Genomic DNA, 57671 nt, shown 5'->3' with positions numbered 1-57671 from the left:
CACCAACACGCCCATTACAAGAGCAGCGACCACCGACCAAGTCCACAATTCACGCATCATCTCGGCCTGCGGGGTTACCCCGGATGGCCAGCCGAATCGCAGAACAGCATTGTCAATGGAGCAGCCCGAAAGGAGCACGGCAGCGAAACCGAGAGTCGCCGCTAGCCCAGTCCGCCGCGCAATCCGACGCTGACTACCGTGTGCCACGTTCACGCCTTCCTGGTTGCCACACCTACTGCGGACCCGTCCACATTCTGAGTCCGAATACTACGCAGCGTAAACCACGCCGTTGGCGGCGGCGCGCTCGGGTCGCCCCATCTGTGACCAACGTTTGCGGCATACTCCCTTTCGGAAGTGTTGCCCCGCTACAGGAGGCCGACTGGTCCCTGGATCCGCGAATTGAGGTGCTGAGCGCTGTGTGTGGCCTGCTTGGAATTCTGACTGCCGACCGAAACGCGGCAGCGATCGCACCTGAACTGGGCGAAGCGGTGCATTGCATGCGTCACCGCGGGCCTGATGAATCGGGAACGTGGCACGACGACGATGTCGCTTACGGCTTCAACCGCCTCGCGATCATCGATATCGCGCACTCACATCAGCCGCTCCGCTGGGGCCCGGCCGGTAACCCCGAGCGGTACGCACTTACCTTCAATGGTGAGATCTACAACTACCTCGAGCTTCGCGAGGAACTGCGCCGTGATCACGACGCGGTCTTCCAGACCGAGGGTGACAGTGAGACCATTGTTGCCGCGTTCCACTACTGGGGTGCCCACGCTGTGCGCCGGTTGCGCGGAATGTTCGCATTCGCGGTGTGGGATACCGAGAAGCGTGAACTCTTCATCGCGCGCGACCCGTTCGGAATCAAACCCCTCTTCATCGCCCATGGCGCGGGTGGTTTCGGATTCGCAAGCGAAAAGAAGAGTCTCCTCGAGGCTGCTGACCTGCTCGGTATCGACTTGAGCATCGATCCCCGCGCAACTGAGCACTACTTGGTGCTGCAATACGTCCCGGAGCCGGAGACGCTGCACACGGGCATCAGACGGCTCGAATCCGGCTCGTACGCCTGGATCCGGCCCGGCGGTGAACCCGAGATCACCCGGTACTTCACGCCGCGGTTCCCAGTGGTTCCGTTCGTGCGCGGCAAAAGCGAGGCACAGAAACGGTACAACGAGATCGCGCGCGTTCTCGAGGACTCTGTCGCGAAGCACATGCGCGCCGATGTCACCGTCGGATCGTTTCTGTCCGGTGGGATCGACTCGACGGCGATCGCCGCACTCGCGATTCGCCACAATCCGGACCTGATCACGTTCACCACCGGTTTCCAGCGCGAAGGTTATTCCGAAGTGGATGTCGCGGCCGAATCGGCGGAAGCGATCGGCGCGCGCCACGTGGTGAAGATCGTGGGGCCCGAAGAGTTCGCCCAAGCAATCCCAGAGATTGTTTGGTACCTCGACGACCCAGTCGCTGACCCGGCCCTCGTTCCGCTCTACTTCGTCGCCAGAGAAGCCCGCAAGCACGTCAAGGTCGTTCTCTCGGGCGAAGGCGCGGACGAACTCTTTGGCGGCTACACCATCTACCGAGAACCGCTATCGTTGCGCCCATTCAGCGCACTCACCCCGGGGATGCGCCGAGCAGCGTCGCGGATGTCAGACCGACTTCCCGAGGGCCGGCGCGGGAAAAGCTTGCTTCAGCGGGGTTCTCAGACCCTCGAAGAGCGCTATTACGGGAATGCTCGCAGCTTCCAGGACGCGCACTTGCGTTCTGTGCTTCGCGACTTCCATCCGGAGTGGACGCATATGGACGTCACGGCACCAATCTACGCACAGTCAGAGGGCTGGGACCCTGTCGCACGGATGCAGCATGTGGATCTCTTCACCTGGCTGCGCGGAGACATTCTCGTCAAGGCCGACAAGATGACGATGGCCAATTCCCTCGAGTTGCGCGTGCCATTCCTTGATCCCGAAGTCTTCAAGGTTGCTGAACGAATCCCATATAAGCAGAAGATCACGCGCGACACGACCAAATACGCGTTGCGTCAGGCTCTCGAGGGAATCGTTCCTCCACACGTGCTTCATCGCGACAAACTCGGTTTCCCAGTTCCGATCCGTCACTGGCTGCGCGGCCCCGAACTGTATGAGTGGGCGCGTAGCCAGATCGCGGAGTCAGGTGCTGACCACATTCTCAACCTGCAAGCTGTTGGCCAGATGCTGGAAGAACACCGTTCAGGGATTGCTGACCACAGTCGACGGTTGTGGACCCTTATTACGTTCATGGTGTGGCACGGGATCTTCGTCGAGAAGCGGATCAAGCCGCAGATCCAGGACCACCAGTACCCGGTGACGCTCTAAGCGTGTCCGCCCCTACGCGCTGGCACCGATGGGCAGGACTTCGCCGATCTCTGCGGCGGCGTCCTGCCCGTACGCGCCAGCGAGCCGGGCGAGAGCTTCGTCACGGTTCCAGCTCCACTCCTGGGTTCCGACGGTTTCCAGGACGAGGACAGCCACGAGACAGCCAAGCTGAGCGGACCGTTCAAACCCGAGGCCGGCTACTCGTCCGGTCAGGAATCCCGCACGGAAAGCATCACCGACACCGGTCGGATCAACCCGCTTGAGTTCGGGCACGACATCGACGTGGATCCGCTCGCCGCCCGAAGGCATGATCTCGACACCTCCGGCGCCCAGCGTTGTCACCCGAACGTCGACCTGGGAGGAGACGTCTTCTGCGGTCAGTCCAGTCTTCTGGAGAAGCAAACCCCACTCGTACTCGTTCGTGAAGAGATATGCGGCGCCTTTGATGAGGTGCCGAGCCGCGGCTCCGTCAATTCGCGCGAGCTGCTGCGACGGATCCGCGGCGAAGGGAAGACCCAGCTTGCGGCACTCGTCGGTGTGCACTCCCATAGCTTCGGGGTCATTTGCACCGATTAGCACCATATCGATTGACGGGTTCTGGCGAACGACGTCAGCGATCGACGTGTCTTTCGCCTCGGACATCGCACCCGGATAGAAAGACGCGATCTGGGCCATATCGAGGTCTGTAGTGCACACGAATCGCGCGGTATGCGCGGTCTTCGAGAGCGAGACACCGGCGCAATCGACACCATGGGATTCCAGCCACTCGCGGTACTCAGCGAAGTCACCGCCTGCCGCGCCTACTAGCACCGGTGATCCGCCCAGCATTCCGATCGCGTACGCGATATTCCCGCCAACACCTCCCCGTCGCACGACGAGATCGTCAACCAGGAAACTGAGCGAAATCTGGTTCAGCTTGTCCGCGACCAGCTGCTCAGAAAACCTCCCCGGAAACGTCATGAGGTGGTCTGTTGCAATCGATCCGCTCACAGCGATCGCCACTGATGATCCCTTTCCATGCCCACGGGTAGATACACGCGAGGTCCTCGCGACGCCTTACGGTACCGCGATGGGCTGATCCGAAGAGAGCACGAATTGCCGGAAAAGCACTCCGGGGCGGTCCGGTTTATTCACCAGACCACCCCGGGTGCGACTTTAGGGGATGCAACTTCGGCGCTGCCTACTGCCGTGGCTCCCCAGCTTGGATCCGACTCAGTTGAATGAGTCCCCGCAGGCGCACGAACCCGTTGCGTTGGGGTTATCGATCGTGAAGCCCTGCTTTTCGATCGAATCCACGAAGTCGATGACCGCGCCGTGAAGGTACGGCTCGCTCATCCGGTCAACGGCGAGTGTGACGCCCTCGAAGTCCAGCGTGTGATCGCCGTCCAGGGTCCTGTCGTCGAAGAACAACTGGTAGCGCAAGCCTGCGCACCCACCTGGCTGCACAGCAATTCGCAGCGAGAGATCCTCGCGCCCCTCCTGCTCGAGCAGCGCCTTTGCCTTCGCAGCTGCAGCCGGAGTCAGCGTCACACCCTGCGTGGCGGTCTCGTTCTGCACAGTCATGCGTTCTCCCTCAGCTTCTACATCATTGCCGTGCCGTGCACATATACCCGTGCTTCCTTAAACGGTACATCCTTCAGGAACATTCCCACAGCTGTGAGCGGCCGTGAAGTCCCTCCTTCTAGTGTGGAAGGCGCCTCAGCGTGCGTAGCGTGACAGAAGCCACGCTACGGCCAAGCCAGTCGTGGTGCGGCCGGCGTGGCACTTGTCGCATCGGGTTTGTCCGGCCCCTTTCATCCAATACCCTGTAGCGCGTGAAGTTCCCCCGACGTGGCAACGAGCAGAATTCCCCGAGCGAGAGCGAGGGCGATGCACAGCACAGTCCCGACGCGAGTGGTGAAAGCTCCGGCCAGACGCGCGGCAACGCGGCTGAGCAGACTGAACGACGCGGATACACACCCGGCAAAGGCCGCCCAACGCCGAAGCGGAATGAGGCCACGCGAGGGAGTCGCGGACCCATCACGCCAGCGCCCATGACGCGTGCCGAGGCACGCGCACGCAAGAAGGCGCTCAAAGCAGCCAAAAAAAATCAGCCGAAGATGAGCAAAGCCGAGAAGAAGCGCGCTGCTGCCGAAACTCGTGCACGGGCGTCAGAGCGACGCGCGCGGATGATGTCCGGCGAAGAGGATTACCTGCTCCCGCGTGACCGCGGTCCAGTTCGGCGGCTGGCACGCAATTTTGTTGACGCCCGACGCAACCTCGCCGGGTTGTTCATGCCACTAGCACTGCTCGTCCTGCTGACGCTCTTCATGCCTCCCGAGCTTCAGGGCGTTATCACACTCGGCATGCTCGTCTTTCTTATCTTCATGATCATCGAAGGCATCATGCTCGGCCGGATGATCAGCAACCGGATCCGGGAACGCTACCCGGACAGCGACGACACCGGCTTCAGCATCGGCTGGTACGCGTTCGTCCGAGCGACACAGGTCCGCAAACTCCGTGTCCCACGCCCGCAGGTCCGGCCAGGGGACGCGGTCTGACCGCCACACGAACGATGGGCCGTGTACTCGTACTAGGTGGCGCGCGTTCCGGCAAGTCCGGCCACAGCGAAGAACTGATCGCGGTGATGGCAAACTCACCAAGCGAGGTGCGATACATCGCTACTTCCCCGCCACGGGTGAACGACCCTGAATGGGAAGAGCGCATCGCGGTGCATCGAGCACGACGAGCGCCGCAGTGGCACACCGTGGAGACTGCCGACGTTGCTATGGAACTGCGCCGCGAACGCGCTGTTCCAACGCTGGTGGATGACCTCGGCACCTGGCTGACAGCGCAGATCGATGCGCGGCAAGCCTGGGACGGTGGCCCCGCGGCGCTCGATGATGTGCTGGACGATCTTGTGTCAGCCGTCTGCGCATACGAAGGGCCACTTGTGATCGTCACGCCGGAGGTCGGGATGGGGATCGTTCCCCCTACGCGCTCTGGTCGGATGTTTCGTGACCTCATCGGGGTGTTGAACAGCCGACTCGCGGAAAAGTGCGAGAAAGTAGTTGTGGTCATAGCGGGAATCCCCTTGCCGCTGAAATGAAGTCAGCGCGAAGTTCAGGAGGAGGACAACGACCGGTGTCAGCCCCAGATGAGCCGGATCCCCGCGTCGTGTTCGATTCGGTCCCCCAGCCTGACCGACCGTCGCGCCGGGCAGCCCAGGACCGCCAGCGCTCGCTGACTAAACCACCTGGTTCTCTCGGGCGGCTCGAAGAGATCGGCGAGTGGGTTGCCGCGTGCCAGGGGCAATGTCCGCCACGCGTGTTCGAGCGCCCGCGAATCGTTGTCTTCGCCGGAGATCACGGCGTCGCCCAAACTGGAGTGTCGGCTTACCCGCCAGAAGTGACCCAGCAGATGGTCCTGAACTTTCTGGCTGGCGGAGCAGCGATCAATGTTCTCGCCAGGGCAGCTGGAGCATCCGTGCGAGTGGAAGACCTGAGCGTTTCCGGTGACACACCTCCTGCGGTCTCCCGGTATAAGGTGCGGCGGTCCTCTGGCCGTATCGACCGTGAGGACGCGCTCACGGAAGAGGAAACGCTAACCGCGATCGCCGCTGGGCGCGTGATCGCCGATAGCGAAATCGATAGCGGCGCGGACCTGCTCATCGCTGGAGACATGGGAATTGGGAACACCACGCCCGCCACCGTCCTCATCGCTTCGCTCACCCGGACTGAGCCAGTGGCGGCTGTGGGGCGCGGCACCGGTATCGACGACGTCACCTGGATGCGGAAAACAGAAGTGATTCGTGATGCGATGCGACGCGCGCGCCCTTCCGTTCGCAACCCCGTCAAACTCCTGCAAACGGCAGCCGGAGCGGACATCGCTGCGATGGCCGGGTTCCTGGCGCAGAGCGCAGTGCGCCGTACGCCCGCGATCCTCGACGGAGTTGTTGTATCAGCGGCAGCAATGGTCGCCGAGGATATGGCTGCTGGAGCACGTGACTGGTGGATTGCCGGGCATCGCTCAACCGAACCGGCGCATACGCTTGCCTTGCGGCAGTTGCAGCTCGAACCGGTAGTGGATTTCCAGATGCGGCTTGGTGAGGGCTCGGGTGCAGCCGTTGCGCTGCCAATTGTCCGGGCAGCCGTCGCGACGCTTGCAGAGATGGCGACTTTCGACGAGGCAGGGGTGAGTGACCGGTGACAGATCGGCGTTCGCGACGTTCGGTGCATGCACCCGAAAGCGCCGCCATCGACGGGATCCGCGCCGCTTTTTCATGGCTGACGGTTCTGCCCGTTCGGGGCCCACGCATCGCGGATCGCCAGGCAGGGAGCTGGGCGATCGCCGCGTCCCCTTTCATCGGCCTAGGGCTCGGCGTCCTGTCGGCTCTCGCGTTGTGGGGTTTGGTTGCCCTTGAAGTTCCCGCGCCACTCGCAGGTATAGCGACCGTCGCACTCCTCGCCCTCCTGACCCGTGGAATGCACCTCGACGGCCTCGCCGACACCGCAGACGGACTTGGAACCTATGGGCCTCCGGAGAAGGCTCAGGCGGTGATGCACAGCGGCAGCTCAGGCCCGTTCGGCGTCGCGACGCTGGTGCTTTGCCTCGGCGCACAAGCATTCGCGCTGGGGACTCTAGCGGAACAAGGGAAGCTCGTAGCAGTCGTCGTAGCGATCGCGACAGCGCGCGTCGCCGTCGTCCTCGCGTGCCGGCCCGGTATCCGTTCCGCGCGCCCGGAAGGTTTCGGCGCTCTGGTCGCGGGAACCCAGTCGTGGGCGATAATCGGAACCTGGCTGATCGCAGCGGTGTTTGTGTCGATCGTCGCCGTGCCTGACCGCCCTTACCAGGGCACGATCGTCATAGCTGTCGCGCTGGTACTGACCTTCTTGTTCACTAATCACTGCGTGCGCCGATTCGGCGGCCTGAACGGCGATGTGCTCGGCGCGGTCCTTGAGTTGACGGTCGTGCTGATCGCGGTGGGGATGCTCGTCGGCGGGTAGCAGGCCTACCCCACCGACTGGCCCACGCGCTATCCCAGCTTCTGCATCCAGCCGCGGGTGTCCGCGAATGTCCCTCTCTGAATGCCCGTCAGGGTGTCGCGAAGCGCAACCGTTACTTCACCGGGGTTGCCATCCGCGATTGCGTACTCCCCACCGGGGTACTTCACGCTGCCGACGGGCGTGATCACCGCCGCAGTGCCACACGCGAAGACCTCGGTGATCTCCCCGCTCTTGGACTTCGTTTCGAGTTCGTCCACAGAAATTTTGCGTTCTTCCACAGGAATCCCGGCATCCGAGGCGAGGTGGATGAGTGAGTCACGTGTGATGCCCGGCAGGAGCGAACCCGACAACTCTGGAGTGATGAGTCGAGCGTCCGCGCCCGACCCGAACACGAAGAACAGGTTCATGCCGCCCATCTCTTCGATATAGCGCCGCTCGATCGCGTCGAGCCAGACCACCTGATCACACCCGTGATCAATCGACTCGGCCTGAGCAAGAAGTGACGCCGCGTAGTTGCCAGCGAACTTCGCTGCACCCGTACCGCCGCGCACCGCACGAACATATTCCGTCGACAGCCAGACGCTCACGGGCCTGATCCCGCCCTTGAAGTAGGCGCCTGCAGGCGAAGCGATCAGCAGATACTTGTATTCCTTCGCAGGCCTTACGCCCAGCCCAGACTCGGTGGCGAACATGTAGGGACGCAGATACAGCGATTCTTCACCGCCCGCCGCAGGGACCCAGGCCCTGTCGACGCCGATCAGTTCCCGCAGCGATTGGAGGAAAAGCTCGTCAGGCAGTTCAGCCATGGCGATGCGCCGCGCCGACGTTCTGAAGCGAGCAGCGTTGGCATCGGGGCGGAAGGATGCAATCGAGCCATCTGGCTGGCGGTATGCTTTCAAACCTTCGAAGATGGCTTGTCCATAGTGCAGCACCATCGCGGCAGGGTCCAGCGTGACCGGACCGTAGGGCAAGATCTGCGGGTCATGCCAGCCTTTTCCCTCGGTGTAATCGATACTGACCATGTGATCGGTGAAGTGCTGACCGAACCCCGGCGATTCGAGCATGTTGTTGCGCTCCTCGTCCGGCAGGGCGGAAGGGTGCGGAACGCGACTGAACTCGGGCAGTGCTGTCATGGGCGAAAATCCTATCGCGAAATCTATTGAGTCTTAGGAACGACAAACGGTGGTCGCACGACAGCGCAGGGCATGTGCCGCCCGCGGACCTCCACCATCACTTCAGCACCTGCATCAACTTCTGCTGTTGCGTCGAGGAGAGCAAGCGCGATTCCGGCTTTCAGGGTAGGGGAAAACGTACCTGAAGTGCAGGTACCAATCACCTGATTTTCGCGAGTGACGGTGAGTCCGGGACGGAGGACACCACGGCCAAGCGCACGCAGTCCCCACATTTGCCGCGGCACGCCTGCGCTCTTTAGTCGCAGTAGCTCGTCACGACCCCAGAACTGAGGCTTCTTCCATCCGACCGCCCAGCCGCAACGCGCTTCCAGCGGATTGATCTCCAGCGAAAGTTCGTGTCCATGAAGCGGGTAACCCATTTCAGTTCGGAGAGTGTCCCGAGCCCCGAGGCCAGCTGCTTGGCCGCCTCGCTGTGCGATGCAATCGACCAGGCGAGTAAGCGCATCCGCCGCGCTTTCCCAGGGAACAAGCAGTTCATATCCGAGCTCACCTGTGTACCCAGTGCGGCAAACACGGACCACGGTCCCCGCCAAGGCCGACCATCTGGCGTCCTCAAACGCCATGTATGCCATGTCTGTCGGCAGGCCCTCAGCAAGTAACACTTCACGCGACTGCGGTCCCTGCACGGCGAAAATCGCGAAAGCTCGATGCTGATCGTCAACGGTGACTCCGGCAGGCGCCTTCGCGGCGAGACGCCGCGCAACCTCCGCGGAGTTCGCGGCATTGGGAATAAGAAAGACCTCGCTCTCACTGACGAGATAGGCGATCAGGTCATCTACAACCCCGCCTTCCTCGGTGAGACACAACGTGTATTGCGCTTTGCCTGGACTAGCGCGGCGCAGATCATTCGACAGGCTGTTGTTCACGAATTCTGCCGCCCCCTCCCCGGACACCAGAACTTTCCCGAGGTGACTGACATCGAAGATGCCCACATGCTCGCGTACGGCCGTGTGCTCCCCGACCACGCCTTGATAAGAGACAGGCATCTCCCAGCCTGCAAATGGCGCGAATGTCGCACCGAGGCTCGCATGTACTGCGTGGGCTGGGCTGCGCATAGGGGCTGTGTCACTCGGGGCAAGTGAAGCAGGGGGAACGGATTCCGATGTCACCGGACTAACGCTAGCCGGCGCGCGTAGCGGTAGCCTCGAACCGCAAGAGTGTGTGAGGCATCAAAACATCCCCATGTGGTCGCAGAAAGCGGAAGTGAGGAGTCCCTTGAGCGCGGATCGTAAGTCACGCCAGCTCGGACCGGAGATCAAGCTCGCAGGCAAGATCGGCAAACGCCATGAAGTGGTCATAATCGGCGTCTGGAAAGGCGAAGACGGCCCCGTCGTGGATGACGCCGCTGGAGCTTTTGACGAGTCGACACGTGAACTGCTGTCTGGACAGCTACTCACCGCCGGTGCCACCGGCAAGGCAGACGAGCTGACTCGAATCCCGGCTCCCACACCCATTCGGGCATCAAGCGTTCTGTCTGTCGGCCTGGGGGCAGCGCCGGATGACGGTGCCGTCGACGCGGAACGGCTGCGCCGCGCAGCTGGCGTCGCCGCGCGCTCGCTCGCGGGAGTGCAGAGCTCGGCGTGCACCCTAGGCAGCCTCAACCTGGGCGCCGCAGTGGAGGGCCTCTTCCTTGGCGGCTACGCATTCACTGAGTTCAAATCACCCAAGTCGCGACCGGGGCCGGAGTCCGCGCCCCTGGCAAGCGCGGACATGATCGTTCCGAATCCGAAATCGAAAACCTCGCAACGCACCCTTGAACGCTCCGTCGCGATTGCCGAAGCTGTCGCGACGGCGCGCGATTTCGTCAACACTCCCCCAAGCCACCTTTTTCCTGGCGAGTTCGCCGACCGCGCACGGATACTCGGTGAAGCCGCTGGACTCGCAGTCGAGGTGCTTGACGAGACTGAACTCGCGGACGGCGGTTACGGAGGGATTGTCGGCGTTGGGCAAGGGTCCTCACGGCCGCCCCGGCTGGTCCGCCTAACACACCATGGTGCAGCCAAGAAGGGCACGAAAACTGTTGCGCTCGTTGGGAAGGGCATCACGTTCGATACCGGTGGCATCTCCATTAAGCCGGCGGCGAACATGGAGAACATGACGTCCGATATGGCCGGGGCGGCGGCCGTCATCGCCACGGTTGTTCTTGCCTCAAGGCTCGAACTTCCGTTGACGGTCATCGCCACGGTCCCCATGGCAGAGAACATGCCTTCGGGCACAGCCCAACGGCCCGGTGACGTGATCACACACTACGGAGGCACCACCGTCGAAGTTCTGAACACCGATGCCGAAGGCCGACTTGTCCTTGCGGACGCACTGGTTCGCGCCGGCGAGGACAACCCCGATTACGTCATCGATACCGCCACGCTCACAGGTGCGCAGATGGTGGCGCTCGGGAATCGCACGCCCGGCGTCATGGGAACCGACGAGTTCCGAGACCGCGTCGCGGGGCTTTCTCAGCAAGTGGGAGAAAACGGGTGGGCGATGCCCCTTCCGCCGGAGCTTCGCCGAGACCTTGATTCGAAGGTCGCCGATCTCGCCAACGTCACAAACCACCGCTGGGGCGGCATGCTCTCAGCAGGCCTATTCCTCAAGGAATTCGTTCCGGAAGGCGCCGAATGGGCGCACATCGACATCGCAGGGCCCGCCTACAACACAAGCGGACCATGGGGCTATACAAGTAAGGGCGGTACCGGCGTTCCCGTTCGCACACTCCTTGCAGTTCTCGAGGATATCGCCGCCAACGGGTAGCTGTAGAACCAACTGGCGATGCGTCAGTAGGGCTGCTGATCCCGCTTGATCTGTTCCCTGCGCTGCAGAATCCGCTGACGCTCGTCGTACTCCCTCATGCGCTGGGGGTAGCCGGTCTTTTGCACGTCGTAGATCGGCACGCTCAAGCGTTCACCCAGCTTGCGCGCGGTTTTCGCGTCACCAACGCGACGCCGGGTCCATTCCCCATCTTTTGCGATAAGTACGACTGACAGCTGGTTGACGAACGTCTCAGGTTCAACGAATGCTTCCACGCCTTTGCGCTCAGCAACCCAAGCTTCAAGGTGCGCTACGTCGGTGTCAGACATTCCGCGCAGCCGGGCCCCAGTTCCCACGCCGCCGCTGCCACCGAAGGATCGGCGCATCCGTTCGAAGATTCCCATAACTCGATGCTGCCAGGAATCCGACGGAAGTCCCACTTGGGACATTTGACTGCGACCGTTTTCTGCGGAAACCGGACATCTCAGCCTCACCGATCGGTGCGAGCACTCGAATTAACTTTGGTGAAATGGCCCCTGCGCGCGCGGTGACCGTTCAGTGATGCAAGGATGGCATACAGCAGCGAAAACATTCGCGTCACCCGTAGAAGGTTTCGCTGCTAAAGCAGTATCTCGTGCAACTGGCCCCACAAGGTCAGCGCCACAAGCACAATAGAACCGACTAGAACCGAATACGTCGTCTCGCTACACCACGGCGGGCCGACGCGCCAACAACCCAACGAGCGCCGAGGAGTCGAAGGATAATGGCCTTCTCCGTTCAAATGCCCGCCCTAGGTGAAAGCGTGAGTGAGGGAACCGTCACGCGATGGCTCAAGCAAGAAGGCGATACCGTCGAGGTCGACGAGCCCTTACTTGAGGTCTCCACCGATAAAGTTGACACCGAAATTCCTTCGCCTGCGGCTGGCGTTCTGAGCAAGATCATCGCAAACGAGGACGACGTCGTAGAGATCGGCGGTGAACTCGCCGTCATCAGTGAAGATGGCGAAACCGACGAGAGCGACTCCGGTGGTGACGACGAGTCCAGCGCCGATGAGTCCAGCACCGACGAAGCCGACACCGACGAAGCCAGCTCCGAGGAGTCCGATTCCGAGCCTGCCGACGCAGATGAACTCGCCGAGAAGTCGGAAGAAACCGAAGACTCCCCTGCCCAGGAGGAAGAATCAACCGGGGATTCCTCGGGAACTCAGGTCACTATGCCCGCTCTCGGTGAGTCAGTCACCGAGGGGACAGTCACTCGATGGCTGAAAGCTGTCGGGGACGAAGTCGAGATGGACGAGCCGCTTCTCGAGGTTTCGACAGACAAGGTCGACACCGAGATTCCCTCGCCAGTTGCTGGCACGCTACTCGAGATCACAGCCGAGGAAGACGAGGTTGTCGAGGTCGGTGGCCAGCTCGCGGTGATCGGCAGTGGCAAGCCTGAGCCGAGCGAGAAGAAATCAGAAAAGAAGGCCGAACCCGAGCCGGAGCCCGAGCCCGAGCCCGAGCCCGAGCCCGAGCCGGAGCCGAAGGCAGAATCAAAGTCCAAGCCGGAGAAGAAGCCGGAGCCGAAGGCAGAATCAAAGTCCAAGCCGGAAAAGAAGCCCGAGCCGAAGGCAGAGTCAAAGCCCGCTTCCGGGGCAACGCCGTACGTCACGCCACTCGTGCGAAAGCTCGCTTCGGAACACAAGATTGACCTTTCGACTATCGAGGGCTCCGGGGTAGGCGGCCGTATCCGCAAGGAAGACGTACTTGCCGCGGCGGAATCTGCTAAGTCAACGAAAGACAAGGCGCCTGCTACTTCCGGAGAGAAGAAAGATCGCACCCCGGCAGGGGTCCGCCCTGAACTCGCAGAACTGCGTGGCACGGTACAGAAGGCCAACCGAATCCGTCAGATCACTGCGGTAAAGACCCGTGAGTCGCTCCAGACAACAGCTCAGCTGACGCAGACCCACGAAGTCGATCTGACCCGCGTCGCAGCGCTGCGCGCAGCGAATAAGTCAGCGTTCAAGGATCGCCACGGAGTCAACCTGACTTTCCTGCCGTTCTTCGCGAAAGCTGTGGTCGAAGCACTCAAGCTTCATCCGAACATCAACGCGAGTTACGACGAGGATGCCAAGGAGATCACCTACCACGGCAGCGAACACCTCGGAATCGCGGTCGACACGCCGAACGGTCTGCTCTCGCCGGTCATCCACAATGCGGGCGACATGTCTATCGCAGAACTGGCTCAAGCGATCAACGACATCGCATCCCGGGCGCGGACCGGGGGCCTGAAGCCAGACGAACTCACCGGCGGCACGTTTACTGTCACAAATATCGGCAGCAACGGAGCGCTATTCGATACACCGATCCTCGTTCCGCCACAAGCGGCGATGCTGGGTACCGGTGCAATCGTCAAGCGTCCGATCGTTGCCCGTGATGCCGATGGAAACGACGTGATCGCCATTCGCTCGATGGCGTTCCTGCCGCTGACATACGATCATCGTCTTGTTGACGGCGCCGACGCGGGCCGGTTCTTGACAACGATCAAGCAGCGGCTCGAAGAAGGCGAGTTCGAGGGCGACCTCGACCTCTGACTTGAAACTGGCCCCAGGGATATCCCTGGGGCCAGTTCCTTTTATCACCCCTTTGTGGAGGCGTTGCTGCAATGCGAGTAATGATCGCTGGATCCTCTGGTCTGACTGGTACAGCTCTCGTGGAGGCGCTTCGCGCTGACGGTCACACCGCCATCAGGCTCGTACGTCGGCAGCCGACTGGTTCCGACGAAGTTTCTTGGGACCCTGGCCGTGCACTCGACCCTTCCGTCCTCGATGGGTGTGACGCGGTGGTGAACTTGTGCGGCGCGAGTCTTGGAGACAAACGCTGGACCGGCGCGTACAAGCAAGAGCTGCGTGATAGCCGCATCGAGCCGACTGAGGTGCTGGCTGAGGCGGCCGCGAAAGCTGGCGTGCCAGTCATGATCAGCGCGAGTGCCGTCGGGTACTACGGTGACACTGGTGACAAGGAGGCCGACGAATCCGCACCACCCGGTGAAGGTTTTCTCGCTACCCTTTGCCAGGACTGGGAGAAGGCATCAGCGCCAGCCGAACGCGCTGGCGTGCGTGTCGCCAACATCCGCACTGGGCTCGTGCTCGCACCCAAAGGCGGTATCCTCACCCGCCTGCAACCCATCTATCGTTTTGCGCTCGGCGGAAGGCTTGGAGACGGGCGACAGTACTTTCCCTGGATCTCGCTGACTGATCATGTGCGCGCGATGATGTTCCTCATCAGCAATTCGGAAATGTCGGGTCCTGTCAACCTGACTGGGCCCGCTCCCGTCACGAACGCAGAGTTCAATACCGCGATGGCCCGAGCGATACGTCGGCCCGCGCCCTGGGTTGTCCCTGGCTTCATGCTGAAGCTGATCGTCGGTGAGTTCGCTGAGGAAGCGATTCTCGCCGGACAGCGGGCCATTCCAGCCAAGCTCGAGCGGGCGGGGTTCAGTTTTGAACACAGTACGATCCGAGAAGCGCTCGATGCGGTATTCGATAGTGGCGGCAGTTAGCGTCCGCACCGGTTTGGAGTAGTTTGAAATCATGAGCACACGCAGTGCATCAGCCCGGTTGTCGGTGGATCCGATTGACGTTGTCGACGTCGGCCGCATTGAGTACACGGAGGCGTGGGAGTGGCAGCGGGCGCTTGCTGCGAAACGCGCCGTGGGCGAAGGTCAAGACACGTTGCTCCTGCTCGAACATCCCGCCGTATACACCGCCGGTAAACGTACCCTCCCAGAGGAGCGGCCTACCGACGGAACCCCCGTTATCGACGTCGATCGGGGCGGGAAGATCACATGGCACGGACCGGGACAACTCGTCGGGTACCCGATCGTCCGGCTCGCCGAGCCGATCGATGTGGTGGGCTACGTGCGCAGGCTCGAGGAGGCGCTGATCGAGGTCATCAGTAGCTATGGCATCCACTGCGGACGCATCGACGGCCGCTCCGGTGTCTGGTTGCCAGCGGAAATGGCCCAATCCGAAGATGGCGCTGAAGTGTTCCGGCCGGAACGGAAGATCGCGGCGATTGGCGTCCGTGTCCAGCGCGGCGTGGCACTGCATGGGTTCGCCCTGAATTGCAGCAACGACCTCGGCGCGTTCGACGCGATCATTCCGTGCGGAATCACGGATGCGGGGGTGACGTCCCTATCCGTCGAAACAGGTACGCCAGTCACCGTCCGCGATGTCATCGAGCCGGTAACCAGCGCTGTTGCGCGTGCACTCGACGGTGAACTGGCTGTGGCGGAGCACGAGATCGAACGACTGACGCTCAGCGATTTCCAGGCGAGCATTTTCCAGACGAGTGAACCTGCAGTGCAGGGAATGCCAAAGGTGACGACTTTTACGTTCGGGTGAACGTCCCCCTACTGGCGATCCGTCGCCTCACATTGGGGCGTAGCATCGACATCGTGACTATCGCCCCAGAAGGACGGAAGCTACTCCGTATCGAAGCGCGCAACGCTGAAACCCCGATCGAGCGGAAACCAAACTGGATCAAAACCCGCGCCAAAATGGGCCCCGAGTACACCGAACTCAAGGGTCTCGTACGACGTGAGGGCTTGCACACCGTCTGTGAAGAAGCCGGATGCCCCAACATCTTTGAGTGCTGGGAGGATCGCGAAGCGACCTTCCTGATCGGTGGTGATCAATGCACTCGCCGCTGCGACTTCTGCCAGATCGACACCGGCAAACCCGCCGAACTGGACCGGGACGAGCCCCGCCGTGTCGCGGAGAGCGTGCAGGCGATGGGGCTCCGATACTCGACAATTACTGGAGTTGCCCGCGACGATCTTCCGGATGGTGGCGCCTGGCTATACGCAGAAACTGTGCGCCAAATTCACGCCCTCAACCCCGGCACGGGAGTCGAACTTCTGATTCCCGACTTCAACGCCGACCCTGAGCAGCTTGATGAGGTTTTCGGTTCACGGCCGGAGGTACTTGCGCACAATGTCGAAACTGTCCCCCGGGTCTTCCGCCGGATCCGTCCCGCATTCCGCTACCAGCGTTCCCTGGACGTCATCAGTGCCGCACGCGACGTGGGACTGGTCACCAAATCGAACCTGATTCTCGGAATGGGGGAAACACCCGAAGAGGTCTCTGAAGCGTTGCAGGACCTCCGCACCGCGGGCTGTGACATCATCACGATTACGCAGTATCTGCGTCCCTCCCCCCGTCATCATCCGGTCGAACGATGGGTAAAGCCCGAGGAGTTCGTCGCCCATTCTGATACGGCCCGGGATCTCGGCTTCGCTGGCGTCATGGCAGGCCCTCTCGTGCGGTCGTCGTACCGTGCCGGCCGTCTTTACACTCACGCAGTCGCTGAGCGGGGCGAAGAGCTACCCGCGAACCTCACACATCTCGCGGGCGAAGGCACCGCGGCTCAGGAGGCTAGTGCCGTACTTGCCCGCTATGGCGGTTAGCGCCAGTCGGACTGCATGGCGCTCGGCCACGGCAGGGGAAGTATCCTGGGATGTATGGCTAAGGGCTCAGCGGGCAAGGGCAAGCTCGACAAGGCAGAACGCAAGGAACTGAAGGCAACGCGCAGGAAGCGCTCGAAAGAGCGTCGATCTCAGCTGTGGCAGGCCTTCAAGATGCAGCGCAAGGAAGACAAGTGGCTCGTTCCGATCATGGCCGGAACGATCGTGCTCACCACCCTTGTGATGTTTGGTCTGGGCTGGCTCATGAACGCCCAGTGGCTGTTCCTCCCGATGGGTCTGATCCTTGGCGTCCTACTGTCGGTGATCGTGTTCGGCCGACGCGTGACAAAGACGGTCTACAAGAAGGCCGAAGGGCAGACGGGAGCCGCGGCGTGGGCGCTTGACTCCCTCAAGGGTCCGTGGCGGGTCACCAACGCGGTTGCGGGAACCACACACCTCGACGCAGTCCACCGCGTACTTGGCCGTCCTGGCATCATCCTCGTCGGAGAGGGTGCGCCCCACCGCGTGAAGAGCCTTCTTACTCAGGAAAAGAAGCGTGTTTCACGCCTGGTCGGCGACACTCCGATCTACGAGATCATCGTTGGCAATGAGGCCGACCAGATTCCGCTGCCGAAGTTGCAGAAAGCAATGAATCGGCTGCCGAAGAACATCACGCGCAAGCAGATGGATTCACTTGAGCAGCGGCTGGCGGCAATCGCATCACGCACCAGTGGGCCAGCGATGCCCCATGGCCCGGTGCCTGGCGGCGGCAAGATGAAGAGCGTGCAGCGCACCATCAAACGCCGCTAGCGCGCACCCGTTCTCAACGTGTGCGGACGATTGCCGTTCCGGTCAGCCTGTCATGCAGTCCCCTCCCGTCGCGATCCCAGATCGCGGCGGGAATCAGCAGCGACACCAGGAACGCGCGGAGGACGGAGCGCCACAACCCCACCGGCGCGGCCCTATCTACTCGTTGAACACGCAGTCCGAACAGTGCTTGTCCCGGCGTGAACGAGAAGAAGAGCACCGCGAAAATCGCCACCATGAACCACACCAGCAGGCTCCAGTTGCGGGGCGGTTCGGGAAAAGTGAAGATGGCAGCGACGCCCGCCGCCATGAAGATGTCAGCAAAGAAGGCACCACTGCGTCGCAGCCAGGTGGGCAGTGAGCCAGGCCCATCCTCGGGCAGCCCGAGTGCTTCACCTTTGTACTTGGACTCGCCGTCCAACTCACCTTTCGGGAGAGCTGCCGACGGGCCGTAGAGCCATGAGCCTGTAATCCTGGACATGGCTTCTAGGATAGTTCTGACCTTGCCGGTTCCCCACATCTGGATTCAGGCGCGATACGGAACACAGTGCATCCGAATCGCAACCCTCGCCTGAATCGGTAACACGTGTGAAACACTGGGGTGACCGCTGGGCAACACCAAGTCCATACGGTTTTCTCGAGAATCCCGCGTAATCAAACTGTCTGAGCGGGGCCCGACTGAAGGAGCAGACGAGTGGCGTTTTCCAATGCCGAAGAAGTCTTCAAGTTCATTGCCGATGAAAATGTCGAATACGTCGACGTCCGTTTCTGTGACCTCCCGGGTGTGCAGCAGCACTTCTCAATCCCGGCGTCCGCATTCAACCAGGATGTGATCGACGACGGTCTTGCGTTCGACGGCTCATCGGTTCGCGGCTTCCAGTCGATTCACGAGTCTGACATGCTGCTCCTCCCGGACGTGACCACGGCAGGTATTGACCCGTTCCGCGCTGCGAAGACGCTGAACGTTGTCTTCTCTGTGCACGACCCGTTCACGCGCGAGGCGTACAGCCGTGACCCGCGTAACGTGGCACGCAAAGCTGAGGCGTACCTGGCCAGCACCGGAATCGCCGATACCGCGTTCTTCGGCGCGGAAGCTGAGTTCTACCTGTTCGACTCGGTCCGTTTCGATTCGCAGGCCAACGGCACATTCTACGAAATCGACTCTGAGTCCGGCTGGTGGAACACCGGCGTTGATCGTGAAGCCGATGGATCACCGAACCGTGGCTACAAGGTGCGCTACAAGGGTGGTTACTTCCCCGTCGCACCGTACGACCACTACGTCGACCTGCGCGACGACATCACCACCAACCTGACCAACGCCGGATTCGAGATCGAGCGCGGCCACCACGAGGTCGGCACCGCGGGCCAGGCTGAGATCAACTACAAGTTCAACACTTTGACTCACGCTGCTGATGACTTGCTGCTCTTCAAGTACATCGTGAAGAACACCGCATGGCAGGGCGGCAAATCAGCGACGTTCATGCCGAAGCCGCTGTTCGGCGATAACGGCTCCGGTATGCACATGCACCAGTCGCTATGGAAAGACGGCAAGCCGTTGTTCCACGACGAGGCTGGCTACGCCGGGCTGTCCGACATGGCCCGCCATTACATCGGCGGCATCCTGCACCACGCTCCGTCGCTGCTCGCGTTCACCAACCCGACGATCAACTCGTACCACCGCCTCGTGCCGGGTTACGAAGCGCCGATCAACCTGGTCTACTCGCAGCGCAACCGTTCTGCGGCTGTCCGAATCCCGATCACGGGCAACAACCCGAAGGCGAAGCGCCTCGAGTTCCGCGCACCTGACAGTTCGGGCAACCCGTACCTCGCTTTCGCGGCGTGCATGATGGCCGGCCTAGATGGCATCCGGAACAAGATTGAACCACCAGCACCGGTGGACAAGGACCTCTACGAACTCCCTCCGGAGGAAGCCAAGGGCATTCCGCAGGCCCCCACCTCACTCGAAGCTGTCATCGACAACCTCGAGCGCGACAACGACTTCCTCACCGAAGGTGGCGTGTTCACCAACGACCTGATCGAGACCTGGATCGCGCTGAAGCGCGAACAGGAAATCGAGCCGGTCCGCCTGCGTCCGCACCCGTACGAGTTCAACCTGTACTACGACGTGTGATCTGACTCGCACTTCCGAAGCCCGCCTGTTCCGTCGAGCAGGCGGGCTTCGCCGTCCTGGCATGTGATGTGACGAAGTCGACCTGGACATGAGCCCCCAGCACCGCTTATTAAGGAAGTACGAAACGCAAATGGGGTGATGAATGCTTTCTCTGGTGCCATTGCGCCGACCTGCGTTCGTCATGCCCGCAGGCAAGCCTGATCAGGCAGATCTCGATTCATTCTCCTTGGGCATCCGCACCAGGCCTTCGGCACAGAGCCAGTATCCTTGGGGCATGGTGATAGTCGACGTCGCGCTCTTGCCCGTCCGGGTAGGCATCATTGGTGCTCGGGTCACTGTCATGGCAAGCCAGTGGGTGCGGCCGGATGGCCCGATCCGCCGGGACAACGGTCTTCTCGATATGGCAGACGTGGTGGTCGGGAAACGCGGTGTGGCTGATCAACTCTTCGCTCTGCTCGCAAATCCTTATGGTCCTGTAGCCCTTCTGCGGGCTATCACTTCAGCGACCGCACCTGACCGTCCCCTCGGGCAGGCTCTCGAGCGTGGCGGCATGATCGAGCACGTGTTCGACCACAATGGCCTGATCGACAAAGTATTTCAGTCCGGTGGTTTTGTTGAGCGGGTTCTCACCGAGAATGGACTCGCGGAACGTATGGTCCACCTGATGGAGAATCTGGTCGCCATCGCGCCGGCGATCGACGGTCTTCAGGAGCCGCTGGCCCGTATTGAGTCCGCGTCGCGATACATCACGGATGCGGCCGAGCCGATCACCGACATGGCGGGGAGGTTCCCGCGCCCACGCTTCCCCCGGGTTGCTCGTGCCAACGCGAGCGAGGTCGTTGAGGGCGAGGCTGCACCGCAGCGGTCAACCCAAAAGGCATCAATACCCAAGGTGACCAGCAAGAAGAACTCCCGCTAGTTCACTGGTTACTGCCGAAGACCCGTTCGACTACTCCTCGTGCCCGGCGGGTGATGCGACGGTAGTGTTCTATGAAACCACCCGGATCACCGTCCCAGCCTGCGATGTAGGCCACAGCTGTGAGCACCGGTCCAGTACCGGGCAGTTGATCTGACGGTTTACCCCGGGCGAGCACAAGCGCGTTGCGTGCCTTTGTTGCAGTGATCCAGGCGTCACGCAGTAGTCCGGTATCGCTTTCCGAAAGCACCCCCTCCGCAGCGATCGCATCCAGCGACTTCAGAGTCGACGTGTTCCGCATGCTCGTCACTTCGTGTGCGTAGCGCAATTGGAGCAGCTGCACGGTCCATTCCACGTCGGATAGACCGCCTCTGCCCAGCTTCGTGTGGGTCGCGGGATCGGCGCCGCGGGGCAAACGTTCTGAATCGACGCGCGCCTTGATACGACGGATCTCCCGGACAGATTTTTCCGACATTCCACCCTCGGGATACCGCGACTTGTCTGCCATGTGCAGGAAGTCGATCCCCAGTTCGGGGTCTCCCGCTACCTGATGTGCCCGCAAGAGCGCTTGCACTTCCCACGGCTGCGCCCACTGTGCGTAGTACGCATCGTATGCGGCAAGTGTCCGGACCATTGGCCCGCTGCGCCCTTCGGGACGGAGGTTCGTATCAACTTCGAGCGGAGGGTCAACGCTGGGCGCGCCGAGTTGTTTCCGGATCATCTCGGCGATCTGAGTCGACCACTTCACAGCGGTGGTTTCGTCGGCGCCGGATTCGGGAGTACACACGAAAAGGACGTCCGCATCGGACCCGTAGCCGAGCTCTGCACCGCCCAAACGGCCCATACCGATGACCGCAATTCGCGCGGGAGCTGGCTCGCCACGCTCTTCGACACTGGACTGGATCGCCGCCTTGAGCGCGGATTCCAGCACTGCCACCCAGACCGAGGAAAGCGCCTCACACACTTGGGGGACATCAAGCATGCCGAGGACGTCAGCCGACGCGACGCGTGCCAGTTCCGCGCGCCGCAGCGAGCGCGCCGCCGCAATCGAGCGTTCCGGAGTTGCGTACCGCGCGGACGACGCGAGCAGTCCCTTTGCCACGTCTTCGGGGCACGGCTCGATGAGTCGAGGGCCTGAAGCACCGTCCGCGAACAAACGCAGCACGTCGGGGGCGCGAATAAGCAAGTCGGGAATGTAGGCGGAGGAACCGAGTATCTTCATCAGCCGACGAGCGGCCGCGCCCTCATCGCGAAGGGTGCGCAAGAACCATTCTTTGTCAGTCAGTTCATCGGACATGCGCCGATATGCGAGTAGCCCCGCGTCTGGGTTCGGTGTCTCGCTGAGCCAGTCGAGCAACGTAGGTAGCAGCAGAGCCTGGATTCTGTCGCGCCTCGACAATCCGCCCGAGAGTGCACGGAGATGGCTAAGCGCATTACGCGGCGAGGTGTATCCGAGTGCGGATAGCTGCCTGATTGCCGCGTCCTCGGTGAGACGCATCGCCTCAGTTTCAAGCCGCGAGACGGACTCAAGAAGCGGCCGGTAGAAGAGCTTCGTGTGGATGCGGCGTACGCGGGCGATATTGCGCTTGATCTCCGCTATTAACACGCCCTTTGCGTCAGTCGTGCCGTCCGGGCGCACGTGCGCGGCACGCGCCAGCCAGCGCAGTGCCTCATCGTCGTCAAGGGAGGGCAGGGTGTGTGTGCGCTGCATCCGCTGAATCTGAAGTCGATGTTCAAGTAAGCGGAGAAACTCATACGATGCTGTGAGGTTCGCGGCATCCTCGCGACCTATGTAACCCCCCGCAGCCAGCGCGGTGAGCGCCTCGACCGTCGAGAGCACATGGAGTGAATCGTCCGCCCGGCCATGCACCATTTGCAGAAGCTGAACAGCGAACTCGACATCGCGGAGACCGCCAGCCCCAAGTTTGAGTTCGCGGTCACGGATGTCAGCCGGGATCAGCGACTCCACTCGGCGGCGCATTTTGCGGACGCCGTCGACGAAGTCATCTCGCTCCGATGTGACCCACACCATTGGGTTGAGGGCGTCGATGTACTGCTGACCGAGCACCATGTCACCAGACATCGGCCGAGCCTTGAGCAGGGCCTGAAACTCCCAGGTATGCGCCCATCGCTTGTAGTAAGCGATGTGCGACTCAAGGGTGCGGACAAGCGCACCTGCCTTACCTTCGGGACGCAGGGCCGCGTCGACTTCAAAGAACGCGGCCGATCCGATGCGCATCGTTTCGCTGGCGAGGCGGGTGGCGGCACCGTCTGACGGCTCTGCAACAAATATGACGTCAACGTCGCTTACGTAATTGAGTTCACGCGCGCCGCATTTCCCCATCGCGATAATCGCGAGCCGGATCGGGCAAGGTCCTGCGGGGAACACTGTTGCGACAGCTGCCGACAGCGCCCCGGTGAGTGCCGCGTCGGCGAGCGCGCTTAGATGCCGTACGACTGCCGTGTACGGCAAGACAGGTTCATCCTGCACCGTCGCAGCGAGGTCGGCCGCCGCGAGGATCATCAACTGGTCGCGGTACTCGTTCCGCAACGCGATAATCGCCTTCGGCCCGACTACTTCGGCCCTGAAAATGCTCGACTGGCCTTCGGGAATTCCTTCAACGGTCACGGGCACAGCACCGACCGCAGCGAGCATCCTGGTTGTGAGTTCCTCGTCGGTGGGCAGTGGAATCGACTTCCCCAGGAGGCGGCGCCAGAGTTCAGGCCGCGCGATCAGGTGATCACCAAGCGCGGTTGACGCGCCCAACAGCCCGAAAACGCGCCCACGCAAGCCAGTGTCGTCACGGACCTCGCGGTCGAACTCCTGCCACTCGGACTCAAGTGCGTCCTTCAAGCGGCTCAGCGCGAGTAAAGCGAGGTCTGGGTCCGGGGCGCGCGAAAGCGCCCACAGCAAATCCACGTCTTCCTGGCTGTCCCAACCCAGCAGACTGAGCCGGTTCGCCGCGCTGGGGTCGACCATCCCAAGCCTTGCAGGGCCCGGGACTAGAGAACGGCCGAGCGGTGGTCGCACCATAACTGCATTAACCCTTTACAGAGAAAGGTAGGTCTTCAACTCATAGGGTGTGACCTGGGTGCGGTACTGCTCCCATTCCGCGCGCTTGTTGCGGAGGAAGTAGTCGAATACGTGTTCGCCTAGCGCCTCAGCAACAAGTTCCGACTTCTCCATCTCGCGAAGAGCGTGGTCGAGATTTCCTGGAAGCTCCCGATATCCCATCGCACGGCGTTCCGCCCGCGTGAGTGACCAGACGTCGTCCTCGGCCTCAGCCGGCAGTTCGTAACCATGCTCGACGCCGCGCAAGCCCGCTGCGAGGAGGACCGCGAACGTCAAATATGGGTTGCAGGCTGAGTCAGGGCTGCGCACCTCGATACGACGCGACCCCGCCTTATTTGGGGTGTACATGGGGACCCGGACGAGCGCGGACCGGTTCGCCCTGCCCCATGACCCCGCGGTCGGCGCTTCACCACCGTGTATCAACCGCTTATACGAGTTGACCCACTGGTTCGTGACGGCGCTGATCTCGTTCGCGTGGTGGAGAATTCCCGCGATGAACTGCTTCGCGGTATCGGACAATTCCATCGGGTCGTCTGGGTTGAAGAACGCGTTGCTCTCCCCCTCGAACAGACTCATGTGCGTGTGCATGGCGGAGCCAGCGTGCTGACTGAACGGCTTCGGCATGAAGGAGGCATGCACACCCTCGAGCAGGGCGACTTCTTTAACGACGTAACGGAAGGTCATGACGTTGTCGGCCATCGACAGGGCGTCGGCGTAGCGCAGGTCGATTTCCTGCTGGCCCGGCGCTGTCTCATGGTGGCTGAACTCAACCGAAATACCCATCGATTCGAGTGCCTCGATCGCATGGCGGCGGAAGTTGGGGGCAGTGTCGTGAACTGCCTGATCGAAGTAGCCCCCCTTGTCGGCCGGGATCGGCTCCGAACCATCATCCGGCGAATTCTTCAGCAGGAAGAATTCGATCTCGGGATGGACATAGCAGCTGAATCCCAAATCGCCAGCCTTGTTGAGCTGGCGGCGCAAAACGTGCCGCGAATCAGACCACGACGGCGAACCGTCGGGCATCGCGATGTCGCAGAACATGCGAGCGGTATGCGGCTTCCCGTCTTTGTGCACCCACGGCAGAATCTGGAAGGTGGAAGGATCAGGCATCGCAACAGTATCCGCTTCAGACACGCGCGAGAACCCTTCGATGGATGACCCATCGAAGCCAATACCTTCTGTGAAAGCGCCCTCAAGTTCCGCCGGTGCGATCGCCACCGACTTGAGGAAGCCGAGTACGTCGGTAAACCACAGCCGGACGAACCGGATGTCGCGCTCCTCGATCGTGCGGAGCACGAATTCCTTCTGGCGATCCATACGGGCGAGGTTATCACCTAAGGTGGCCCGCCAACCGGGTTCGGCACGGGATGGCGGTGTCTAGCAACGACTCAGATGCGAGCCAGCACTAACACCGCGATCTCAGCACAGGGTGCCCTCCCCTGGCAGTTCCCCCTCGATCAGATATCTCGCCGCGTAATCGTCCACACACTGGATGCCCTGGAAAACCGCAGTATGCGTGTTGCCGCGAAAAGTCAGCAGCGCAGCGCCTAATTGATCAGCGAGTTCAACGCCCGCTTCATAGGGTGTTGCTGGGTCACCCGTGGTCGATACGACGAGCAGCGGGGGCAATTCCTCCGCGATATCGAGCGTTCCCGGTTCACTGGTATGAGGCACGGGCCAGAAGGCGCACATCGACAGTGGTGCGCGTCCAGTGCCGCGGCCGTCATCGAGGAAGGGGGCAGCCTCGCGGTATCTGCGGTCAACCTCGCCAGCGGTCTCGCGGTCAATCTCGGGAGGGCTGTCGACGCAGCGGATGGCATCAAACGCATCATTGCTGTTGTCGTAAAGCCCGTCGTCGCCGCGCCCCTCGTAGATGTCTGCCAGCATTAGCAGGGTGTCACCAAGTCCGTCGGCAAGCTCAGCAAGTCCCGTGCGCAGCGACGGCCAGAACTGCTCCACGTAGAGAGCCTGGACAACCCCCGTGAGGGCATCCTCGTAACTCAAACCGCGCGGGTCAGTCGTCTGCGCCGGTTGCTCGATTAGTGGGTCCACCAACTCGCGAAACTGTGCTACCGCCTGGTCTGGCTCGTCACCGAGTGCGCATTCCCGCTGTGCCGCGCAGTCTTCAGCGAATGCATCGAAGGCGCGCTGGAAGCCCTCCCCTTGCCGAATCACCGATTCGGCCGCTTCTTCCGCGGGATCTACCGCTCCATCCAGGATCATCGCACGGACGTTCGTGGGGAAAGCTTCGGCGTACAACGCTCCGAGATAGGTGGCGTACGAGTACCCGAGGAAGTTGAGTTTCTCGTCCCCGAGTACTGCCCGGACAATATCAAGGTCACGGGCGCCTTCCCGGCTGCCCACGCTCGCGAGTAGCGCCTCCCCTGTTCGTTCGGCGCACAACGCTGCATATCGTTCATTTTCAGCCTCATGCGCGGCGATCCCTTCCGGGCTCATATCCACGCGAACCTGCGCGCGGTGGGCGTCTTTCTCCTGGTCGGTCCGGCACGCGATCGGCGGATACGATGCTCCGACGCCTCGCGGGTCGAGTCCAACGATGTCGAAGCGCTCGATCACGTCCGTGCCGAACAGAGCGGTGGTGATATCGGCGACGGTTTGCACACCGCCAACCCCTGGGCCGCCTGGATTGAGGACGAGAGAACCGATCTTCTGGCCTTCCGCAGCGCGTCGCGCGAGCGCTACATAGGCAACGTTGCCATCCGCGCTCGCGGAGCCGTTCTGGTCGTCTGAGAGGCTGAGGGCGCCTGGATCGCTGTAGTCGACGGGGACCGCGACACGGGCACACGAGAACTCGTACAGCGCGAGGCTCTCGCGAGCGAGGGAATCGACGGCGTAGTCATCGCATGGCCCCCATTCCACGGTTTGCTGGTAATAGCTCGCAAGTTCCGGAGGGAACTCTGTTGGAGTAGCGGGCGCGAATTCCGGCCCTTCTTCATCTCCGGGCCCCGGTCCGGCGCACCCAGCGAGCGCGAATGCTGCAACCACGACGAGAGTGAACCCCCTGCGGGTGAACCGCCCTCTCGCCGCACGCGGGAACCGATGCGCGATCATTCCTCAGATAGTGCCACGCAAGGACGGATGCGGCGGTGAATCTGCCACCTCCCACGATCACGTGATCCCTGCCACACCCTCTGCTCAGGACGGTCTTTGGCTTCGCAGTAGTGGCAGACTGAGGAGAGTCATCACCCAAACCCGGGGACCGCCAACTCGGCCTCGAGGCATGAAGGGAACACGATGTCGGAGACACCTGTGTACGGGTCTGCGGGCCAGCAGCCCAAACGGACGAAAACTCGGATTCACCACTTACAGGCGCTGAAGGAGAAGCACGAGCCGTGGCCAATGCTCACGGCTTACGACTATCCGACCGCGCAGATCTTCGATGATGCGGGAATTCCGGTCCTGCTTGTCGGGGACTCGGCAGCGAACGTGGTGTACGGCTACGACACCACAGTGCCGGTGACTATTGACGAACTCCTCCCACTGGTGCGTGCTGTCGTTCGCGGCGCGCCGAATGCCCTTGTTGTTGCCGACCTGCCTTTCGGTTCGTACGAGGTTTCCGCCGAACAGGCACTCGAAACGTCGATACGCTTTTTGAAAGAAGGCGGCACGCACGCTGTCAAACTCGAAGGTGGCGAGCGTATGGCTCCGAAAATACAGGCGCTGACAGCAGCAGGAATTCCCGTGATGGCGCACATCGGCTTCACTCCGCAGAGTGTGAACAGCCTCGGTGGTTTCCGCGTCCAGGGACGTGGAAGCGGGGCAGATCAGCTCATTGCCGACGCACTTGCAGTACAGGAAGCCGGTGCCTTCTCAGTCGTCATGGAGATGGTCCCAGCGGAACTCGCCTCCGAAGTGACACATAAACTGACAATTCCCACGATCGGGATCGGCGCGGGAAATGAGTGCGACGCACAGGTTCTGGTCTGGCAGGACATGGCGGGACTCAATCGCGGGAAGACCGCGAAATTCGTCCGGCAGTTCGCGGCCGTAGGGAACGAGCTTCTGCGCGCAGCCACAGAATATGCGGACGCGGTGCGCGATCGATCATTCCCCGCACCCGAACACTCTTTTACCAACTAAAAAGCATGCGGCCCTAGGCCCCTTATCGAGTGTTCAGGAGGCACGGTGCCCACGACGACCACATCACGATTGGCCGCGAGAGGTGCAGCCGTGATTGTCACGGCGACGTTCGCGCTCGCTGGTTGTACCGATGCACCGAGCACTGAAACCGCTCCCCCGATGCCCACCGAAACGCCCGCATTCCAGCTTCCTGACGCATCGGCGCTGTGCACCAATCTCGAGGAGCGCGCACAAGAGTTCCGGACCTACACACCCACTATCGGCAAAGTGACGCTGAATGGTCTCGTGGCCAATTGGGCGACGAGCCAGGGCGTGGATCTCCTCGAACTGGCGCGTAATCGTGATGCCGTAGATGTCGCCCTCGAAAATGCGTGTCCAGAAGTACGCGCCTCGATGCTGAGCTACCTCGACATCGATTCGATCGGCTCAGCGATGATTAGCCTTCCAGGGTGACTCGATGGTGACGCAAAGCCGTGAGCGAGAACTCAAGTTCGAGGCTGGGCAGCATGCGGAAATCCCGGAACTCGGCAGCATTCAGGGCGTTGACGCTGTTGCTGACCCAGCCCGCAATACCCTCCACGCGACCTATTTCGACACTGAAGATCTTGCGCTCATCCGGGCTCGCATCACGCTGCGACACCGAACGGGCGGCGGCGACGAGGGGTGGCATGTAAAACTCCCTCCGGCCAAAGGCGCACGTACCGAACTGCACCTGCCACTGACTTCGTTAACAGAGGGCCCGCCTGACGAGCTCCTCGACCTCGTGCGGGTACACATCCGCGACAAGGACGTATCGCCCGTCGCGGAAATCATCAACAACCGGCGCACTTGGCACCTGAGCGACGCTTCGGCCACCGTACTCGCCGAGGTCACTGACGATGACGTGACCGCCCGTTCGCTTCGCAAAGGGCATGAACATACGTCCCGCTGGCGCGAGTGGGAAGCAGAGCTCGCGGGCGGCGACGAGGCGCTACTGCAACGAATCAGGAAGCAACTGCTCGCCGCAGGTGCGCGGGACTCGTTGAGTCCTTCGAAACTCGCGAAAGCCCTTGGCCCACTCCCGGAAGACAGTGCGGCGGAACGCGGCGCCGACTATCCGGCAGGCACTGCCGGGGGCATGACGCTGACATCGCTGCGCAAACACAGAGCGGCCTTCGTGGCCTACGACCCCCGCGTACGCGCCGATGAGCACGACTCGATCCATCAGATGAGAGTTGCGGCCCGGCGTATACGCAGCATCCTCCGTGCCTACCGACGGATATTCGACAGGTCGGCCACCGATCAGATCGAATCAGAACTGAAGTGGATCGCACGCGTGCTCGGCGCAGCGCGGGATGCCGAGGTCATGGAGGACCGACTGCGGACTCTGATCGATGAGCAGCCCGCGGGGAGCATCCCAGCGGAAGTGCGAGACAAGCTGATCAGCAGCCAGCAGAAGGCCTATCAGGACGCTTACCGCGCAGTCACGGATGCGCTCGGCGGCGAGCGGTACTTCCGGCTCCTAGATTCACTTGATGTGCTATTGAGCCCGGGGGTGTTTGACGAGGGTGCGCTCGCTTCAGCTGACGACGCCGTCGGCAGCGCGATCCAGGGGATCTATCGCAAAGCGACGAAAACCGAGAAGGCGTCGCGCGCTGAAGCTGACCCAGATGCTCGTGACCACCTGCTTCACACACTGCGCAAGGAATGTAAACGCATCCGGTACGCGGCCGAACTCGCCTCTCGCGAACACAATTCCAAGAAGGTGAAGAAGAGCGTCAAAAGGGTGCGTAAGGCTGCCGAGATGCTGCAGGAAACTCTAGGAGAGCACCAGGACGGCGTCATCACGCGGGCGCTTCTGACTGAAGCCGCGAACGCAGCTCAGAAGTCCGGTGCGGATTCCGCCGCGTACGAGTTACTTGCCCAGCATGAGCAAGAGCTCGCCGACGCGGCTATGGAGCGCTACCGGGAGCAGTGGCAGGCGCTTCGTCACGAGCTGAAGCGTTTGGGTTAATTCCGCCATTCCTCATCGGACTCGTCCGCAGCGCGATTGCGCTCCTTCGCGATCTCGAGCGCACGCTCGGCAGCCGCGCGGTCCGGGTATGGACCCATGCGATCAAGGCCACGTGATTCTTTGCCCTGCCGCACCGTTCCATCTGTCACGCAGTAGTACCACTGGTCATCATCGCGCATGAATCAAGTGTGCCAGGCTACGGAGAATCCCGGCGGTTACCCAGGAGATTCGGTGAGGCGTGGATACCTTCCGCGCCGCTCGGGTACGCAAATTGTCAGAGTTCACTGGCATCATGCACATGCACTGGGACGGCCAGTGCAGACGGGAGGCACTTGTGGCGTGGATAGGTAATCTGTGGTGGCTCGCAGACGCCTTACGCGAGGAGGGGCTCCGGGTGGTCGAGCAGCCTGACTGGCGGCAGCGTGGGCACGGCGAGTACCGCGACATTCGTGGCGTGATGTGCCATCACACTGCCGGTGGTGGCCCCAACGATTGGCAGGTCGTCCTGAATGGCAGACCTGATCTACCGGGGCCGTTGTCGAACCTTGTGCTCGAAAGAGACGGCACCTATCGCGTCATCGCCTCTGGTGTCTGCTGGCACGCGGGTCGTGGTTCCTGGCCCGGCTGGCCCACAGACAATGCGAACTGGCACGTCATCGGCATTGAAGCGGTGAGCCGAGGCATACCCGACGCGCAGGGCCGCTATGACTGGACTCCAGAACAACTTGACGCGTATGTCCGCGGCTGCGCGGTCCTCGTGCGCCGCGCTGGATTTCCGGTCCGCAACGTCGTCGGACATAAGGAATACAGCTCCGAGGGAAAAATCGACCCTGCGGGTATCGACATGGACGACTTCCGTGCTCAGGTTCAGCAAGTAGTCAACCGGATGAACGCACCCCGCAACCCAGATGACTACCCACTGCCGGAAGGCTACTACTTCGGTCCACTCGAGGGGCCCGTCCAGTCAGTTTCTGGGCTGCACCCATCTGAGCGGCCCGAATGGCGGGAGGCTCTCAAGCACTGGCAGCGAGCTCAGCAGATTCCTGACACGGGAGCATGGGATGCCGCGACCGCAGCGGCTGCGCGGGCTCTGCAAGCCAGGAATGGCTGGAATCCTGATGGACTGATCGGGCCGGGTACGTGGGCTGCTGGTCTTCGCGGACCCGCAGTGCCGCCAACTGACGAGCCGATTCTCGAAGAGGTCGCGCCGGAGATTCCCGAAGGACCCGCCGAGCCAGATACCGAAGAACCAGCGCCCACCGAACCGCAGCCACCGGTAACGACGCCACGAACTGTACTGCGAGAGGTTCTGCAGTGGATTCGGGACCGCCTACCGGTCGGCCGCTGAGCAGAAAGGCACGTAGCTGTGACGGCAGGATTTACCAAGCTGTGCGACCTCACCGGGCCGGGAACGTCAAGTGCCAAGTTTGGCGTAGTCGGCACCGATCTGGGCATTCCTGCTGTGTTGCCGGACCACGAAACGATCGGATGGGTGTTCGGCGACACCTTCGAGGGTACTGGCCCGGGCACGAGGGGCTGGCGGTCCCCAGTGCTGCTGCGTTCCCAACGGGCACACCCGAGCGCGGGAGTGACATTTAATTCCGCTGCCGGTGGGGACTACGCAAAGCGGCTCATTCCGGAAAGCAACACCAACGGTGTCACCTGGCTTCCCGCTGACGTTCTCACACTCGACGGGACCGTCTACCTGTGGGCGATGCGCAACGACGGACTCCACCACGTGACTAAAACCCGCATATTTACGTCCAACGACCATGGTGAGCACTGGTCACCCACGCGAGCGGCGTGGAGCGGGTGGCGGAAAGGCGCCAACATGCAGCTCATCACCTGGGAACGTGGGGGCGATGGGTATGTGTACGCCTTTACTACCGGGTTTCAGCGGAACAAGCCGCTCTACCTCTACCGCGTTGCCGAGTCGTCAGTACTGGACAAGAAAGCGTGGACGCCGTGGGGGTGGACCAAGCGACGCGGCTGGCAGTGGGGGAACAAGGCCACACCTGTCTTGACTGGCCAGTTTGGCGAAATCTCGTTAAGGCGAGTCGCGGACCGGTTCGTCCTCTCCTGGTTCGACGCCGGCAACTACCAAATCCGCGTTGCGATACTCACGCACCCTACGAACAACCTGTACCGCGCACCGACCCGTACCGTCCTCACTGGCACGACCTGGGATGCTGAAGACCACGCCAACGGACGCGTAGCGCAGCTGTATGGCGGATACGTGATCCCCGGATCCTCACTGGAAGATTTGTATCTGGCGGTGAGCCAATGGAACACCGGAACTAACAAGGTTTATAAGACGATGGTGTTCCACGGCGATGCAGGCCCTCCTCGCGGCCAGTCGGCGTGACCACCGGCTGAGTGTGAAAGGACGAGTCAGCCGGTAAGCCGGATTCTGTGCCCCTCGTCCCTGTCTTACGACGAGAGAGGAGTGGCGACCATCCATCTGGGCACACCGTCGCCGGGTACCTCATGCGGCTCACCCGCGGGTTCGGGCGAGCAGCCCTCGAACACCCGCGCAGCCGCACCAAAGCGGTGCGGCCTTCAGCCTTGCTCCGGGCGGGGTTTACCAAGCCAGCCTGGTCACCCAGGCTGCTGGTGCGCTCTTACCGCACCGTTTCACCCTTACCGGCACCGTGCGTGCACAGGTACCGGCGGTTTGTTTTCTGTGGCACTGTCCCGCGGGTCACCCCGGGTTGCTGTTAGCAACCGCCCTGCTCTACGGAGTCCGGACTTTCCTCGGCACAGAGCCTGCCGCCACAATGGCGCTGGTTCTCTGTGACGCGGCCGCCTGGCTGACTCGTCCACTCCAAGGATATCCGGGGGTGCAGCAAAGTGAACGCCCGGTACCACCCGCGCGGCGCGTCAACGCGTGTGCGTGTGGCTTGTGTCGTTGATCAGCCGGACGGCGGCCCCGCCGTCCGGGTAGAACTCCGCGATGCTCAGCGACGCGAGATCGAGGTGCAGCCTGAATAGGAGTGCGGGACCCACATCGAGGGCAATCCGCAGAAGCGTCTTGATTGGGGTGACGTGGGTAACCACGATCACGTTGGCGCCGCTGTACTCGGCGACGAGCTCATCTTTGGCCTTCTGGATGCGCCGGTGAACCTCGTCAAATGGCTCACCACCAGGCGGTGCAACCGAGGTGTCGGTCAACCAGCGCTGAAATAGCTCCGGGTCACGCTCAGCCGCCTCGGCGAAGGTGAGGCCTTCCCACTCCCCGAAGTCCGTCTCGATGAAACCGTCCTGCACGTGTACATCCACGCCTAAGCCCTCGGCTACGGCGTGGGCTGTCTGCTGCGCTCTCGTCAATGGCGACGAGACGACAGCGGCGATGCGTCCGCGCTGACGAGCGAGCCTTTCGGCGGCGAATCGCGCTTGACGGTGTCCTTCTGGTGTGAGTGCATGGTCGCCTCTGCCGGAGTAGCGCCGCTCGATGGAAAGTTGCGTCTGCCCGTGGCGCAGCAGCAGCAGCCGAGTGGGTTTGCCCACAGCTCCCGTCCAGCCGGGTGCCATTTCCTCCGTTTTCGGTGGAGGTTGCTCACCGTTCTCGTTGGCAGCGTCCATCGCCTCATTGGCCAAGCGGTCAGCGTGCGCGTTGTCTGCCCTGGGGACCCAGCGGTACTCAACATGGCTGAACGCTTGCGCAAGCTCAGCCGCACGACGTGCCAGCGGAATCATGTCCGGATGCTTGACCTTCCACCGGCCTGACATCTGCTCGACGACCAGCTTTGAGTCCATGCGGACCTCCGCTTCATGCGCACCGACTTCGGTGGCCGCCTCGAGGCCGGCGATAAGACCGCTGTATTCAGCGACGTTATTGGTGGCGATCCCGATCGCTTGTTTGCGTTCCGCCAGAACGGTGCGGTCGTCAGGGTCGAGAACCACCGCTCCATAGCCCGCTGGCCCCGGGTTCCCTCGCGACCCACCATCCGCTTCGATGATCACGCGCTTCTTCGCATTCGTTGTAGTCAACGCTCCAGTCACCGTGCCTTATCGGCCCGCGCGAACAAGGATCGCGCCGCATTCGGGGCATTGGACCACGCGTTCCGGCGGGGTGGCCTTAATTCGTTCGAGCTCCCCGCGGTCAAGCTCGATACGGCACGCACCGCAGCGGCTGCCTTGGAGTCTGCCAGCGCCGACACTGTGCGAACGTCGTTCATTCTCATACAAGCTAAGAAGTTCTTCGGGAAAGAGCTGTGTGAGCTTCTCGCGATCTGTGTCGCACCGCTTCTCCGCGACATCGAGATCCGCCGTCGCATCCCCGCGTTTACTCCCCGCGGCGTCGAGTTCCTCTTCCGCGTGAGAGAGCCGTGCACCGGCGTGCTTGTAGTTCTCCTCAGCCGCTTCGCGCTGCTCCATGATGTCGAGCAGTTCGTCTTCGAGCAGCGAGCGGCGACGACCGAGAGTGCCGAGTTCATGCTGCAACTCGGATAGCTGTTTCGCGGCCACGGTCCCAGACTGCATGAGGGCGTTGTCGCGCTTCTCCCGCTGGCCCACCTGATCGACCTCACGCTCGAGGCGTTTGATGTCCCTGTCAAGGTCGTCGAGCGCGATCTCGGCTGCCACTGCGTCATCTTTCCGGGCCTGGCGCTCTTTCTTCAGCCGCTCGATCTCCTTGTCTTCCGGGAGATTGATGCGACGATGCCGGATGCGCAAGAGTTCAGCGTCGACATCGGCAAGGTCAAGGAGCTTTTGCTGAACTTTCACGTCAACATCCACGTTTATGCCCCACTAACAATTTATGACTATCCGCTGAACGATCCACCCTACCGCGCCCGCACACCTACGGGATCACGGCTGGGCAATCGTCCAGGGGTCTGTTCGGACTTCGCTGATCCTCGTCTCGACCCCCCGAACACCGAACGCATCCTGGACAACGCTGCGCGCCTGTCCGCACCAGGGGAATTCGCTTGCCCAGTGTGCGACGTCGACGAGCGCTGGACCTCCGGCCCGCAGATGCTCATCGGCGGGGTGGTGCCGGAGGTCCGACGTGACGTACGCGTCGACGCCAAGTTTTGCGGCCAGGGCCAGGAACGAATCACCTGCGCCGCCACACACTGCGACTCGCTCAACCATCCGATGCGGGTCACCCGCTGCGCGTACTCCCCAGGAAGTTCGGGGAAGCCGCGCCGCGACCCGCTGCGTAAACGCTTCGAAGGTTTCGGGCTCCGGCAATGCAGCCACACGGCCAAGCCCGTGCGCGGTCGGCATCGCAGCCAGTTCGACCACGTCGAAAGCCGGTTCTTCATAGGGATGGGCTTCCCGCAGCGCGGAGAGAACGAGAGCTCGGAGGCTTCGTGGCGCCACCATTTCGACGCGGTCCTCGGTAACCAATTCGAGCTCCCCCAGTGACCCGATCGTCGGGTTCGCATCATCTCCGGGCCGGAACTGGCCGCTGCCTGTCACAGACCAGCCGCATTCGGTATATTCACCGATCTGTCCAGCGCCTGCGGCGAACATCGCGCGCGAAACAGCGTGGGCATCAGACTGGGGGACGTAGACGATCCACTTGTCGGCGGGGCTGTCATTCTTACTGGAGAGCGGGCCTTGCACCGTGAGGCCGAGAGCATCCGCGAGCGCGTCCGAGACCCCCGGATCGGCAGAGTCCGCGTTCGTATGTGCGGTGAAGAGTGCACATCCGCTTCGGATGAGCCGATGGATGAGGGCGCCTTTGGGAGTGTGCGCGCCCACAGTGTCGACTCCACGCAGGAGCAGTGGATGGTGTGCGACGAGCAGGTCCGCACCCCACTCGAGTGCCTCCTCGACGACTGCGGCGGTTGCGTCGACGGTGAACATGACACGCGTGACGGCATCATCCGGATCCCCGCAGACAAGTCCCACGGAGTCCCACGGCTCCGCGAGGGCTGGCGGGTAAGCATCGTCGAGACACTGGGTGATGTCCCCGACAGACACTCGTCGGGCCTCAGCTTTTCCACCGTGGTCCTCGCTCACAGCACCTCCCTGATCGCGGCGAGAAGCGCATCAGCCGCCTCGCGCTCTCTCACGGCCACTCTGACATAGTCGTCTGACAGCCCCGGGAATGTGTCACACCGTCGCACCGCAATCCCGCGCTCCTTGAGCCGGTGACGCAGGTCAGGGCGGCCGCTGACATGGAGAAGCAGAAAGGACGCGTCAGCTGGTTCCACTATGCCCACACCCCGGCTTTCAGATTGGCGCAACTCTGCAATGAGGTACTTGCGGTCCTCCCCTATCCGCTGCGTGATCACCTCTGCCGCGGCGAGTGCTTCCGGCGTACAGCAAGCGCGAATAGCCTCGAGCTGCAGCGTGCCGACCGGCCAGTGGGGGCGCCGTCGCGCTAACTCAGCAAGAATCGCAGGGCTGCCGAGCATGTAGCCACACCGCAAGCCCGCGATTGCCCACGTCTTTGTGAGACTGCGCAGAACAAGAACATCCGGCAATGAGATTCCCGCCAGTGTTTCGGGTTCGCCAGGCACCACGTCTGAAAACGCCTCGTCGACGACGATAACCCGGCCTGGTCTTCGCAACGCGTCTATGTCAGCGCGTGGATGCAGCACCGATGTTGGGTTCGTGGGGTTTCCGAGCACCACGAGATCAGCGTCGTTCGGCACCGTGGCGTCAGCCAGCCGGAATGGCGGAGGAACCACGACCTGATGCACCGCGATTCCAGCCTGACGCAGGGCAAATTCAGGTTCGGTGAATGAAGGGTGGACCACAGCCGCGCAGCGAGGGCTGAGGTGCGCGACCAGCGAAAACCCCTCCGCTGCACCGGAAAGTAGGAGGACCTCGTCAGGGGTTCGGCCGTGTCGTTGCGCGACAGCTTCGCGAACCGCTAGATCCTCGGCTGCGGTGGGGTACCGCGCCAGATCGCTAAGCCGCGAGGCAAGTCGGCGCTGCAGCCATTCAGGAGGAGCGGTTCCATGGACGTTGACGGCGAAATCGAGAAGGCCCTCGCTCGCATCGACGTCGCCGTGGTGACGCAACGAATCCCACAGTTGCCGGTCTGCACTCACAAGCGTGAGACTACCGGCGCCGATGCGAGTCGTTTTCCGGACTAGCCGCGTTTGTCCAGAATCGCTCCCAGATTTGCACGTTTTGCACCCCATGGCGAAAGGGGTTGCAGCTCCCATCTCCCCCCACCAGGCATCATGGTGGCATGTCGTCTCCTCAGTTGTTGCGTTCCGTCGTGCTTTTCGACCTCGATGGAACAATCACAGATTCCGCGCCTGGCGTGATGACGAGCTTCCTGTCCGCACTCGAACAGATCGGTAAGGAGCCGCCAGCAGGGATGAATGTTCTCGATGTCGTCGGCCCACCGATGATTGACACTCTCACCGGCCTCGGTCTGCAGAAGCCGGATATCGATGCTGCGCTCGCTGCTTATCATGAGCGCTACGACAGCGTCGGCTGGTCCGAGGCAACATTGTTTGCAGGAATACAGAATCTGCTCGTTGAGCTGGATCAGACCGGTGCCCGCATCGCGCTGAGCACCTCAAAAGCAGAGAAGTACGCACGCCGCATGCTGGACCACTTCGATATTGGCAAGCATTTTGAGTTCATCGGAGGTGCCAGCAACGACGGAAAGCGCAGACGTAAAGCGGACGTCATCCGCCACACGCTGGAGAATCTCGGTGTATCCGCGAACGGTCAATCGCTGGGGGACGACATCGTGATGGTGGGTGATCGCGTCCATGACATCACGGGCGCAAAGACATTCGGCATCCCGACCGCAGCAGTGACGTGGGGGTACGGTCCAGCGTCCGAACACCGTGAGGCACAGTGGACGGTTGATTCCGCTGCGGAACTCCGCGATCTTCTGCTGCCTGCAAGCTAGGAGCGTTCACTCGTGCACATCACTTTTGTCTGTACTGGAAACATCTGCCGATCCCCAATGGCGGAACGCATCGTCGCAGATGTTCTCGAGCGTGAGGGGCTCGCGGACCACGTTCGCGTCTCGAGCGCCGGAACGGGTGGATGGCACGCGGGCGATCCCGCCGACCATCGCACCGTCGCCACCCTCCGCAAGCACGGCTACAGCACGACGCACCGTGCTGAGCAGGTCAACGGCGACCATCTCTCGGCAGATCTGATCGTCGCGCTGGACCGCGGTCACGCTAGGGAACTCCGTAGACGAGGAGCAGAGCCCGACAGACTGCGTTTGCTGCGCAGCTTCGAACCCGATGCTGACGGCGAAGACGTCGCGGACCCCTACTACGGTGACATGTCCGACTTCGAGGAAGTCCGGTTGCAGATCGAGGCAGCACTCCCGGGGCTAGTGGCGTGGATCCGCGAAAACATGTGATGCACGCAACCACTACGCGCTGGGCATTTCAGCCGGATCGCCATTACCGGTTACGGTGGTGACGTGCGACGATTCAGTTTCCTGTTCCGGCCCGGATGGCTGGCGCTCGTCGCTGTCGTCGGGGTATTCGCTTACCTCTGTTTCACGATCCTCGCGCCGTGGCAGCTAGGCAAGAACACGGCGACCGAACACCGCAACACCCTGATCGAGCGGTCCGTCGAGGCAGAGCCAGTTTCTATAGGCGAACTCGCTGGTTCCGGCGCCACGCCTGAACGGGACGACGAGTGGCGCCGCGTCACCCTTTCAGGCACGTATCTGCCTGAACACGAAGTCGTGGCGCGCCTGCGGTCCATCGAGGGCACGCCCTCCTTCGAAGTTCTGACGCCATTTCGTCTCGACGACGGCAGTGAGGTCCTGATCAACCGGGGGTTCGTGCACACCGAGCAGGGCACTGACGTGCCCGAGTTCGCACCGGCACCGGCAGGGCAGCGCACCCTTGAGGGACGCATCCGGATGCCAGAGGCCGCACTGGGACGCGAGCCCATCATCTCGGACGGGACAACCCAGGTTTACAGCATCAATCCGGGCGAAATAGGGGCACTCGCCGACATCTCCTTGCCTGGCTACTACATCCAGCTTGCACCCGAACAGCCCGGCGGCCTCGGCCTCATCGGGCTGCCGCAGCTCGATCGAGGCCCGTTCCTGTCCTACGGGCTGCAGTGGATCGCGTTCGGGATCATGGCGCCCCTGGGCCTGCTGTACTTCGTGCGAGCGGAACTGCGTGAACGAAAAACCAGCCGCAGCAACGAGCCCGGCACCGCTGATCCGGATTCTGGGCCCGTGGTGTACGCCGAGGCCGAACAAGCAACATCACGAACGCCGGAAGAAAAACTCGCCAGCCGCTACGGCAAGCGCCGCTGAAACGGCCGCCACGACAGTTACGGTCTGCACGCGTCGGGATAGCTGCACAGCTCGGCGCAGATCCTTCACCGATGGTGCGGGGCCTGATCCGAGCAATGGCCGGATTTCTGTCCCATGCCGATACGGTGTCACGCCTCCTAGCTGTATCCCAAGCGCACCTGCCATCGCGGACTCGGCCACGCCAGCGTTGGGACTCGGGTGCGAGCGTGCATCGCGGCGCCAGACCCGTATCGCCGCTTCCGGATCTCCGCCTGCCGACCATGCCGCGGCGACGGTAGCCGCACCAGAAACACGCGCAGGGAGGAGATTGGCGAGATCGTCGAGCCGTGCGGAAGCCCAGCCGAACAGGACATAGCGGGGCGACTTGTAGCCGACCATCGCGTCGAGAGTATTGATCGCGCGGTACGCCACCACGCCAGGGGTGCCGAGCAGCAAAGCGTACACAACCGGACCGACCGCAGCGTCTGAGGTGTTCTCCGCAACCGACTCCACTGCGGCGCGGGCCAGACCGTCAGCATCGAGGAGTTGCGGGTCACGACCGCAGAGCGAGGGCAGAAGGTTTCGCGCGCCGGTCAGGTCGCTCGCATCGAGGCGCCGCGCCATGTCCTCACCCACGCGGTCCAGGGAGGTCCCGCCGAGGGTCGCCCAAGTTACCAGTGCTAGCGCAGCGATACGCGCCGGGTTGTGCGTCAGCCGCCGGTCAACCCAGCCTGCTGCGACGTAAGAACCTCCAGCCAGAGCCGCGGCATAGAAGACTCCGACGACCCGGTCGTCCCGATAGATGAGCCGTTCCAGCTGCGCGGCGACCTGCCCAAAACCGGCGACTGGGTGGTATCGGTGCGGGTCCGCGAATATCCGGTCCGCCCAATACCCGAGCGCAATTCCGGCCGCCCGCACTACCATCTCGTCCCGTCGCGTCACTCCGACAGTTCTACCAGCCGTGAAATGCGCTGCCTATGGGGACGTCATACCACGGTCTGATGCCGCGGAGCCGAGAATCGAACTGACGGCCGATGTGGCTTTTGTCCTGCTCAGTGACCATCAACTGTATGCAGACAACATCTAAGTCTCCAATCCTCACGGCCCGCAACATTGTCAAACAATTCGGTTCGGCACCGGTCCTGCAGAACGCCTCACTCGACATTTACCCAGGCCGTGCGATCGCGATCATGGGCCCGTCAGGATCGGGTAAATCCACGCTGCTGCACATCCTCAGCGGAATTCTGCAGCCCGACTCCGGCGAGGTTCTCTTCAGTGGCCGGGCAATTCAGGCCCTAAAAGAAGCAGAACGCACAGCGCTGCGCCGATCATCCTTCGGGTTCGTTTTTCAGTCGGGGCAACTTTTACCCGAGCTTCCCGCACTTGAAAACGTGGCACTCCCCCTCATCCTCGGTGGCGCGAAGGTCGATGCAGCCAAGCAGCAAGCTGCCGGGTATTTCTCTCCGCTTGGACTCGCTGGGCTCGAGAACCGCCGTCCCGGTGAGATGTCCGGTGGCCAAGCGCAGCGTGTCGCGATCGCGCGGGCACTGGTCACGCGGCCCGCGGTGCTGTTCGCAGATGAACCCACAGGCGCGCTGGACGCGCACACCAGCCACGAGGTGATGACGCTTCTCTGCGAAGCGAGCCGCCATACGGGTGCCGCGCTCGTTGTCGTGACGCACGACCCTGAAGTGGCACATTCTTGTGACTCGACGGTCCATGTACGTGAAGGGCAATTAACCGCCCCAATCGCGAAGGGAGAAACCTGGTGAGCCTCATCGTGCAAGCAAGAACGATCGCCAGGATCGGCGCGATGACGACGCGGGCCGAGGGACTGCGCGTTGCCAGCACCTGGGCTCTGCCACTCGTCGCCTTCGCCTCATCCACAGCGCTGGCCCTGACCGTATTCGGCGGCTACACCGCATTCACGGCCCGTGACTCTCATCCGGAGGCGGGCCTGTATCAGGTTCTCGCCGCGATCGCGTCGATCCTGATCATCATCCCGTGCTTCACGCTCGGGCTCGCTGCGGCTCGACTGGGCGCCCGCAGGCGGGACATGCGGCTCGCGGCGCTGCGACTCACCGGCGCAACGCCAGCGCAAGTAGTTGCCCTGTCTTGCGCGGAGGCTGCAGTCCAGGGCTTTATTGGCGCCGTGATCGGAGCCGGGGTGTACGTACTGTGTCTGCCACTCGTGGCGCAGCTGCCCTTCCAGGGCAACTCTTTCGCGATCAGTGAGCTGTGGGTGGGGGCCACGATCGTGACCGCCACCGTCATGGCCGTGGTCCTCCTCGCGATGGTGTCTGCCCTTGTGGGGCTACGGTCGTTGGCGATCAGCCCGCTTGGCGTTGCGCAACGACATGCCCCGCCCACCCCGAAGTGGGCGTTCGCGGCGGGAGCTGTTGTTGTCGTGGCGATATGGTCGCAAATCAGCCCCGCAACAGTCGGCATTGGAGGGATGCTCGCTGTCCTTGTCATCGTGTTCCTGCTCGTCAACTTGATCGGTCCGTTTGCCGTCTCGGTGGTGGGCCGCATTCTGGTCACGCGAGCGCACAACGCTGAGTCGCTGATTGCGGCGCGGCGAATTCTCGACGACCCGAAGCAGGTGTGGCGAAGCGTCGGCGGAGTCACCGTGGCGAGCTTTGTCGCGGCGGGAACCGCCCTGCTAACCGCGTTTGACACCGCCGCGGATGACCAGGCACAGGTCCAACTGATGACGGATATGCGACTTGGTGTCGCGTTCACTCTTGCAGTGACGTTCAGTCTCGCTGCGATATCAGCGGTACTCACCCAGATCGCGTCGATCCTGGACAATCGCGAGCTGTACCGAAACCTGAGCCTGGCAGGTACACCATTCAGGGTCATGAATGGCGCTCGCATCCGTCAAGTCCGGACACCCGTGGTAGTGATGTCGCTGGTCGGTGCCGGATTTGCGCTGTGCTTTCTCTTCCCCATCACCGGCATGGTCTTGCTGACTAGCCCGCTGGCCCTTCTGCAACTCGCCGGCCTGATCGCACTGGGCTGCGGACTCGTCATCGCTGCGGTGTACGCATCCAGACCTGTGCTGCGCTCAGTAATGAAAACCTGACGCGGGGGTGTTTGCGTCGTCTTATTGGTCCGCATATTCAGAGTCTCTGCCTCGGCATCGGTGAGGTACCGCCCCCACCGGTTTCTGCATCGGCTTGATCAGACCGCCGCCGGCACTGACGACGAGGATTCCGCCAGCAGTGGCGAGTACGGCGATCAGTACCGGCATGGTGACAGTGACGGCAAAGACCCCGAGCGCCAGGACTACGAGGCTCAGTGCGAACTTCGGCGCGAATGTTGCGATGGAAGACCATAGTGATCTTGCATCGCAAGTCTTACGGAAGATTCCGTGAGTCACCACTTTTGCACAACCGATATAGATACACGAATACGTGCATTATTTAACCGGGCGAAAATAATTTCCATGTTCGCAGCCATAACTTCAATGCCCCGTTAGTACTACAGACTTACTGAGCCTGGGAGATTAATCTGGCCAGCCCGCCGGGTCTATAGACTGAAGGAGAGGAGCACAGGATGGGCCACTCGACGAGTTCACCTACAGCGCTGAACAGGCAGTTCACCGCCCCACTCACCAAAAGCCCCGCCGCGGGCGGCTGGACGTATGTTGTGATGCCTGGGTCAGCGGAGTTCTTCGGGACACGCGGTCGCGTGCGTGTCCGCGGCACGGTAGACGGGCACCCCTTCGAGAGCAGCTTCATGGCGCTTGGTGACGGGACGCACAAGCTTCCAGTTAAAGCGAGCGTGCGAAAAGCCATCGGAAAAGAAGCCGGAACAGTGGTCGTCGTGCACCTCACCGAACGCCTCAGCTAGCCCGGAACGGACAGCCACGGGTGTTAGTGGAGCGACACGTGAGTCAGAATGTTTATGCCATCATGCGCGACGAGGGCACGGCCGTCCCCTAGTTCATCAAGGTCTGTCCTCATGAGCAGGACGTTGTAGTCGCTCCAGCGGGAGATCGCAAAGTACAGCGTGTTCCCACTAGACCACGGATGAATGTAAGGCGCATACAGGCCGCTGATGTCGCTGCTGTCGATGAGTGCGGTCGCGTCGCTCCACGGACCTTCGGGGCTTTCCGCAGTGCGCAGAACAATCGTGCCAGCCGGCTCGTCAGCGTACATCGCAACAAACTTCCCGAGGTACTCGTTCCATTGCACGGAAAGCTCGCTCACCGGCGCCGGAATCACTGGTTCCGATTGAGCCGCTTCCACGGCCCAGGAAACTCCATTCCAGTATTCATAGGCGCTCAGGTCGAGGATGTCGCCCACCGCTACTCGTGACAGATGTGCTGCACCGAAGCGCCCCGGCGGCGTACCCAAGCCATACAGATACTCACCGCTTCTTACGTACGCGTGCATCTGGAAGTTCTCATGTCCAGCGTCGAATTGGGGCACGCCCTCGAAACTGACATCACTGTTCAGCCGGATCGTGGACAGTGCAGTTTCCCACGTGTGACCGTTATCGTCAGATACGGCGATCGCTGAGAAATTCGTGCGCCAGTCACCGTGGTCACCCCATTCGCGCACGGACATGTAATTGATGTACTGCTTACCATCGATGGCGACTGCGGCCGTGGGAATGATTGTCACTTCAACGCCAGATAGACCGAGACCTTCGATAATCTGATGCGCGAAGTCCTGCCCTTCGGGCGCCACCGACGCAGCCACAAGGCTGTCTGTGTGCCCAGGCGCGAGTAAGTCCACGCCGTCAGAAAGGTCCGTGTCAACGCTTCGCAGCAGCGCGTTGCTGCGCCACTGTCCGCCTGGCTGCCTGCAGTCTCCGACCGTGTCACCGAAGGCGACCAGAAGCTGCTGATCGTCCTCGGAACCACCGTTGTCCCACATGATTCCCAGGTCCGTCCCGGTAATGCCGAAGCGGGAGAACGTGTCGTTAGGGCTGTTCGCGCCGGTCATCCAGGACACAGACTGTGTCGGGTTCTCTTCCGGCATCTCGGGCAGCGGCCCCTGCTGGTCCGCACCGGAGTGACTGATTCCGCCGAACCCTCCGGAGCCTCCTCCTGGTGCGCCCGCGCCGTCGGCACATGGTTGCGCACCCGCAAATCCACTAGCTACCAGGACGCCACCCAGCGTCACGGCCACCGTTGTGCTGACAGAAGCAGCGTTTCGGCCCAGGCTCATACAAGCTCCACGATCGGACGGCTATTCGCGAGCCGGACGGCTTCACCACACTCGCGGTACCCGGAACGCTACGTGTAACAAGCGGCGGGCCGGACCGCAAAACGTCTCAGCGGCAATGCAAGTGGGTTACGAACAGATAGTGACGTGCACCACTACAGCCGGTAGGACATGTGGTTGAGTCGGTGATGCGAGTACGAACTACACGTCGTTCGCGCCTGATCTACCTGGGATCCCCATCGATCAGCAGGCGTCCACCGACGTCGACCACACGCACCGTCACCTGCTTCGTCTGACCGTCGTAGGTCAGATTGTTGACCTGCATGTCGACTGATCCGTCGTCGTTGTTGGCCCGCTTGATTGCCTCGATCTGACCGAAGCTCTGAATGACACGCTCGGACCAGTAATCCTGGAACGACTGTTGCGAGCCGAAGACATCCTGCGCGGCCGGAGTCAGGAGTGACCATGACCCAGCGGGGTTGCTATAGAACTGCTGGACGAGCTGCCCACCCTGGCCCCAGTCAACCTGACTTCCCGAATTCGCTGTCTGTCCGGCGTCCGCAACGATCGTGTCAGATACGCCGGGCACTCCGGTTTCTGTGTCTGTATCGCCCGGGGACGGCAAGTTGGTGACCACGATCACCAGTGCAAGAAGGGCCAGCACAACGACCGCTGCCGATCCTGCATAAACGACTGGCTTGCGGCTGTTCTGGGCGTGGTGCGCAGACGAAGGCCCACTAGCGGGCGCGAATGCAGCCGCGCCTCGCGTCATCGGCCGGGACGGCGGCGGGGGCGGGGGCGAATGGAGAGGCCGGGAGTGAGCGGTTCTGCGCCGACCTGCGTTCGCAGGCAGCGCGGTCGTCGCTGCGGCACTGACGCCGGAGTCAGTCAACCTGCCCAGCACGGCGTGCGCCTGACTCATCGACGGTCGGTCGCCGGGGTTCACACTGAGCAGATGCCGCAGCAGATCCGTTGCCGCCCCAGCGTGGCGCGGCTCACGCACCTGGCCATTCGCTGCGGCGTACAGCAATGCGAGTGAGTTTTGGTTGTTGCCGTAAGGAGGCTCGCCGTCTACCGCATGGAGCAATGTCGCGCCCAGGCTGAACACGTCGGAGGCGGGTGTCGGATCTGCGCCTTGCGCGACCTCCGGGGGAAGGTAGGCGGCAGTCCCAGAAACCAGGCCGGTAGCCGTCAGATTGATGTCACCGACCGCCCTGGATATTCCGAAGTCTGTGATCTTGGCGGTGCCGAAATCATCGAGCAGAATGTTGCCTGGCTTGATGTCGCGGTGGACGATTCCCGCGTCGTGCGCAGCGATCAACGCACCCGAAACCTGTTCCCCCATGCTGACTGCCTGCGCCAGAGGGAGTGCGGTGTGCGCTTTGAGGACCTCAGCGAGGCTGCGGGACTCGAAATACTCCATCACGAGGCACGGGTGTCCCTCATGCTCGGTGATGTCGTAGACAACGATGGCGTTCGGATGATGGAAGCGTGCCGCGTTGCGTGCCTCACGGATTGCGCGCTGACGAATCATTTCGCGTTCGCTATCCGGAAGACTCGGCTGAATAGGGATCTGCTTGACGGCGACCGAGCGCTCGAGGCGCTCGTCGACGGCTCGCCAAACGACCCCGGCTCCGCCGCTGCCAATCCGCTCGACTAGGCGGTAATGCCCAGCGACCAACTGACCGGTTTCGATCGCATCCACCCCGTACTGTCTGCAGAAACAACTATTACACGCGCCACGCATGGTGCGCTCCGCCGAGTGTACTGCGCGCGGCACGTGCGAAAACCAAAGCATGGTCAACGTCACCGGCGAATCGACGTGACCACCGCGCACAAAGCAAGGGTGGGCGCAGAGGGATTTGAACCCCCGACCACTGGTGTGTAAGACCAGCGCTCTACCACTGAGCTATACGCCCGTCATCAGCACCTGTAGTTCAGGCGCTGCTTGAAGAGGGTAGCGCGTCGAGTGCTTTCTCCCAAGCTGACTGGTCACGCGGCACGCCAGGGGGGCCAACCTCAGCGAAACGGATGATGCCGTCAACGTCGATGACGAAGGTTCCCCTATTGGGCATCCCGTTGCTCTCATTGAGGACTCCGTAGGCCCGAGACACCTCGCCATGTGGCCAAAAATCCGACAGCACCGAAAACAGGTAGCCCTGACCCGCAGACCAGATTTTGTGCACGGGGGGCGCGCTCACAGAAATCGCGAGCACTTCGGCCGATGAATTCTGGAACGCCGGGAGGTTGTCTCGTATCTGTCCGAGTTCCCCCTGGCAGGTGCCGGTGAAGGCAAGCGGGAAGAACACCAGGAGTACATTCTTGGTGTTCCGGAAGTCCGACAGTGCGACTTGCTGGTTGTTCTGATCCCGCAGAGTGAAGCCGGGAGCTTCCGCTCCGACGTCTAACGCCATCAGCGCTTCCCGACCCGCGCTCGCGGCTGAACAAGCCGTGCGCCCATCCAGGCCCCGAGGTTCACAGTCAAGGTCTGGGTGAGTCCCGCTGTTGGTGCTGACTCGGCGATCTCGCTGGGTTCGACGTGCCCGGGCGTGCCGGTTTTGGGCGACAGCACCCAAATGCATCCATCGTCCGAAAGCGGCGCAATCGCATCCATCAGCGCGTCAACGAGATCTCCATCGCCGTCGCGCCACCACAGAAGGACCACGTCGACAACCTCATCGGTATCTTCGTCGAGGAGATCGTCTCCGCATCTTTCCTCGACTGAGTCGCGTATGTCATCGCTAGCGTCTTCGTCCCAGCCGAGTTCCTGAACAACCATTCCGTTGGTTATGCCCAGTCGCTCTGCGTATGTCCGAGCATCCGTCCCGGCCACGTTCTTCGTTCCTCCTGTTCACGGGTTCCTGCTTTGATGATCACCCTTGCGGCCGGAGATTGCATCCCCCGGACCGCAAAAGTTTCAAGGATTTTTCAGCGGCCACGACAGTATGGCGTGCGCTGCTAGTGGTTGAGTGTCGCGCCGACTGCAGCGTAGACGCACCAATTCGCGACGGTAAATTCTGTGAAGCGACGGAAACGCCGTCGCGCGCGGTAAGACCACAGAAGTGTGCGCCGCCCGGCGCCGAAGCGACGGCGACCCGTTCACGCCTGTTCACGAGCGCCACCCTACCCCCTTGGTTTGTCTGTCGTCGCGCTTTATGCCCGCGATCCGCATTTCCCGATCTTGTCCATGATGTGGGACATGCAAACTCACTATTTGACCTACCTCATTGGTGCGCCGGAAAGTAATCTAGGCGACAATTAGGAATGTCCATGCCTTGTACAACCACGGTCTGGATCACCTGCCCCGTCGCCGACGGACCCAACCAGGTCCTTCGACCACGCCCACAAGGAGTGCCGACGTGCCCAACGAGACATCGCCCCGAAAAGACCGAGACCGTGTTCGCGTAATTCGCGAAGGCATTACCTCGTATCTGCCCGATATCGACCCCGAGGAAACATCAGAATGGCTCGAATCTTTCGACGCCATGCTGTCTCACTCCACGTCGGAACGCGGCCGGTACCTGCTATTGCGGCTTCTCGAGAGGGCTAACGAGCGGCGCGTCGCACTTCCCGCGCTGACGTCTACCGACTATGTGAACTCCATCCCCACCGAGCGTGAACCCTGGTTCCCGGGCGACGAAGAAGTGGAGCGGCGCTACCGCGCGTGGATCCGCTGGAACGCCGCCATAATGGTCCACCGGGCACAACGGCCCGGCGTCGGTGTCGGTGGCCACATCTCGACATACGCGTCGTCTGCAGCCTTGTACGAGGTGGGCTTCAACCACTTCTTCCGCGGAAAATCCCACCCGGGCGGTGGAGACTCAATCTTTATCCAGGGACACGCTTCGCCGGGCATCTACGCGCGCGCGTTTCTCGAAGGTCGCCTGACAACCGACCAGCTCGATGGCTTTCGCCAGGAGCACAGCCACGCCGGTGAAGGCGGAGGGCTTCCCTCCTATCCGCATCCGCGCCTGATGCCGGAGTTCTGGGAATTTCCAACGGTGTCGATGGGCCTCGGCCCCATGAACGCGATCTACCAGGCGCGCTTCAACCATTACCTGCGTGATCGCGGTCTGAAGGACACCTCCGATCAGCACGTTTGGGCGTTCCTTGGCGACGGTGAAATGGACGAGCCAGAGTCACGTGGACTGGTCCACATCGCGGCGATGGAAGGGCTCGACAACCTCACGTTCGTCATCAACTGCAACCTTCAGCGCCTGGACGGCCCGGTCCGCGGCAACGGCAAGATCATCCAGGAACTGGAGTCTTTCTTCCGCGGGGCGGGCTGGAACGTCATCAAGGTAATCTGGGGCCGCGAGTGGGACTCGCTGTTTTACGCCGACAAAGACGGCGCGCTGGTCAATCTGATGAATACCACGCCGGACGGCGACTTCCAGACGTATAAGGCCAACGACGGCTCGTATGTCCGCGAGCACTTCTTCGGACGCGATCCGCGTACGAAGGAACTCGTCAACAATCTGAGCGACGCCGACATCTGGAACCTCAAGCGGGGCGGTCACGACTATCGCAAGGTTTACGCTGCATACAAGGCCGCAACGAGCCACAAGGGCCAGCCGACGGTAATTCTGGCCCACACGATCAAGGGCTACCAGCTCGGCACTCACTTCGAAGGTCGCAACGCAACGCACCAGATGAAGAAGCTTGCGCTCGACGACCTCAAGCAGTTCCGGGATCGTCAGCGCATCCCGATCACGGATGAGCAGCTCGAGAATGATCCGTACCTGCCGCCGTACTACCACCCGGGCGAGGACGCTCCGGAAATCGAGTACATGCTCGAACGCCGCAAGCAACTCGGCGGCTTCCTGCCACAGCGCCGCAACAAGGCAACAGTCCTCGAACTCCCTGGCGACAAGGCGTACGCTACCGTGCGCAAGGGATCAGGCAAGCAGGAGATCGCGACCACCATGGCGGTCGTCCGCCTGTTCAAGGAATTGTTGCGAGACAAGGAAATCGGGAAGCGGATCGTACCGATCATCCCCGACGAGGCCCGTACGTTCGGTATGGACTCGTGGTTCCCGTCGCTCAAGATCTACAACCGCCACGGCCAGCTCTACACCTCGGTCGATGCGGAACTGATGCTCGCGTACAAGGAGTCCGAAATCGGGCAGATCCTGCACGAGGGCATCAATGAGGCGGGCTCGACGGGTTCGTTCATCGCAGCGGGCACGTCGTATTCGACGCACGACGAGCCGATGATTCCGATCTACATTTTCTACTCAATGTTCGGGTTCCAGCGCACAGGCGACAGTTTCTGGGCTGCTGCCGATCAGATGGCCCGCGGCTTTGTACTGGGGGCAACCGCAGGCCGCACCACGCTGACTGGTGAAGGGCTGCAGCACGCGGACGGGCACTCGCACACCCTGGCTGGGACCAACCCCGCATGCGTGGCCTACGACCCAGCGTTCGCGTTCGAGATCGCGCACATCGTCAAGGACGGCCTGCGGCGTATGTACGGGCCGGATCCGGAAAACATCTTCTACTACATCACGATCTACAACGAGCCTTACTCGCAGCCGGCCGAGCCGAAGGATCTCGATGTCGACAGCCTTCTTCGCGGCCTGTACCGGTACGCCAAGGCCGGCAAGGGCAAACACAAGGCGAGCATCCTCGTCTCCGGTGTGGCCGTTCCGTGGGCACTGCGCGCACAGGAGATCCTCGCCAAGGAGTGGGACGTGGCGGCCGATGTCTGGTCGGTGACGTCCTGGACAGAACTGCGGCGCGACGGCCGGCGATGCGAAGACGAAGCGCTTCGCGACCCTTCAGGCAAGAAGCGTGAAGCACACGTCACCACAGCACTGAAGAAGTCGGAAGGCCCGTTCGTGGGAGTGTCCGACTGGGAAAGCGCGGTTCCCGACCAGATCCGCACCTGGGTGCCCGGGCATTACGTGACGCTCGGCGCTGACGGGTTCGGTTTCTCGGATACCCGCCCGGCAGCTCGCCGCTACTTCAACATCGATTCGGAATCGATTGTGGTTGGGGTCCTCAATGCACTCGCCGATGAAGGGACCATCGATCGAGACGTTGCTGCCAAGGCGGCTGCGGAGTATCGCATTGATGACGTCGCGGCAGCTCCGGAGCAGACCTCAGATCCAGGCGTCGCTTGATCCCACCCGCCGTCGCGGTACTGTCACCGGGAGACGGCGGGTGTGACAGGCCCCATAAAGCTGGGCCGTATGTGATGAGGAGCGTATGACCGGCAGGCCACAAAGCGGACGTAATGACGCAAACCCCTTGTCGGACGCACTCCTGCGCCGGGTCAAGCAGTACTCCGGCCGCCTCTCCACTGAGGCGGTCAACTCGATGCAGGAGCAGCTGCCGTTCTTCGCGGACCTCGATGCTGACCAGCGTGCAACGGTGCACCTGCTGGTTCAGAGCGCGGTATCAAACTTCGTGGACTGGCTAAAAGACCCCGACCGTGACATCTGGAAGACCGTCGACTCGTTCCGTGTAGTGCCGCACGATCTCGCGCGCAGGGTCACCCTGCGTCAGACAGTCGAGATGGTGCGTGTTGCTATGGAGTTCTTCGAGCGATGGCTGCCGCTGATGACGCGAAATGAGCAGCAACTGGCGGCGCTGACCGAGGCCGTGCTGCGCTACCGGGTGGAGATTGGGTTCGCGGCAGCGGCAGTTTATGCGTCGGCCGCGGAATCACGTGGGGCGTGGGATACCCGGCTCGAGGCCCTGGTGGTCGATGCTGTCGTTCGCGGTGATTCCGACTCCGCGATGCTTTCTCGCGCTGCCACGCTCAATTGGGACGCCAACACACCAGCTACGGTGATTGTCGGCACTCCGCCCCCCGGGAGCGGCGTGTCCGCTGTGAGCAACGTGCACAATGCTGCCGGGAAGCACCACCGCTCTGCCTTGTCGGTGGTGCAGGGATCAACGCTGGTCGCGATTGTCAACGGCGAACTCGACCCTCGCAGCTCCTTCATGACCGATCTGCTCGTAGCTTTTTCTGACCAGCACGTCGTCATCGGGCCGACGGCTAAGACTCTTGCAACTGCACATACCAGCGCACGGGAGGCATTGAGCGGCCTGCGCGCCGCGCCTGGCTGGAGATCAGCCCCCCGTCCGGTACTTGCGGCGGACCTGCTCCCAGAGCGTGCGCTGCTCGGTGATCCGGCAGCGGTGCGAGCCCTGAATGCGCAGATTGTGATTCCACTCGCGAAGGCGGGAAACGCCTTAGGTGAGACGCTGGACGTGTATCTCGATACCGGTGGAGCTGTCGAGGCCTGTGCGCGAATATTGTTCGTTCATCCAAACACCGTTCGTTATCGACTGAAGAAAATCACCGAAATCACGGGCCGTGATCCTTCGAGTCCGCGGGATGCGCACGTGCTCCGAGTAGCCGAATCCGTGGGGCGATTGATTCGCTCTGATGCAGAACCGTTACTTCAGTTTCCAGATCTCACTTCAGTAACACTGTGAAGTAGATTGCTGTAACGCTCCTGGCAGGTCCGGCGATGGACCTCGGCTTTTGGCCCTTTTTGTGGAAACCCCACAAACCAGCCCGTCAAGGTTGGTACCCAAAAACACCTGAGAAAACCCTGAATAGGGTGTTGTCTTAAGCACGTGATCGCACTACTCGCACCAGGACAAGGCGCTCAGACGCCGGGAATGCTCACGCCATGGCTCGAGCAGCCGGGCGCCGATGACCGCGTTGCGCGCTGGTCGAAGGTCACTGGGCTTGATCTCGTCCGCTTAGGCACCACTGCCGACGCGGATGAAATCACTGACACCGCCGTCACCCAGCCCCTCGTAGTCGCCACCGCACTGCTTGCGTTCGAAGAACTCAAGCGGCTCGGAGCAACCGAGGATCCCGCCTTCGCCAAGCTCACCGCTGGCCATTCAGTTGGCGAACTCGCCGCAGCGGCGATCGCTGGAGTGATCTCCAGCGACGACGCCGTCGCCCTCGCAGCACTGCGCGGGCGTGAAATGGCTAAAGCGTGCGCGCTTGAACCGACCGGAATGACGGCTGTGCTCGGTGGCACCGAGGACGATGTCCTTTCACGGCTCGACGAACTGGGACTCGAAGCGGCCAACCGCAACGCTAAGGGCCAGATTGTCGCGGCAGGCAAGCTCAGCGCGCTCGCTGAACTAGCCGCAGCACCGCCCGCCCGGGCAAAGCTCCGGTCTCTCGCGGTCGCGGGAGCATTCCACACACGGTTCATGGCACCCGCGCGGGACGCCGTGGCAGAAGCAGCCGCATCAATCCCGACCAATGATCCGATGCGGATTCTTCTGTCGAACGCGGACGGCAAGCCGGTCACCACTGGCCGCGCAGCCCTCAACGAGATTGTCGAGCAGATTACGCGGCCAGTTCGCTGGGACCTCTGCACAGCCACAATGGTCGAACTGTCGGTCGAGGGGCTTGCAGAACTACCCCCGGCAGGAACTCTCACCGGTATCGCGAAGCGCGAGATGCGGGGTGTTCCTCAGACCGCACTGAAGACGCCAGACGAGCTCACCAACCTCGGACTGCTGTCGCCGCAGGCTGCCTGATAGCCGCACCACCCAGTAACACCCACCCAAAGCCCAAAGTATGGGAACAGAAGAAGGGAGCCATTCTCCATGGCCGCAACCCAGGAAGATATCGTCGCCGGTCTCGCAGAGATCATTGAAGAAGTCACCGGCATCGAGCCGAGTGAAGTGACGATCGAGAAGTCCTTCGTTGACGACCTTGATATCGACTCCCTGTCGATGGTGGAGATCGCCGTACAGACTGAAGACAAGTACGGCATCAAGATCCCAGATGAGGACCTCGCATCGCTCCGTACCGTGGGCGACGCCGTCAATTACATCCAGAAGCTCGAGGCTGAGGGTGTAGAGGGCGTCAACACTGAAGCTCTCAAGGGCGCAAGCGAGAGCTGACTGTGACTAATCCCGCTACGTCCTCCCCAGCGATGTCCATTGAGACCGGGCCAAATCGGCCCGGTGTCGTCGTCACGGCTATGTCGGCAACCACGTCGATCGCAAGTGACATCGAGCGCACCTGGAAAGGCTTGCTCGCGGGAGAGAGCGGAATTGTGGCGCTCACTGATCCCTGGCTCGAAGAGCTCGGGATGCCCGTGCGGATCGGTGGGCGCCTCAAAGTTCAGCCCTCGGAGTCCCTCACCAAGGTGGAAGCGCGCCGTAACGACTTCGTCGAGCAGCTCGCACTCGTAGAAGGCCGCAAAGCGTGGAGCGAGGCCGGGACACCTGAAGTTGAGAAGGAACGTCTCGGCGTCGTAATCGGTACCGGTATCGGCGGTGTCGATACCTTGGTGCGATCTAACTTCGCGCTGCGGGACGGAGGTGCCCGCAAGGTCTCTCCCATGGCTGTGCCCATGATGATGCCCAACGGCCCCGCCGCAACGGTAGGGCTCGAGATCGGTGCGCGCGCTGGTGTGCACACTCCGGTCTCGGCATGCGCGTCGGGCAGCGAGGCTATCGCGCAGGCTTGGCGGATGATCGTTCTCGGCGACGCGGACGTCGTCGTCGCCGGTGGGGTCGAGTCCTTCCTGGATCCCATGGCGATCGCCGGGTTCTCGATGATGCGTGCGATGAGCACTCGCAATGATGACCCGCAAGGCGCCTCACGACCGTTCGACAAGGACCGTGACGGCTTCGTTTTCGGTGAGGCCGGAGCCATTCTCGTTCTCGAACGCGAGGACTTCGCCCGGGCTCGCGGCGCTACGATTCTTGGTCGTGTACTGGGCGCTGGAATCACGTCCGACGGGTTCCACATCGTCGCCCCCGAACCTGATGGCACGGGCGCCGCTCGTTCCATGAGAAAGGCGATGGCGTCCGCTGGCGTCACTCCGTCAGAGGTGAGCCACGTCAACGCACATGCGACGGCGACTAGCGTCGGCGATATCGCCGAGTCACGCGCAATCAACGCCGCTGTTGGCAAGCATCCCGCTGTGTATGCCGCCAAGTCAGCACTCGGGCACTCTATCGGTGCCGTGGGTGCGCTCGAATCGATCATCACCATCTTGAGCCTGAAAGAAGGGGTCATCCCCCCGACTCTCAACCTCGAGAACCTGGATTCCGAGATCGATCTCGACGTCGTCGCGGGTGAACCGCGTCACGGCCAGTTCGATGTCGCAATCAAGAACTCGTTCGGATTCGGCGGCCATAACGTCTCGCTCGTCTTTGCCCGCCCCTGACGGCACGCTTGGCCGCGCTTTGTGCTCCACAGTGAGGGAGCACAAAGCGCGGCCAACCGGTAACAGATAACGAGACGAATAAGACATATACCGATAGAGCAGTTCGCAGGGACTGGGATTTGGAGGAGCGATGACCGTCTTGGCGCCGAGGACATCTCGCGACACGGCTCCGGACCCTCGGGATCCTTTGGACCGGCTCGAACGGTTCTTCGATCCGGGCTCAGTCAGCCTCCTTCACCCCCGGGACAACTCCGGCGTGCTCGCAGCATCGGGACTCGTTGACGGTGTCCGCGCGATCGCCTACTGCACCGACGGCACGATTATGGGCGGCGCGATGGGTATCGACGGTTGCGCCCACATTGTTTCGGCGATCGATGCCGCTATTGCCGAGAAGCTGCCCGTCGTTGGGCTATGGCACTCCGGCGGTGCCCGCCTAGCAGAAGGAGTTGAAGCGCTCCACGCAGTCGGACGCGTATTCGAAGCAATGGTGCGCGCTTCCGGCACTGTCCCCCAAATCTCCGTTGTCCTCGGCCCCGCAGCCGGTGGCGCGGCGTACGGCCCCGCACTCACCGACGTCGTCATCATGGCCCCAGATAGCAGGGTCTTCGTCACCGGACCAGACGTTGTCCGTTCGGTGACGGGCGAGCAAGTCGATATGGCCTCGCTAGGCGGACCCGAGACGCACACGCGGAAGTCGGGTGTCGCGCACATCGCTGCCGCTGATGAAACCGACGCGATGGCCCAGGCTCGGAGCCTGGCTTCTCTGCTAGCTGACCAGGGTGAATTCGACCTTGCTGCCGCCAAGCATGAGGACTCTGACCTCAAGGCACTGCTTCCCGAATCGAACCGTCGCGCGTACGACATCCATCCCGTTATCCGCCAGTTGCTCGACAGTGTCGACACCGGGCTCGACGGATCCGAATTGTCGACGTTTATCGAGTTACAGGCCAGGTGGGCACCGAATATCGTCGTCGGTTTCGGTCGCCTCGCCGGCCGCACGGTCGGTGTACTCGCGAACAACCCGTTGCGTATGGGCGGGTGTCTGAACTCGGAGAGCGCAGAGAAAGCCTCCAGGTTCGTGCGCATGTGCGACGCTTTCGGGGTCCCCATGGTCGTGCTGGTCGACGTGCCTGGCTACCTCCCTGGCGTCAGCCAGGAGTGGGAAGGTGTAGTGCGTCGCGGCGCGAAACTCCTTCACGCGTTCGCGGAGTCTGTCGTCCCTCGTGTCACCCTCGTCGTACGGAAGGCGTACGGCGGCGCTTACATTGCAATGAATTCCCGTGCACTCGGTGCGACGAAGGTGTTCGCCTGGCCGGACAGCGAAGTTGCTGTCATGGGAGCCAAAGCGGCCGTCGGAATCCTGCACAAGCGCGCCCTTGCTGCCGCGGGGACCGACGAAGAGCGCGAAGCGTTGCACGATCGGCTCGCTGACGAGCATGAGCGCATCGCCGGGGGTGTCGGCCGAGCCATGGACATTGGCGTCGTGGACGAACTCATCGACCCCCGTGAGACTCGAAGCCGGATCGCCCAGGCAATAGCCGAGGCTCCTGCCCGCCGGGGCAGCCACAAGAACATTCCTCTGTGAGTGACCCTCTCAGCCCACGCGGCGCGTCACCCAAGTAACCTCGGCTCCCTCGCCGACCGCGCGGTACGGCTCCAGGTCGTCATCCCACGCGCTGCCTAGTTCGGCGTGAAGAACAGTCGCTAGATCATCTGGGCGTGCCGCTAGAAGTGCCTTGAGCCGCATTTCACCGATCAGCGTGTCGCCATTAGCGCTCATCGTCCCGCGCCACAGCCCAAGATCCGGTGTGTGGCAGAAACGTTCGCCATCCACGCCTTCGCTGGGGTCTTCCGTGACCTCGAAACGCAACTCCGGCCACGCAGCGAGCGCGTTGGCCAGTCGGCTCCCGGTCCCAACGGGACCCACCCAGTTGATCGTCGCGCGCATATTCCCATCCGCAACTGGTTGCGGAGACCAGCGCACGCGCGCACGACCACCAAGCGTCGCCGCAACCACCCAGTCCACATGCGCGCAGACAGCGTTAGGTGATGCGTGCAAGTACACGACACCTGTCGTCGCGTCAGATACCTGACACAAACCCGACACTTAAGCACCTCCGGTTATCTGGAACAGACGAGGAACGTCTTCCCCAAACGGTCCTCAGTCCAGCCGGTGGTACACGCTCGCCCTTCACCCCTGCCGTGTGACAACTGTTAGCGAAGTGCTTGCTGATGCAAGATAGTCTGCCGTGACTTTGCGAATCGCGCTAGTCTTTTGACGAAAATTCGTTACAAGTCTGAGATTTCACTGAGGATATCGTCACTCAGTTCAGGCCATAAAGGCTTTGCCCAGTCACCAAAGTCTCGGTCGGTCAGAACAACGGTTGCGACTCGCACGTTCGGGTCCACCCAAAGAAATGTTCCTGATTGACCGAAATGACCGAACGTGGCGGGAGAGTTTTCCGATCCCGTCCAGTGCGGCGCTTTGTTGCCACGAATCTCGAAACCGAGACCCCACTCATTCGGACGTTGCATCCCGTACCCCGGCACGATGCCGGCGAGATCCGGAAACTGCACAGCCGTTGCCGCACTCAGTGTTTCAGCCGCGAGGAACCTCGGCTCAAGTAACTCTTCCGCGAACCGCGCCAAGTCGTCAACTGTCGAGACCGCCCCATGCCCAGCAGGACCTTCTAGTGCAGTCGATTCCATACCCAGCGGTTCGAACACACCTAGGCGCAGATACTCTGGGAAAGCAATGCCAGTCTTCGATTCAATTAGTTCCGCAAGGACCTCAAAACCAGAACTCGAATAAATTCGCTTAGTGGCAAGTTTCGCTTGAGTGCGCTTTTCCCCGAATGCCAGGCCCGACGCGTGAGAAAGTAAATGACGCACGGTCGAGCCTTCCGGACCGGCCTCCTCATCGAGACCGATCGCGCCCTCTTCGATCGCGATCAGGGAGCCGTAGGCCACGAGAAGTTTCGTGACGGAAGCGAGCTTAAAGACCCGGTCCGTGGGTCCCGTACTCGCCAGCGTCCCCCGCGGCGAAACCACCGCTGCTGAGACGTGCGGGACGGGCCACGAACCGAGCTTCTCGAGAGACTGCACGGAGTAAAGCCTAACCGCCCATCGGGTTCGCTGGCATGAGAGGCAACTCTGGCTGCGGAGCGAAGAGGTCGAAGTACATGCCGCCCGCGATCAGCAGCCCGATCACGCCCAGCGCGACGCCAGCCCAGGCCAGCGCTCTCACCCAGGCCCGTTCATCGTTTCGTGCCGCCAGCATGCCCAGCAAGGCTGCGCCCAGAAGCACAGCAACCAGCGCGAACGCGCCATTCACGAGCGCAGTCATATTCCACGGCGCACCATAGATGGAGTCGATCTCGTCACCC

The 57671-nt window shown here is 62.0% G+C and carries 54 protein-coding genes, 1 tRNA gene and 1 other RNA gene (2 of these 56 only partly in view); 30 read left to right on the top strand and 26 right to left on the bottom strand.

From position 1 onward, the window contains the following. Window positions 1–213 carry the 5' end (the start) of an aa3-type cytochrome oxidase subunit II gene (ctaC, locus tag AS9A_RS06185; RefSeq protein WP_041450906.1) on the bottom strand. Its footprint begins 858 nt before the window's first position, so 213 of the gene's 1071 nt are visible here — the first part of the coding sequence; it begins with the start codon at window positions 211–213; its stop codon lies beyond the left edge, outside the window. A 203-nt stretch (window positions 214–416) separates the two neighbouring features. Between ctaC and asnB the strand changes: the two genes are divergently transcribed. After that, on the top strand, window positions 417–2348 hold the full coding sequence (gene asnB, locus AS9A_RS06180; protein ID WP_013806074.1) for an asparagine synthase (glutamine-hydrolyzing): 1932 nt from the start codon (window positions 417–419) through the stop codon (window positions 2346–2348). Window positions 2349–2360: 12 nt separating this feature from the next. On the opposite strand, the gene AS9A_RS06175 is transcribed toward asnB, so the two are convergent. Then, window positions 2361–3350 carry a carbohydrate kinase family protein gene (locus AS9A_RS06175; protein ID WP_013806073.1) on the bottom strand — a complete coding sequence of 330 codons (990 nt, stop codon included), beginning with the start codon at window positions 3348–3350 and terminating at the stop codon, window positions 2361–2363. Window positions 3351–3560: 210 nt separating this feature from the next. Then, a complete protein-coding gene (locus tag AS9A_RS06170; protein WP_013806072.1) occupies window positions 3561–3911 on the bottom strand; it encodes a HesB/IscA family protein in 351 nt (116 codons plus the stop codon). A gap of 251 nt (window positions 3912–4162) precedes the next feature. On the opposite strand from AS9A_RS06170, the gene AS9A_RS06165 reads away from it, so the two are divergent. The 4 genes from AS9A_RS06165 to AS9A_RS06150 are packed head-to-tail and all read left to right on the top strand — an operon-like array spanning window position 4163 to window position 7333. Then, window positions 4163–4888, top strand: a complete 726-nt coding sequence (locus AS9A_RS06165; RefSeq protein WP_013806071.1) for a DUF3043 domain-containing protein — start codon at window positions 4163–4165, stop codon at window positions 4886–4888. Window positions 4889–4902: 14 nt separating this feature from the next. Continuing rightward, window positions 4903–5436, top strand: a complete 534-nt coding sequence (locus AS9A_RS06160; protein ID WP_013806070.1) for a bifunctional adenosylcobinamide kinase/adenosylcobinamide-phosphate guanylyltransferase — start codon at window positions 4903–4905, stop codon at window positions 5434–5436. 35 nt (window positions 5437–5471) lie between these two features. Continuing rightward, on the top strand, window positions 5472–6536 hold the full coding sequence (cobT, locus tag AS9A_RS06155; RefSeq protein ID WP_013806069.1) for a nicotinate-nucleotide--dimethylbenzimidazole phosphoribosyltransferase: 1065 nt from the start codon (window positions 5472–5474) through the stop codon (window positions 6534–6536). After that, window positions 6533–7333: an adenosylcobinamide-GDP ribazoletransferase gene (locus AS9A_RS06150; RefSeq protein ID WP_013806068.1), complete on the top strand. Its 801-nt coding sequence runs from the start codon at window positions 6533–6535 to the stop codon at window positions 7331–7333. Before cobT ends, AS9A_RS06150 begins: the two co-directional genes overlap by 4 nt. 29 nt (window positions 7334–7362) lie before the next feature. Here AS9A_RS06150 and AS9A_RS06145 read toward each other — a convergent pair whose 3' ends face one another. Both AS9A_RS06145 and gcvT read right to left on the bottom strand, forming a co-directional pair. Next, window positions 7363–8466, bottom strand: a complete 1104-nt coding sequence (locus AS9A_RS06145) for a branched-chain amino acid aminotransferase (protein ID WP_013806067.1) — start codon at window positions 8464–8466, stop codon at window positions 7363–7365. Between the two features lie 23 nt (window positions 8467–8489). Continuing rightward, window positions 8490–9581 (bottom strand): glycine cleavage system aminomethyltransferase GcvT, encoded by a 1092-nt coding sequence (gene gcvT / locus AS9A_RS06140; RefSeq protein ID WP_041450905.1) that lies wholly within the window; start codon window positions 9579–9581, stop codon window positions 8490–8492. 127 nt (window positions 9582–9708) lie between these two features. Here gcvT and AS9A_RS06135 point away from each other — a divergent pair, with 127 nt between their 5' ends. Continuing rightward, a complete protein-coding gene (locus AS9A_RS06135; protein WP_013806065.1) occupies window positions 9709–11274 on the top strand; it encodes a leucyl aminopeptidase in 1566 nt (521 codons plus the stop codon). Window positions 11275–11297: 23 nt separating this feature from the next. On the opposite strand, the gene AS9A_RS06130 is transcribed toward AS9A_RS06135, so the two are convergent. After that, window positions 11298–11675, bottom strand: coding sequence for a hypothetical protein (locus tag AS9A_RS06130; protein ID WP_013806064.1), 378 nt, complete (start codon window positions 11673–11675; stop codon window positions 11298–11300). Between the two features lie 359 nt (window positions 11676–12034). On the opposite strand from AS9A_RS06130, the gene sucB reads away from it, so the two are divergent. The 5 genes from sucB to AS9A_RS06105 all read left to right on the top strand — a co-directional run bounded on the left by sucB (window position 12035) and on the right by AS9A_RS06105 (window position 17529). After that, the gene (sucB, locus tag AS9A_RS06125) at window positions 12035–13846 is read left to right on the top strand and encodes a 2-oxoglutarate dehydrogenase, E2 component, dihydrolipoamide succinyltransferase (RefSeq protein ID WP_013806063.1); all 1812 of its coding nucleotides are present in this window, start codon (window positions 12035–12037) and stop codon (window positions 13844–13846) included. Between the two features lie 71 nt (window positions 13847–13917). Further along, window positions 13918–14814: a TIGR01777 family oxidoreductase gene (locus tag AS9A_RS06120; protein ID WP_013806062.1), complete on the top strand. Its 897-nt coding sequence runs from the start codon at window positions 13918–13920 to the stop codon at window positions 14812–14814. A gap of 31 nt (window positions 14815–14845) precedes the next feature. Beyond that, complete coding sequence (gene lipB, locus AS9A_RS06115) at window positions 14846–15658, top strand: lipoyl(octanoyl) transferase LipB (RefSeq protein ID WP_013806061.1); 813 nt, start codon at window positions 14846–14848, stop codon at window positions 15656–15658. A 53-nt stretch (window positions 15659–15711) separates the two neighbouring features. Beyond that, window positions 15712–16722 carry a lipoyl synthase gene (lipA, locus tag AS9A_RS06110; protein ID WP_192808166.1) on the top strand — a complete coding sequence of 337 codons (1011 nt, stop codon included), beginning with the start codon at window positions 15712–15714 and terminating at the stop codon, window positions 16720–16722. A 54-nt stretch (window positions 16723–16776) separates the two neighbouring features. Further along, the gene (locus tag AS9A_RS06105) at window positions 16777–17529 is read left to right on the top strand and encodes a DUF4191 domain-containing protein (RefSeq protein ID WP_013806059.1); all 753 of its coding nucleotides are present in this window, start codon (window positions 16777–16779) and stop codon (window positions 17527–17529) included. Window positions 17530–17542: 13 nt separating this feature from the next. Here the strand turns inward: AS9A_RS06105 and AS9A_RS06100 are convergent, their stop codons facing one another. Beyond that, entirely contained in the window at window positions 17543–18007 is a 465-nt protein-coding gene (locus AS9A_RS06100; protein WP_041451593.1) for an RDD family protein, read from the bottom strand. A 213-nt stretch (window positions 18008–18220) separates the two neighbouring features. On the opposite strand from AS9A_RS06100, the gene glnA (AS9A_RS06095) reads away from it, so the two are divergent. Next, on the top strand, window positions 18221–19657 hold the full coding sequence (gene glnA, locus AS9A_RS06095) for a type I glutamate--ammonia ligase (protein ID WP_013806057.1): 1437 nt from the start codon (window positions 18221–18223) through the stop codon (window positions 19655–19657). 142 nt (window positions 19658–19799) lie between these two features. Then, on the top strand, window positions 19800–20576 hold the full coding sequence (locus tag AS9A_RS06090) for a hypothetical protein (RefSeq protein ID WP_013806056.1): 777 nt from the start codon (window positions 19800–19802) through the stop codon (window positions 20574–20576). Between the two features lies 1 nt (window position 20577). Here the strand turns inward: AS9A_RS06090 and AS9A_RS06085 are convergent, their stop codons facing one another. The 3 genes from AS9A_RS06085 to AS9A_RS06075 form a co-directional block, all read right to left on the bottom strand. After that, window positions 20578–23607, bottom strand: a complete 3030-nt coding sequence (locus AS9A_RS06085) for a bifunctional [glutamine synthetase] adenylyltransferase/[glutamine synthetase]-adenylyl-L-tyrosine phosphorylase (RefSeq protein WP_041450903.1) — start codon at window positions 23605–23607, stop codon at window positions 20578–20580. A 15-nt stretch (window positions 23608–23622) separates the two neighbouring features. Then, on the bottom strand, window positions 23623–24963 hold the full coding sequence (glnA, locus tag AS9A_RS06080; protein WP_013806054.1) for a type I glutamate--ammonia ligase: 1341 nt from the start codon (window positions 24961–24963) through the stop codon (window positions 23623–23625). 102 nt (window positions 24964–25065) lie between these two features. Then, window positions 25066–26718 (bottom strand): alpha/beta hydrolase, encoded by a 1653-nt coding sequence (locus tag AS9A_RS06075; protein ID WP_013806053.1) that lies wholly within the window; start codon window positions 26716–26718, stop codon window positions 25066–25068. 183 nt (window positions 26719–26901) lie between these two features. Here AS9A_RS06075 and panB point away from each other — a divergent pair, with 183 nt between their 5' ends. From panB to AS9A_RS06060, 3 genes are read left to right on the top strand one after another with little or no spacing between them, the layout of a single operon-like run. Next, entirely contained in the window at window positions 26902–27747 is an 846-nt protein-coding gene (gene panB, locus AS9A_RS06070) for a 3-methyl-2-oxobutanoate hydroxymethyltransferase (protein WP_013806052.1), read from the top strand. A 45-nt stretch (window positions 27748–27792) separates the two neighbouring features. Beyond that, entirely contained in the window at window positions 27793–28200 is a 408-nt protein-coding gene (locus tag AS9A_RS22600; RefSeq protein WP_049793670.1) for a hypothetical protein, read from the top strand. A 4-nt stretch (window positions 28201–28204) separates the two neighbouring features. Continuing rightward, window positions 28205–29740, top strand: coding sequence for a CYTH and CHAD domain-containing protein (locus tag AS9A_RS06060; protein WP_013806049.1), 1536 nt, complete (start codon window positions 28205–28207; stop codon window positions 29738–29740). On the opposite strand, the gene AS9A_RS06055 is transcribed toward AS9A_RS06060, so the two are convergent. Then, window positions 29737–29919 carry a hypothetical protein gene (locus tag AS9A_RS06055; RefSeq protein WP_013806048.1) on the bottom strand — a complete coding sequence of 61 codons (183 nt, stop codon included), beginning with the start codon at window positions 29917–29919 and terminating at the stop codon, window positions 29737–29739. The two genes, AS9A_RS06060 and AS9A_RS06055, sit on opposite strands and share 4 nt — an antisense overlap. A gap of 59 nt (window positions 29920–29978) precedes the next feature. On the opposite strand from AS9A_RS06055, the gene AS9A_RS06050 reads away from it, so the two are divergent. Together AS9A_RS06050 and AS9A_RS06045 are read left to right on the top strand one after the other, a co-directional pair. Then, window positions 29979–31088 carry a peptidoglycan recognition protein family protein gene (locus AS9A_RS06050; RefSeq protein WP_013806047.1) on the top strand — a complete coding sequence of 370 codons (1110 nt, stop codon included), beginning with the start codon at window positions 29979–29981 and terminating at the stop codon, window positions 31086–31088. A gap of 18 nt (window positions 31089–31106) precedes the next feature. Then, window positions 31107–32105: a DUF4185 domain-containing protein gene (locus AS9A_RS06045; RefSeq protein WP_013806046.1), complete on the top strand. Its 999-nt coding sequence runs from the start codon at window positions 31107–31109 to the stop codon at window positions 32103–32105. 18 nt (window positions 32106–32123) lie between these two features. Here the strand turns inward: AS9A_RS06045 and rnpB are convergent. The 5 genes from rnpB to cobC all read right to left on the bottom strand — a co-directional run bounded on the left by rnpB (window position 32124) and on the right by cobC (window position 36750). Next, window positions 32124–32558: RNase P RNA component class A (gene rnpB / locus AS9A_RS22980), an RNA gene on the bottom strand. A gap of 62 nt (window positions 32559–32620) precedes the next feature. After that, window positions 32621–33730, bottom strand: a complete 1110-nt coding sequence (locus tag AS9A_RS06040) for a bifunctional RNase H/acid phosphatase (protein WP_041450902.1) — start codon at window positions 33728–33730, stop codon at window positions 32621–32623. A gap of 18 nt (window positions 33731–33748) precedes the next feature. Further along, window positions 33749–34477 (bottom strand): zinc ribbon domain-containing protein, encoded by a 729-nt coding sequence (locus AS9A_RS06035; protein WP_013806044.1) that lies wholly within the window; start codon window positions 34475–34477, stop codon window positions 33749–33751. Between the two features lie 72 nt (window positions 34478–34549). Then, a complete protein-coding gene (locus AS9A_RS06030; RefSeq protein WP_013806043.1) occupies window positions 34550–35710 on the bottom strand; it encodes a Nif3-like dinuclear metal center hexameric protein in 1161 nt (386 codons plus the stop codon). Then, window positions 35707–36750, bottom strand: a complete 1044-nt coding sequence (gene cobC / locus AS9A_RS06025) for an Rv2231c family pyridoxal phosphate-dependent protein CobC (RefSeq protein WP_013806042.1) — start codon at window positions 36748–36750, stop codon at window positions 35707–35709. Before cobC ends, AS9A_RS06030 begins: the two co-directional genes overlap by 4 nt. A gap of 143 nt (window positions 36751–36893) precedes the next feature. On the opposite strand from cobC, the gene AS9A_RS23625 reads away from it, so the two are divergent. The 3 genes from AS9A_RS23625 to AS9A_RS06010 all read left to right on the top strand — a co-directional run bounded on the left by AS9A_RS23625 (window position 36894) and on the right by AS9A_RS06010 (window position 38960). Continuing rightward, window positions 36894–37571: an HAD-IA family hydrolase gene (locus tag AS9A_RS23625; RefSeq protein ID WP_013806041.1), complete on the top strand. Its 678-nt coding sequence runs from the start codon at window positions 36894–36896 to the stop codon at window positions 37569–37571. A 12-nt stretch (window positions 37572–37583) separates the two neighbouring features. Beyond that, on the top strand, window positions 37584–38039 hold the full coding sequence (locus tag AS9A_RS23620; protein WP_041450901.1) for a low molecular weight protein-tyrosine-phosphatase: 456 nt from the start codon (window positions 37584–37586) through the stop codon (window positions 38037–38039). Window positions 38040–38102: 63 nt separating this feature from the next. Then, window positions 38103–38960, top strand: a complete 858-nt coding sequence (locus AS9A_RS06010) for an SURF1 family cytochrome oxidase biogenesis protein (protein ID WP_013806039.1) — start codon at window positions 38103–38105, stop codon at window positions 38958–38960. Here the strand turns inward: AS9A_RS06010 and AS9A_RS06005 are convergent. Next, window positions 38910–39863: a cobalamin biosynthesis protein gene (locus tag AS9A_RS06005; protein WP_041450900.1), complete on the bottom strand. Its 954-nt coding sequence runs from the start codon at window positions 39861–39863 to the stop codon at window positions 38910–38912. The two genes, AS9A_RS06010 and AS9A_RS06005, sit on opposite strands and share 51 nt — an antisense overlap. A gap of 146 nt (window positions 39864–40009) precedes the next feature. Here AS9A_RS06005 and AS9A_RS06000 point away from each other — a divergent pair, with 146 nt between their 5' ends. Continuing rightward, window positions 40010–40711: an ABC transporter ATP-binding protein gene (locus tag AS9A_RS06000; protein ID WP_013806037.1), complete on the top strand. Its 702-nt coding sequence runs from the start codon at window positions 40010–40012 to the stop codon at window positions 40709–40711. Further along, on the top strand, window positions 40708–42024 hold the full coding sequence (locus AS9A_RS05995; protein WP_013806036.1) for an FtsX-like permease family protein: 1317 nt from the start codon (window positions 40708–40710) through the stop codon (window positions 42022–42024). Before AS9A_RS06000 ends, AS9A_RS05995 begins: the two co-directional genes overlap by 4 nt. Before the next feature lie 21 nt (window positions 42025–42045). On the opposite strand, the gene AS9A_RS24310 is transcribed toward AS9A_RS05995, so the two are convergent. Further along, window positions 42046–42321: a hypothetical protein gene (locus AS9A_RS24310; protein WP_192808214.1), complete on the bottom strand. Its 276-nt coding sequence runs from the start codon at window positions 42319–42321 to the stop codon at window positions 42046–42048. 176 nt (window positions 42322–42497) lie between these two features. Between AS9A_RS24310 and AS9A_RS05985 the strand changes: the two genes are divergently transcribed. Continuing rightward, on the top strand, window positions 42498–42794 hold the full coding sequence (locus AS9A_RS05985) for a DUF1905 domain-containing protein (protein WP_013806034.1): 297 nt from the start codon (window positions 42498–42500) through the stop codon (window positions 42792–42794). 23 nt (window positions 42795–42817) lie between these two features. Here the strand turns inward: AS9A_RS05985 and AS9A_RS05980 are convergent, their stop codons facing one another. From AS9A_RS05980 to AS9A_RS05960, 5 genes are all read right to left on the bottom strand, one after another. Then, window positions 42818–44119, bottom strand: a complete 1302-nt coding sequence (locus tag AS9A_RS05980) for a DUF4185 domain-containing protein (RefSeq protein WP_013806033.1) — start codon at window positions 44117–44119, stop codon at window positions 42818–42820. Between the two features lie 220 nt (window positions 44120–44339). After that, on the bottom strand, window positions 44340–45821 hold the full coding sequence (locus AS9A_RS05975; RefSeq protein ID WP_013806032.1) for a serine/threonine-protein kinase: 1482 nt from the start codon (window positions 45819–45821) through the stop codon (window positions 44340–44342). 142 nt (window positions 45822–45963) lie between these two features. Beyond that, window positions 45964–46035, bottom strand: a tRNA-Val gene (locus tag AS9A_RS05970). 18 nt (window positions 46036–46053) lie between these two features. Next, window positions 46054–46530: a peroxiredoxin gene (locus AS9A_RS05965; RefSeq protein WP_013806031.1), complete on the bottom strand. Its 477-nt coding sequence runs from the start codon at window positions 46528–46530 to the stop codon at window positions 46054–46056. Continuing rightward, window positions 46530–46895 carry a DUF3052 domain-containing protein gene (locus AS9A_RS05960; RefSeq protein WP_049793851.1) on the bottom strand — a complete coding sequence of 122 codons (366 nt, stop codon included), beginning with the start codon at window positions 46893–46895 and terminating at the stop codon, window positions 46530–46532. The genes AS9A_RS05965 and AS9A_RS05960 overlap by 1 nt, the downstream gene beginning before the upstream one ends. A 580-nt stretch (window positions 46896–47475) precedes the next feature. On the opposite strand from AS9A_RS05960, the gene aceE reads away from it, so the two are divergent. The 6 genes from aceE (at window position 47476) to AS9A_RS05930 (ending at window position 55870) form a co-directional block, all read left to right on the top strand. Then, a complete protein-coding gene (gene aceE, locus AS9A_RS05955; RefSeq protein ID WP_013806028.1) occupies window positions 47476–50241 on the top strand; it encodes a pyruvate dehydrogenase (acetyl-transferring), homodimeric type in 2766 nt (921 codons plus the stop codon). Between the two features lie 85 nt (window positions 50242–50326). Next, entirely contained in the window at window positions 50327–51565 is a 1239-nt protein-coding gene (locus AS9A_RS05950) for a PucR family transcriptional regulator (RefSeq protein WP_013806027.1), read from the top strand. A 144-nt stretch (window positions 51566–51709) separates the two neighbouring features. Beyond that, window positions 51710–52639, top strand: a complete 930-nt coding sequence (locus tag AS9A_RS05945) for an ACP S-malonyltransferase (RefSeq protein WP_013806026.1) — start codon at window positions 51710–51712, stop codon at window positions 52637–52639. A 69-nt stretch (window positions 52640–52708) separates the two neighbouring features. Continuing rightward, complete coding sequence (gene acpM, locus AS9A_RS05940; RefSeq protein WP_013806025.1) at window positions 52709–53008, top strand: meromycolate extension acyl carrier protein AcpM; 300 nt, start codon at window positions 52709–52711, stop codon at window positions 53006–53008. A gap of 32 nt (window positions 53009–53040) precedes the next feature. Next, window positions 53041–54285, top strand: coding sequence for a KasA/KasB family beta-ketoacyl-ACP synthase (locus AS9A_RS05935; RefSeq protein WP_041450899.1), 1245 nt, complete (start codon window positions 53041–53043; stop codon window positions 54283–54285). Between the two features lie 130 nt (window positions 54286–54415). After that, window positions 54416–55870, top strand: coding sequence for an acyl-CoA carboxylase subunit beta (locus tag AS9A_RS05930; RefSeq protein ID WP_041450898.1), 1455 nt, complete (start codon window positions 54416–54418; stop codon window positions 55868–55870). A gap of 9 nt (window positions 55871–55879) precedes the next feature. On the opposite strand, the gene AS9A_RS05925 is transcribed toward AS9A_RS05930, so the two are convergent. The 3 genes from AS9A_RS05925 to AS9A_RS05915 form a co-directional block, all read right to left on the bottom strand. Beyond that, complete coding sequence (locus AS9A_RS05925; protein ID WP_013806022.1) at window positions 55880–56392, bottom strand: DUF3145 domain-containing protein; 513 nt, start codon at window positions 56390–56392, stop codon at window positions 55880–55882. Between the two features lie 182 nt (window positions 56393–56574). Continuing rightward, window positions 56575–57390 (bottom strand): serine hydrolase domain-containing protein, encoded by an 816-nt coding sequence (locus tag AS9A_RS05920; RefSeq protein WP_013806021.1) that lies wholly within the window; start codon window positions 57388–57390, stop codon window positions 56575–56577. A 10-nt stretch (window positions 57391–57400) separates the two neighbouring features. Further along, on the bottom strand, window positions 57401–57671 hold the 3' portion of the coding sequence (locus tag AS9A_RS05915; RefSeq protein WP_148262408.1) for a hypothetical protein. Its footprint extends 248 nt past the window's final position; the window shows 271 of its 519 coding nt (coding positions 249–519); its start codon lies beyond the right edge, outside the window; it ends in the stop codon at window positions 57401–57403.

This window comes from Hoyosella subflava DQS3-9A1 (assembly GCF_000214175.1).
Lineage (GTDB): Bacteria > Actinomycetota > Actinomycetes > Mycobacteriales > Mycobacteriaceae > Hoyosella > Hoyosella subflava.
Note: the sequence above shows the minus strand (reverse complement) of the source record. Positions and strands in the feature narration are given on the sequence as shown.

What these genes read in the sequence shown, in the direction of transcription:
- acpM (WP_013806025.1), top strand. Translation starts at nt 52,709, where the DNA reads ATGGCCGCAACCCAGGAAGATATCGTCGCCGGTCTCGCAGAGATCATT.
- AS9A_RS06105 (WP_013806059.1), top strand. Translation starts at nt 16,777, where the DNA reads ATGGCTAAGGGCTCAGCGGGCAAGGGCAAGCTCGACAAGGCAGAACGC.
- panB (WP_013806052.1), top strand. Translation starts at nt 26,902, where the DNA reads ATGTCGGAGACACCTGTGTACGGGTCTGCGGGCCAGCAGCCCAAACGG.
- AS9A_RS05960 (WP_049793851.1), bottom strand. Translation starts at nt 46,895, where the DNA reads ATGGTTGTTCAGGAACTCGGCTGGGACGAAGACGCTAGCGATGACATA.
- AS9A_RS06170 (WP_013806072.1), bottom strand. Translation starts at nt 3,911, where the DNA reads ATGACTGTGCAGAACGAGACCGCCACGCAGGGTGTGACGCTGACTCCG.
- AS9A_RS05985 (WP_013806034.1), top strand. Translation starts at nt 42,498, where the DNA reads ATGGGCCACTCGACGAGTTCACCTACAGCGCTGAACAGGCAGTTCACC.
- AS9A_RS05930 (WP_041450898.1), top strand. Translation starts at nt 54,416, where the DNA reads ATGACCGTCTTGGCGCCGAGGACATCTCGCGACACGGCTCCGGACCCT.
- AS9A_RS06060 (WP_013806049.1), top strand. Translation starts at nt 28,205, where the DNA reads ATGGTGACGCAAAGCCGTGAGCGAGAACTCAAGTTCGAGGCTGGGCAG.
- glnA (WP_013806054.1), bottom strand. Translation starts at nt 24,963, where the DNA reads ATGGATCGCCAGAAGGAATTCGTGCTCCGCACGATCGAGGAGCGCGAC.
- lipB (WP_013806061.1), top strand. Translation starts at nt 14,846, where the DNA reads ATGAGCACACGCAGTGCATCAGCCCGGTTGTCGGTGGATCCGATTGAC.
- AS9A_RS06100 (WP_041451593.1), bottom strand. Translation starts at nt 18,007, where the DNA reads ATGTCCAGGATTACAGGCTCATGGCTCTACGGCCCGTCGGCAGCTCTC.
- AS9A_RS06090 (WP_013806056.1), top strand. Translation starts at nt 19,800, where the DNA reads ATGCTTTCTCTGGTGCCATTGCGCCGACCTGCGTTCGTCATGCCCGCA.
- AS9A_RS05950 (WP_013806027.1), top strand. Translation starts at nt 50,327, where the DNA reads ATGACCGGCAGGCCACAAAGCGGACGTAATGACGCAAACCCCTTGTCG.
- AS9A_RS06145 (WP_013806067.1), bottom strand. Translation starts at nt 8,466, where the DNA reads ATGACAGCACTGCCCGAGTTCAGTCGCGTTCCGCACCCTTCCGCCCTG.
- AS9A_RS06055 (WP_013806048.1), bottom strand. Translation starts at nt 29,919, where the DNA reads ATGCGCGATGATGACCAGTGGTACTACTGCGTGACAGATGGAACGGTG.
- AS9A_RS06075 (WP_013806053.1), bottom strand. Translation starts at nt 26,718, where the DNA reads ATGATCGCGCATCGGTTCCCGCGTGCGGCGAGAGGGCGGTTCACCCGC.
- sucB (WP_013806063.1), top strand. Translation starts at nt 12,035, where the DNA reads ATGGCCTTCTCCGTTCAAATGCCCGCCCTAGGTGAAAGCGTGAGTGAG.
- AS9A_RS23625 (WP_013806041.1), top strand. Translation starts at nt 36,894, where the DNA reads ATGTCGTCTCCTCAGTTGTTGCGTTCCGTCGTGCTTTTCGACCTCGAT.
- AS9A_RS06085 (WP_041450903.1), bottom strand. Translation starts at nt 23,607, where the DNA reads ATGGTGCGACCACCGCTCGGCCGTTCTCTAGTCCCGGGCCCTGCAAGG.
- AS9A_RS05935 (WP_041450899.1), top strand. Translation starts at nt 53,041, where the DNA reads ATGTCCATTGAGACCGGGCCAAATCGGCCCGGTGTCGTCGTCACGGCT.
- AS9A_RS06160 (WP_013806070.1), top strand. Translation starts at nt 4,903, where the DNA reads ATGGGCCGTGTACTCGTACTAGGTGGCGCGCGTTCCGGCAAGTCCGGC.
- AS9A_RS05965 (WP_013806031.1), bottom strand. Translation starts at nt 46,530, where the DNA reads ATGGCGTTAGACGTCGGAGCGGAAGCTCCCGGCTTCACTCTGCGGGAT.
- AS9A_RS06130 (WP_013806064.1), bottom strand. Translation starts at nt 11,675, where the DNA reads ATGGGAATCTTCGAACGGATGCGCCGATCCTTCGGTGGCAGCGGCGGC.
- AS9A_RS06005 (WP_041450900.1), bottom strand. Translation starts at nt 39,863, where the DNA reads ATGGTAGTGCGGGCGGCCGGAATTGCGCTCGGGTATTGGGCGGACCGG.
- AS9A_RS06135 (WP_013806065.1), top strand. Translation starts at nt 9,709, where the DNA reads ATGTGGTCGCAGAAAGCGGAAGTGAGGAGTCCCTTGAGCGCGGATCGT.
- AS9A_RS06120 (WP_013806062.1), top strand. Translation starts at nt 13,918, where the DNA reads ATGCGAGTAATGATCGCTGGATCCTCTGGTCTGACTGGTACAGCTCTC.
- AS9A_RS06000 (WP_013806037.1), top strand. Translation starts at nt 40,010, where the DNA reads ATGCAGACAACATCTAAGTCTCCAATCCTCACGGCCCGCAACATTGTC.
- AS9A_RS05980 (WP_013806033.1), bottom strand. Translation starts at nt 44,119, where the DNA reads ATGAGCCTGGGCCGAAACGCTGCTTCTGTCAGCACAACGGTGGCCGTG.
- gcvT (WP_041450905.1), bottom strand. Translation starts at nt 9,581, where the DNA reads ATGCGCAGCCCAGCCCACGCAGTACATGCGAGCCTCGGTGCGACATTC.